Genomic DNA, 54,043 nt, shown 5'->3' on the forward strand with positions numbered 1-54,043 from the left:
ATAGAATACGGAGCCGTCATCAGCGCTGACCTCCTCCAGCAGAGAGGATGAATCAGATCAGCCCTGATTTGGGAATCCCGATTCCGTCAAAACGCGGCCCGCTCTAGCGGGCGCGCAGCCGACAACGGTCCGCTCGGCCACCAACTGGCGGGCCCGAAGCCCGAGTTTCTTGGGAAGTCCGTTGGCGCACCCGACACGATTCGAACGTGTGACCTTTGCCTTCGGAGGGCAACGCTCTATCCAGCTGAGCTACGGGTGCGTTTCGGAAACGCGCTTCTAGCGGAAAGCCGCGCCGAACGGAAGGCTCACGCGTCGATGGGCGCGGGGGCCGAGGTGAGGGACACGAAGACGTCCTCCAGGTCCGGGTCCTCCGTGGCGATATCCTTGATGTGCAGGCCCGCGGCGCGCACGGCGGCGAGCACCTGCTCCACGCTGGACTGACCCGTGCGATAGGACACGGCGAAGGCGCCGGCCGGGCGCAGCTTGGTTTCGAAGCCCGGCAGGGTCGGGGCCGCGGTCACCGGTTCTTCGGGCGTCACCACCACGTTGCGGATGTCCATGCGGGCCAGCAGGGTCCCGGTGGGTTCGCAGGCCACCACCTGGCCCCGGTTGACGATGGCGATCTGGTCGCAGAGCTCCTGGGCTTCTTCCAGATAGTGGGTGGTGAGCACGATGGTGACGCCCTTGCGATTCAGCTCCACCACATAGTTCCAGAGCTGCTTGCGAAGTTCGACGTCGACGCCCGCCGTGGGCTCGTCAAGGATCAGGACGGGCGGGTTATGGGTCATCGCCTTGGCCACCATCAGCCGGCGCTTCATGCCGCCGGAGAGTTGGCGGACATAGGCGTTGGCCTTGTCGCCGAGGCCGAGCGCGTTGAGCAGCTCCATGGTCCGGCGCTCCTTGGCCGGCACGCCGTACATGCCCGCCTGGACCTCCAGGCTCTCGCGGGGGGTGAAGAAGGGGTCGGCGGCGATCTCCTGTGGCACCACCCCGATGGCGGCTCGCGCGTCGCGGGGGCGCTCGTCAATGTCCCGGCCCCAGATGGAGACCGTGCCGGAGGTCTTCTTGCAAAGGCCCGCCAGGATGTTGATGAAGGTCGACTTGCCCGCCCCGTTGGGCCCCAGCAGGCCGAAGATCGAGCCGCGCGGAATGACCAGGTCGATGCCCTTCAGCGCCAGCATCTCGGGGGTGGTCTTGGTGGCGGGATAGGTCTTCACCAGGCCCTTGGCCTCAATGGCGTAGTCGGGAAGGGTCATGCGGGACTTTTCGAAAACAGGCGCGATTGACGCGTAAAGCTATGGTCGCATACCTAGGGCGTGACAGTCCGAAGTGGAAGCCGGTTCGGACGCCCGTCACGCCCTGAAGTTTTGGTCCCTGCTTTTTGATTCTCAAAAAACTTGGGGCTCCTGTGGACCCTTCGCCAAGGCGTCCGCTGTCGGAGAGTCTGCATCATGGCCCGTAAAGCCACCCCCGTCCCTAACCAGGGCGCTCACGTCGAGCCCATGCCCGCCAAGCCGGCCCTGACGCCCGATTTGCCCGCCCCGGAGACGGTCGTGGTGCGTTCGGGCCGCATCGCCTGTGACGGCGTCGGCGGGGCTCTGGGCCATCCGCGGGTCTGGCTGGAGATGGGTGAGGCGACCTTTGTCGAGTGCCCCTATTGCGACCGCCGCTTCGTCCTGGCCCACGGAACCGAGGGCCCCGAGGACGAGCGTCTGGCGCCGGGGGTCTATGAGGGCCCGCACGGCCACTGATCGTCCGGCCGGTTCGCGGGCTCTGTTTGAGTCCGATATCCGCGAGCATGTCACGGTGGCGCCTCCTATACCGTCCTAGACGATAAGAGGAGACGCCCATGAGCCAAGCCGCCGCCTTCAAGGCCCTGCACGCCGGCCCCGAAATCCTGGTCCTCCCAAATGCCTGGGACGCCGCCAGCGCCGCGATCATGGAGGACGCCGGCGCCAAGGCCGTGGCCACCTCCAGCGCCGCCGTCGCCTGGGCCCACGGCTATGCGGACGGCGATTTCTTCCCGGTCCCCCTGCTGCTGACCGCCATCGCCGAGATCAGCCGGGTCCTGAGGGTCCCGCTGACCGCCGACATCGAGGGCGGTTACACCGATGACCTCGCTGAGCTGGCCGAAACCATCAAGGCGGTGGTGGGCGCCGGCGCCGTCGGAATCAACCTGGAGGACGGCCGGCGTGACGCCGCCCTGCACGCCCGCAAGATCGAAGCGGCGCGCAAAGCCGCCGACCAGGCCGGCGTCGCCCTGTTCATCAACGCCCGCACCGACGTCTATCTGAAGGGCCTGGCCGCCGGCGAGGCCGCGCAGGCTGAGGTGTTGGCGCGGGCCAGAACCTACGCCGCGGCCGGCGCGGACGGGATTTTCGTTCCCGGCCCCACCGACGAGGCCCTGCTGACGGTGCTCGCCAAGGAGATCCCGTTGCCGGTCAACGCCATGGCGCGACCCGGCCTGCCCAATGCGGCCAGGCTGCAGGCGGCGGGCGTCCGGCGGCTATCCTCCGGCGGCGGCCTATTCGCGGCGGCCTACGGGACCCTGGCGCGGGCCACGGCGGCCTATCTGAAGGACGGTGAGTCCGATCCCCTCACCCCGCTGTCGGAAGGTCTGCCGAGCTTCAACAAGCGGTTCGGCTGAACCGATAGGCTCAGCCCTCCTCGGCGTCGCCGTCGATCTCGGCGGGGCGCACGGCGATCAGCTTGCCCTCGGCGATGCGAACTTCCGGCACCGTCTCGCGGGTGAAGGGCAGCCACCAACTCGCGCCCATCGGGGGCTGGACCTCGATGAGGTCGCCGGCCCCGAAGTCCTGGATGGTCTTCACCTTGCCCATCAGCTCGCCCTCGGGAGTCTCGAGGGTCAGGCCCAGCAGGTCGGCGTGATAGAATTCGTCTTCATCGGGAGCGGGCAGGGCCTCGCGGGCGATGAACAGCTTGAGGCCGCGCAGGGCCTCAGCCTGGTCCCGGGTATCGATACCCGCAGCCCTGGCGATCACCGCCCCCTTCACCGCCCGCGCCGTCGTAATGGTCAGGCCCGGGGACCCGTCCTCACGCGTAAGGACCCTGTAGGTCGCGAGCGCAAGAGGGTCTTCGGTAAAGGTGGTGATGCGGATCTCCCCGCGCACGCCGAAGGCTCCGGCGACGCGGGCGACCTGGAGGAGGCGGCCAGCCATGGGACTTAACGCCTCCGTCTCAAGCCTCAGCCTTCAGCCTTGTCTTCCGCGGCGGCCGGCTCGGCAGCGGCTTCCTCGGCGACCGGTTCAGCAGCGGCAGGGGCTTCTTCAGCGGCCGGAGCAGCTTCAGCGGCGGGCGCGTCTTCAGCAGCCGGGGCTTCCTCGGCGGCGGGGGCTTCAGCGGCCGGAGCCTCTTCAACCGGAGCGGCTTCGGGTTCCGGCTCGGGAGCCGGGGCGTTCTTGGCTTCTTCCAGGGCGGCGGCGGCGGCGGCGTCGCGCTGGGCGCGCTCTTCCGTACGCTCGACGGCCTTCTTGCCGGGCTTGCCCTTGTTGGGGTTGTTGCCGTGTTCCCACTTCACGACGCCGGCCTGGGCCAGGAAGCGCGCGACGCGGTCGGTGGGCTGGGCGCCCTTGGCGATCCAGGCCTGGATGCTTTCCAGCTTCAGGGTGACGCGGCTGGGATCGTCACGCTTCAGCAGCGGGTTGTAGGTGCCCACCTTCTCAATGAAGCGGCCATCGCGGGGGGAGTGGCTGTCGGCGACGACGATGGAATAGTAGGGGCGCTTCTTGGCGCCGCCACGGGCGAGACGGATCTTCAGCATAGGTTAGTCCTTGTTATCTCTAGGATTTCTTGAAGGGATTGAAGCCGGGGGGCAGGCCGCCGCCCAGGCCGGGAAGTTTGGGAGCCCCGTCGCCGAGGCCGGGAAGCTTGCCCCCGCCCCCGGCCATCTTGCCGAGCGCCTCGAGTTGGTTCTGGTCGGGCAGGGCCAGCTTGCCGCCGCCAAGCGACTTCAGGCGGTCCATGCCGCCCGCGCCGCCGCCGCCCATCATTCCGGCCATGCGGGCGAAGCCCTTGCCGCCGTCCTTGCTCATCGCCTTGAAGGCGTCGGCCATCTGGCGATGCTGCTTCAGCAGGCGATTGACCTCGGAGACGTCGACGCCCGCGCCCTTGGCGATCCGGCGCTTGCGCGACGCCGCCAGGATGTCGGGCTTCTTGCGCTCCAGCTTGGTCATCGAGGAGATGATCGCCGCCTGCCGGTCCAGGGCCTTGTCCGAGATATTGGCCTCGGCGATCTGCTTCTTCATCTTCTGGACGCCGGGGAGGAAGCCCATCAGGCCTTCCATGCCGCCCATCTTCTTCATCTGGGCGAACTGGTCGGCCATCATGTCCAGGTCGAACTGGCCCTTGGCCAGCTTCTTGGCCATGGCCTCGGCCTTGGCGACGTCGAGATCGGCGCTGGCCTTCTCCACCAGGGCGATGACGTCGCCCTGGCCCAGGATACGGCCCGCCACGCGGGCGGCGTCGAAGACGTCCAGGCCGTCGATCTTTTCCGAGACGCCCAGGAACTTGATGGGCAGGCCGGTGACCGCGCGCATCGAGAGCGCCGCGCCGCCGCGGCCGTCGCCGTCGGCCCGGGTCAGCACCAGGCCGGTGAGGGGCAGGCGCTCATGGAAGGCCTTGGCGGTGCGCACCGCGTCCTGGCCGGTGAGGCTGTCGGCCACCAGCAGGGTTTCCGACGGATTGGCGATCCGCGCGATCTCGGCGGCCTCGCTCATCATCGCCTCGTCGAGCGTCGTGCGCCCGGCGGTGTCGAGGATGAGGATGTCGTAGCCCTGCAGCTTGGCGGCGCTCATGGCGCGCCGGGCGATATCCGGGGCGCTCTGGCCGGCCACGATGGGCAGGGAGTCGACGCCGGCCGCCACGGCCAGGGTGGCCAGCTGCTCCATCGCCGCGGGGCGACGGGTGTCCAGCGAGGCCAGCAGGACCTTCTTGCGGTCCTTGCCGAGCTTGAGGCCCAGCTTGGCCGCCGTGGTGGTCTTGCCCGAACCCTGCAGGCCGGCCATCAGGATCACGGTCGGCGGGTTGAGGCTGATGTTCAGCCCCTCGGCGCCGCCCTCCCCGCCCAGCATCTCCACCAGGCCGTCATAGGTGATCTTCACCACCTGGTCGGCGGGACGGATCGAGCGGATCACGTCCTGGCCGGCGGCCTTTTCCTTGGCCTTGGCGATGAACTCGCGGACGACGGGCAGGGCGACGTCGGCCTCGAGCAGGGCCACGCGGACCTCGCGCAGCGCCTCGTCGATATCCTTCTCGGACAGCACGCCACGACCGGAGAGCCGGTCGAAGACGGAAGACAGCCGATCTGTTAGCGCGTCGAACAATTCGAACTCCTGTGGCCCAAACGCAATCGACCCCCGTGGACGATCACGTCGACGGGGGGCCTCGCCGCTCTCGTCCCAGATAAGACCTGGGGGCCGTAGCGGTAGAGGGCGCGATTGCTCTGCGCCGGAAGGGCGCGCTTATGCGCTCGGCAGGCCGAAAGGTCAAGGAACCCGGGCCGTTGCTTCAGCTGGTCGGGAAGCCCTTGTCGCGGAGATAGGCCTTCACGTCCGGGTCCCGACCCCGGAAGCTGCGATAGGCCTCGGCCGGATCGACGGTGTTGCCGATGCTCATGACCTTGTCATGCAGGCGCTTGGCCACGGCCTTGTCATAGGGCCCCGATCCCTCGGTGAAGGCGCCGTAGGCGTCGTGGGCCAGGACCTCCGACCACAGGTAGCTGTAGTAGCCCGCCGAATAGCCGTCGCTGGCGAAGACGTGCTGGAACTGCGGCGTCCGGTGGCGCATCGGCAGTTCGCTAGGCATGCCCAGCTTCTTCAGCTCCTCCCGCTCGAAGGCGTCCGGGTCGATGTCGGCGTCACCGGCCAGGTGCAGCTTCATGTCGATGAGGGCCGAGGACAGGTATTCGGTCACATCGAAGCCCTGGCGGAAGGTGTGGGCCTTCTCGATCTTGGCGGCCAGGGCCGCAGGCATCGGCTTGCCTGTCTGATGGTGCAGGGCGAAGCGGTTTAGCACTTCCGGCGTCGCCAGCCATTCCTCGTTCACCTGGCTCGGAAACTCCACATAGTCCCGCGCCACGGCGGTGCCCGCGAGGGTGGGATAGGTCACGTCGGAGTTCAGGCCGTGCAGGGCGTGGCCGAACTCGTGGAACAGGGTGGTGGCGTCGTCCCAGCTGATCAGGACCGGCTCACCGGGGGCGCCCTTCACGAAGTTGGAGTTGTTGGAGACGATGGTGGTGATCTTGCCGCGGAACTTCTCCTGGGCGCGGTAGGCGCTCATCCAGGCGCCCGAGCGCTTGCCCTGGCGCGCATAGGGATCGAAGTACCAAAGGCCGACATGGCCGCCGTCCGCGCCCTTCACCTCCCAGACCTTGATGTCGGGATGGGCCACGGGCACGTCGGTCACCGGGTGATAGGTGAAGCCGTAAATCTGGCCCGAGGCCCAGAACATTCCCTCGCGCAGCTTGTCGAGCTGCAGGTAGGCCTTCACCTCGTTCATATCGAGGTTGTAGCGGTCGGCGCGGACCTTCTCGGCATAGAAGCGGTAGTCCCAGGGCTCGATCTTCAGGCCGGCCTTTTCCTTGTCGGCGATGGCCTGCATCTCGGCCACCTCCTGGCGGACCCGGGCGATGGCCGAGGGCCAGACCCGCATCATCAGGGCCATGGCGTTCTCGGGCGTCTTGGCCATGGCGTTGTCCAGCCGCCAATGGGCGTGGGTCGGATAGCCCAGCAGTTTCGCGCGCTCGACCCGCAGCTTGAGGATCTTCTTGATGATGGCGTTGTTGTCGTGGGCGTCGCCGTTGTCGCCGCGGCTGTAGAAGGTGCGCCAGACCTTTTCCCGCAGGTCGCGCCGCGTCGAATAGGTCAGGAACGGGTCGATGGAGGAGCGGGTGTTGAGGATGGCGAACTCGCCCTTGTGGCCGCGTTCCTCGGCCGCCCCGGCGGCGGCGTCGCGGACGTCATTGGGCAGGCCCTTCAGCTCGCTCTCGGTGCGCAGGTAGAAGACGTAGTCGGTCTCGTCGGCCAGCAGGTTCTGGCTGAAGGCGGTGAAGTTCCCGGCCAGCTCCTGGTTGATGGCGCCGACCCGGGCCTTGGCCTCCGGCGTCAGCCGGGCGCCCGCGCGCACGAAGCGGTTCCAATAGACCCAGGTCAGGCGTTGCTGCTCAGGGGTCAGGCCCGAGGTCGTTCGGGTATCGTAGACCGCCTCGATGCGCTTGAAGAGCGCGGCGTTCTGCAGGATCGCGTCGCCGTGGGCCGCGTCCTTTGGGGCGATTTCCTTGTCCACCGCCCGCATCTCAGGCGTCGACAGCGTGCCGCTCCAGATGCCCATCAGGGTGTCGACGCGGTTCTTGGCGTCGCCCGTGCGCTCCAGAGCCTCGATGGTGTTGGCGAAGGTGGGCGGCTCGGGATTGGCGGCGATCGCCTCGACCTGCGCCAGTTCCGCCGCCATGGCCGCCTCGATGGCCGGGGCGAAGTGAGCGACCTTGACCTTGTCGAAGGGGGGGACCCCGCCATAGGGCCCGGTCCAGGGCGCGGAGAGGAGGTCGGCGTCCGCGGCGAGGCTTATCGTCGGAACCAGGGTTGCGGCGGCCAGGGCGCTGGACGCGGCGAGAAACGTGCGCCGATGCATGGCGACTCCGGAAAATCTGCTCAAGGAGCCAGGACCTTAGGCAGGATGTAACCGGACGTCACATGACAGGACCGTAATCTTGCCCATCAGTCAGGGCGGCGGGTCGCTTCCTTGGCTTCTCTGAAGGCCTCGCGGCTGATCTTGATGCTCTCGCTGGGGGTCAGGCCGAAGGCGATCAGGATGAGGGACACCAGATCCACGGCGTGATCGGGGGCGACCGCCCCCAGGACCATGTCGCGCTGGCCCATGCGGAAGGCTCCGAAAGCGAGGTTGCGGGCGGCGGCGACCTCGCAGTCGCGGAACCGGCCGCTGGCCACGGCCGACCTGTAGACCGCGTCAAAGCGGGCCTCGAACACCGCCTGGCGCGGAATCGCGACGGACTCGATCCTCAGGGCCAGCCAGCCGCGCACCGGGTCGAGGGCGTAGGCGGCGAAGATCCTGTGCGTGACCGTGGCCAGCAGGACCGCGGGGTCGTCGATCTCTGACCCGACGGGCTCCAGGGTCTTGTCCAGGGCTTCCGAGATCTCGGTGTTCAGAGCGTGGAGCAGGTCTTCGTAGGTTGGGAAGTAGTTGTAGAAGGTGCCGCGCGAGACCCCGGCCGACGCCACGAAGTCCTCGATGGACGAGGCCTCCGGGCCTTTCTCGGCGATCACCGTCATCGCCGCCTTTATCAAGCGTGCGCGGGTTTGCGCGCGGCGGCTTTCGGCCGCCGCGGCGCGGGCTTCCAGATTGACCCTCATGGGGCGTCGAGGGGTCAGGCGGCCTCCGGCAGGTACTGCTTGAGGGCCTGGGCCGCGGCGGCCGAAAGCGGGTCGCGCTGGGTTTCCAGGATGTCGATCTCCTGGGCCAGGGCCGAACTGATCTCGCGGTGGGCGAGGGGGGACAGTTCCAGCAGGGCCTTGGTGGAGGCGCGCGCCAGGGCGAGCGCGGTGGCCAGATCGACTTCGACGCCGACGATCCAGGTGGAGTCAGGGTCGTCCTTGGAGAGTCCGGGACGAGCGGAGAGGGGCATAGCCATGGCGTTCAGTGGGTCTCGGGGAGGAGGAGGAGCCAGGCTGGGGGAGGACTGGCCAATTGAGAATGACGCCTATGTCAGGCTGACATTCGTGTCAATAGTGGGTAACCACGTTCAATGAACCTGTCCGCCCGATAGCGCGCTGGACGCTGCCGCGCCGGAGGGCTAAGCGCGATCCATGGCAATTGGCGTTTTCGATTCCGGGGTGGGCGGGCTGACGGTGCACCGTCGGCTGGTGGACCGCTTCCCGCAGGCGGACCTCATCTACCTCGCCGATCAGGCCAACACGCCCTATGGCGGCCGCGAGGGGGAGGAGATCGTCGATCTCACCCGCGCCGGCTGCGAGGCTCTGTTCGACCGGGGCTGCGACCTGGTGGTCCTAGCCTGCAACACCGCCTCCGGCGTCGCTCTGCGGCGCCTGCAGCAGACTTGGCTGCCGGGCTACCGTAAGGAAAAACAACGCTCGGTGAATGTGCTCGGCATCATTGTGCCTACCATCGAGGCGGCCACCGGCCTGCCGTGGGAGCATGAGGCCGAACGCCGGGGCGACAAGGTGGAGAAGCTCGATGTGCTGGCGGTGTTCGCCACACCGGCCACCGCGCGCTCCCGCGTCTATGAGATCGAGATCGACAAGCGCCGCCAGGACGTCGCGGTCTTCACCGAGCCCTGCCCAGATCTCGCCCGGATGATCGAAACCGGGGCCGGGGCCGTGGAGCTGGCCACCCAGGTGGAGGCCCATGTGAAGGCTATCAGCGCCCGCATCGGCCGCACCCCCGACCGAGCCATCCTCGGCTGCACCCACTACGAGATGGTGGCCGACATGTTCCGCGCGGCGCTCAAGCCGGGCGCTCCGCTCATTCACCAGCCGGACGCCACGGCCGACGCGCTGGAGGCCTATCTCGCCCGGCATCCGGAATACACGGCTGGGGACTCGGGCCGCCGTGTCTTCCTCACCACCGGCAAGCCCGGCGCCCAGAACGCCCTGGTGGAGACTTTCTGGGGGGCTCCGCTAAGCTTCGAGCAAGCTTAGGCGGAGTCCTTCTCATGAAGACCATCCTGGCGGCCGTGGCCGCCCTGTCGCTCGCCGGCGCCGCGCGCGCCGAAGTCGTCGACCAGTCGCCCCAGGGCTTCCAGAGTCGCCACGTCGTCACCATCGCCGCACCCCCGGAAAAGGTGAGGGTCGCGACCCTGGCGCCCAGCGGCTGGTGGAGCTCGTCCCACAGCTGGTCGGGTGACGCCCGCAACCTCACCATCGACCTGGTGACGGGATGCTTCTGCGAGAAGTTGAAGGACGGCTTCGCGCGTCACATGACGGTGGTCTACGCCGGTGACGGCGCCCTGCGGCTCTCGGGCGCGCTTGGCCCCCTGCAGTTCACCGGCGCCAGCGGCCACATGGCCTTCAACTTCAAGGCGGGTGCGGATCCCGCCACCACGGTGCTCACCGTCACCTACGACGTCGGCGGCTACGCCAAGGGTGGGCTGGCGGAACAGTGGGCCAAGCCGGTCGATGGCGTCATCGGCGAGCAGGTGGCCCGGCTGAAAACGCTGATCGAGACCGGCAAGCCAGGCTGACGGCATCAAGATAGATAAAATCTATTCCCACGACTTATATTATCAATTTCCCCAATGCTGCGGCGCCATATAGACAGCGGGCTCCTTCCCGAACCAACCAGGAGCTCGCGTTGTCCCTCATCAATACCGAAATCAAGCCGTTCAAGGCCGAAGCCTTCCAAGCCGGCAAGTTCATCTCCGTCTCGGACGCCGATCTGAAGGGCAAGTGGTCGGTGGTGTTCTTCTACCCGGCCGATTTCACCTTCGTCTGCCCGACCGAGCTTGAGGACCTGGCCGACAACTACGCCGAGTTCAAGAAGCTTGGCGTGGAGATCTACAGCGTCTCCACCGACACCCACTTCGCCCACAAGGCCTGGCACGACACGTCCGAAGCCGTGAAGAAGATTGAGTACGTCATGGTGGGCGACCCCACCGGCGTGATCACGCGCAACTTCGACGTCATGATCGAAGAGGCCGGCCTCGCCGACCGCGGCACCTTCGTGGTGGACCCCGACGGCAAGATCCAGATCGTCGAGATCACCGCCGGCGGCATCGGCCGCGACGCCCTGGAACTGCTGCGCAAGGTCAAGGCCGCCCAGTACGTCGCCGCCCACCCGGGCGAAGTCTGCCCCGCCAAGTGGCAGGAAGGCGAGGCGACCCTGGCCCCCTCCCTCGACCTGGTCGGCAAGATCTAAAGCCTACCCCGCGTCCGCCGCCGTTCATCGGAACGGCGGCGGCGCCCCTCCTCAAGAATTCCCGCGTCCCCACCGGAGTCCGTCATGTTGGATCAAGGCCTGAAGTCCCAGCTCAAGACCTATCTGGAGAATCTGCGCCACCCGGTGGTCCTGGTCGCCAGCCTTGACGCCTCGGCCAAGTCGGCCGAACTCAAGGCCCTGCTGGCCGACGTCGCGCAGGCCTCCGACAAGATCACCGTCCGCGAGGACGGGACCGACGGCCGCGTCCCATCCTTCACCGTGGGCGCGGAGGGCTCGGAGGCCCGCGTGACCTTCGCGGGCCTGCCCATGGGCCACGAGTTCACCTCCCTGGTGCTGGCCCTGCTGCAGGCCGGCGGCCACCCGCCCCGGGTGGAGGCCGAGGTCATCGACCAAGTGAAGGCGCTCGACGCCGACCTCACCTTCGAGACCTATTTCTCGCTCACCTGCCAGAACTGCCCCGACGTGGTGCAGGCGCTGAACCTGATGAGCGTGCTGAACCCGCGAATCCGCCACACCGCCATCGACGGCGCCCTGTTCCAGGACGAGGTCGAGGCGCGCAAGATCATGGCTGTCCCCACCGTCCTGCTGAACGGCGAGGCCTTCGACCAGGGCCGCATGAGCCTGGAGCAGATCCTGGCCAAGCTGGACACCGGCGCGGCGGCCCGTGACGCGGCGAAGATCGCCGCCAAGGGCGTCTTCGACGTGCTGGTGGTGGGCGGCGGCCCGGCCGGCGCCGCCGCGGCGGTCTATGCCGCCCGCAAGGGCATCGTCACCGGCCTGGCGGCCGAGCGCTTCGGCGGCCAGGTGCTGGACACCATGGCCATCGAGAACTTTATCTCCGTGCCCCACACCGAGGGCCCCAAGCTGGTCTCCGGCCTGGAGCGCCACGTCAAGGACTACGACGTCGACGTGATGAACCTGCAGAAGGCGGCCAGGCTGATCCCAGCTGGCGCGGCCGGCGACCTCAACGAGATCGTGCTGGAGAACGGCGCGAGCCTGCGGGCCAAGACCCTGATCCTGGCGCCTGGCGCCCGCTGGCGGCAGATGGGCGTGCCTGGCGAGGAGCAGTACCGCAACGCCGGCGTGGCCTATTGCCCCCACTGTGACGGCCCCCTGTTCAAGGGCAAGCGCGTGGCGGTGATCGGCGGCGGCAACAGCGGTGTCGAGGCGGCCATCGACCTGGCCGGCATCGTCGCCCATGTCACCCTGATCGAATTCGACAGCCAGCTGCGGGCCGACGCGGTCCTGCAGCGCAAGCTCGCCAGCCTGGACAATGTCACCATCATCACCTCGGCCCTGACCACCGAGGTGCTGGGCGACGGCGCCAAGGTCAGCGGTCTGGTCTACCGCGACCGCGCCACCGAGGGCCTGCACACCGTCGAACTCGAGGGAATCTTCGTGCAGATCGGCCTGGTCCCGAACACCGAGTGGCTGGAGGGCGCCATCGCGCTCACCCCACGCGGCGAGATCGAGGTGGACGGCCACGGGGCGACCTCCATCCCCGGCGTGTTCGCGGCGGGCGACGCCACCACCACGCCGTTCAAGCAGATCGTCATCGCCGCTGGCGACGGCGCCAAGGCGGCGCTTTCGGCCTTCGACTACCTCATTCGCCTGCCGACTGAGGCGACCGAGGCTGTGGCGGCCTAGAGCCAACGCGCCCCTTCTCCGGCATGGGGAGAAGGGGCGCATTTACTCAATAGTCATTGGGTTTTCCATAGACTAGGCCTATAGTTACTCATGCTCCCGACCATCCGCCAACTGCAGTACCTCAAGCTCCTCGCCGAGCATGGGGCGTTCGGGAAGGCCGCTGAGGCCGCCCACGTCACCCAGCCCACCCTGTCGGCGGGCATTCAGGAGCTGGAGCGAACGCTCGGCGCTCCGGTGGTGGACCGCGCCCGCTCGGGCGTGATCCTGACGGCGGTGGGGGAGGCCGCGCTTTCCCGCGCCAACACCATCCTCAACGAGGCCGAGGAACTGGTGCAGGCGGCCAAGAACGCCAGCCAGCCCCTGACGGGCCGGTTCCGCCTGGGGGTCATCCCCACCATCGCCCCCTTCCTGTTGCCCAAGGCCCTGCCCCTGCTGCGGTCGCGGTTCCCGAAGCTGCGGCTGTACCTGCGCGAGGACCTGACCCAGCGCCTGATCGGCGCCCTGAAGGCCGGCCAGCTCGACGCGGCCCTGATCGCCCTGCCCTTCGACATGCAGGGCCTGGCCCACGCCCATGTCTCGGACGACGAACTGCTGGCCGCTATTCCGGCCGACCACCCCCTGGCCAACCAGCTGGAATTCCCGCCCTCGGCCATGGAGGGGGAGGATCTGATCCTGCTGGAAGACGGGCACTGCCTGCGTGACCACGTGCTGTCGGCGTGCGGGCTGAAGCCTCCAAAGGCCACCGGAGATGAGGAGGCCTTCGCCGCCACCTCCCTGCCCACCCTGGTGCAGATGGTCGGATCAGGTCTCGGCGTCACCTACCTGCCGGCCATGGCGGTGGAGGCGGGCCTGACCTCGGCCGCCCACGTCGCGGTGCGCCACATAAAGGCCGACCACCCCAGCCGCGAGATCGTGGTGGCCTGGCGCTCGGGCTCCAGTCGGGGCGCCGAGGGCCGACTGCTGGCGGAGACCCTGCGGGACGCCTGAGCGGCGGCCCGCAATTGAGCCAGATCATGGTTGGGCCCGACCGGCCGCGTCAGACGTTGCGATCATGGGGTTCTCCCCGATCCATCGGAGCAAGAATATGCAACTACCCAAGGGCACGACCGTCGCCGTCGCGGACGGCGTGACGCTTCACCTCTACCGGAACGGCGGCGACGAGGTTCATCCCAAGCTCACGGCCCTGCCGCCGGCCACCCTGGGCAAGGTCAATCGCAGCTCCGGCGACCATCACTATTCCAGCTCCGCCAACCCGAATGACGGCCAACAGCGCGAGGATGGCTTCGCCGCGGCCACGGCGGCCTGGTTGAACGAGCAGGCCCTGGCCGGCAAGATGGAGCACCTCTACATCATCGCCGCCCCCAAAACCCTGGGCGAGCTGCGCCGCCATTATCACAAGGCCCTGGAGGCCAAGCTGCTGGGCGAACTTGCCAAGGACCTGACCGGTCACGCCATCGGCGATATCGAGACCGCCATCTCCCACGCCTGAGGCGTCCGGGGCGGGTGACGCCGCCCCGGACCACCGCGATCTATTTCGATATATCTCTATTGAATTCCGATCTGGGTTAGATATATCTGTAGTATCGATATGTCTAAATAGGATCGAAAATGCATCGACACTTCTCTCATAAACACGAACACCGCAGTCGCCATGGCTTCGGCGGACACCTGCGCGAACACCTTCGCGGTCATGGTGGACGCGGGGAACGTGGCGGCCGCATCGGCCGGCTTCTGGAACACGGGGACCTGCGGTTCCTGGTCCTGGCCCTGCTGGCCGAGAAGCCCCGCCATGGCTACGAAGTGATGCGCGAACTCGAGGAACGCACCGGGGGCGCCTATCGGCCGAGCCCAGGCGTGATCTACCCCACCCTTTCCCTGCTGGAAGACGAGGGCTTCGTGGTTCCCATCGCCGCCGAGGGCGGACGTAAGGCCTATGAAGCCACGGCCGCCGGCAAGGAGGCGCTCGAGGCCAACCGCCCTTCGGTGGACGCCATCTTCGCTCGCCTGGACGAGGCGGCCGAACAATCCTCCGGCGCCCGTCCCAAATTGCAGCGCGCCATGCAGAACCTCAGCACAGCGCTGCGCCTGCGCATGCAGCGCGGCGGCGTGACCGAGGAGCAGGTGGACGCCATCGCCGCGGCCATCGACGAGGCCGCCTCGAAGATCGAGCGGGTCTGATCAAAGCTTCAGGCGGCGTGACGTTCCGGAGCGGTGATCTCCAGGCATCGTCAGTCCATCAGCTTCTGAGCCAGGTAGACGTAGTGGCGGGCCCAGCGGCGGGCGTTCAGCTCCGGATCGGCGTCGTTGGCGTGACCCCCGAAGGTCTGCTCGTAGTAGAGATAGGGGACGCCCATGGCCTCCAGCCGGGCGGCGAATTTCCGCGCATGGCCGGGGTGGACCCGGTCGTCGCGGGTGTTGGTGGTGATGTAGGGCTCGGGATATTTCACACCGGCCTTGAGGTTCTCATAGGCTGAGTAGGTCTCGATGAAGGCCCGGTCAGCCGGCACGTCTGGATCGCCGTATTCCCCGATCCACGAGGCCCCCGCCGACAGCTTGTGATAGCGCAGCATGTCGATCAGCGGGCTCTCCACCACGATGGCGTTCCACAGCTCGGGATGCTGGGTCATGGAGACCGTGGTCAGCACCCCGCCGTTGGACCGGCCATAGATGCCGAGCCTGCGCGCCGAGGTGATCTTGCGCGCCGACAGGTCCTTGGCCACCGCGGCGAAGTCGTCGAAGGACAGTTGGCGTTTCTCCCGCAGCACGCTCTGGTGCCAGGCGGGTCCGAACTCACCGCCGCCGCGGATATTGGCGATCACATAGGCGCCACCTCGTTCCAGCCAGATCTTGCCCATTTCCGGCAGATAGATCGGCGGCTTGGCCACCTCGAACCCGCCATAGCCGTACATGATGGTGGGCAGCGAGCCGTCCAGCTTCGCGCCCTTGGGCAGCACCACGAAATAGGGGATCTTCGCCCCGTCCGACGAGGTCGCCCAGTGCTGCTTCACCTCGTGGGTGGCGGCGTTGAAGCGCGCGGGCAGGGTCTTGACCGGGGTCGCCTTGCCGGTCGCCGCGTCGGCCAGCCACAGGCTGGTGGGATCAAGGAAACCCTCGGCGGCGACGAAGACCTGATCGTCATCCCCAGAGGCGGAGCGCACCGTGAAGGTGGCGTCCTTCGGCAAGGCTAGGCGCGTGGCCGTCCACTTGCCGTCCTTGCGGCCATAGGCTTCGACCGCGCCCTTCACCTCGTCCAGCAGGTTCACGATCAGCCGGCCCTTGGTGTCGTAGACCTCGCTGGTCGCCTGGCGCGGGCCCGGCTGGAAGATCAGCTCCGGCTTGGCGGTCCCGGCCCTCAGGGCCGCAAGGTCGTAGGCGATCAGGGCGCCGGCGCCGAAGCCCTCCCAGGCCTCCTTCAGATCGAAGACCACCTGGCCGTCGACATAGGCCTGGTATTCGGCCCGCCGGGGCAGGGCGACCGGGATCGTCCTGCCGGCGTCCAGCAGCACGAACTCGTTTTCGAAAAAGGTGATCCCCCGGCGGGCCATCAGGCCGTCGGCCCGACCGCCCGCGCCGCGCAGGACGATGGGTGAGACCCCGACGTCACTCTTCAGGCCGCGATAGACCTCGCGGGCCTGGCCGTCGCGGGTCAGGGTCTTGACGATATAGGCATAGCCCGAGGGGGTCTCGTCGCCAGGCGTCCAGATGCGGTCCGCCACCAGGGTGTCGCGGTCCAGCCAGGCCACGTCCTGCTTGCCCTCGGCCAGACGGAAGCCGCCGCTCACAAAGGTCTTGCTGGCGGTGTCGAACTCGCGAACCTCCACCGCGTCTCCGCCACCGTCGGAGAGCCTCACCAGGCACAGCCTCTCGGCGGGCTTCAGGCAGGTCGCCCCCTTCCAGATCCAGTTCCTGCCCTCGGCCTTGGACAGTGCGTCCAGGTCGAGCAGGGTCTCCCAGGCCGGCGCCTCGCTGCGATAGGAGGCCAGGCTCGCGTGGCGCCAGACGCCGTGGACGTGGGCGTCGTCCTGCCAGAGGTTGTCCACTCCGCCGGCCCGGAACTCCGGCCACGGGATGCGGTCCTTGGCCGTGAAGATGGCTCGCCCCTCGGCGAGGTAGGTCGCGTAGCGGGGATCGGTCTCCAGCCGCTTGGCCGACCTGGCGTTCTGGCCCTCGACCCAGGTCAGGGCCTTGGGCGCATCGACCTCCTCCAGCCAGGTGAAGGGGTCAGCGGGGGTCTGGGCGTGCGCCATGGGAGCCAGCAGCAGGGCGCCGGTCAGCGCGGTCAAAAGCAGCTTCATCGCGCAAATCTAGGACCCGACGGCAGGTCCTGTCTCGCCAAAGGTGATCGGCGGGGATTTCTCGCCTATATAGCCGCCACTATGAGCCGTCCGTTCCTGAAGATGAACGGGCTCGGCAACGACTTCGTCGTGGTCGAGGCCCGATCGGCGCCCTTCGCGCCCAGCGCCGAAGAGGTGCGCGCCATCGCAAGCCGCGAGGGCGGGATCGGCTGCGACCAGATCGTCTCTATAGATCCGTCGACGCGCGCTGACGCCGCCGTCCGCTTCTGGAACGCCGACGGCGAGGAGGTGGGCGCCTGCGGCAACGCCAGCCGTTGCGTGGGCTGGCTGCTGATGGAGGCGTCGGGCAAGGACGAGGCGACCTTCGAGACCCAGGCCGGCCTGCTCACCGCGCGCCGGGCCGGCGACAAGGCCGTCAGCGTCGACATGGGCGAGCCCGGCCTCCATTGGACTCAGATTCCCCTGGAGGAGGAGATGGACACCCGGGGGATAGAGCTCCAGGTCGGCCCCATCGACGCCCCGCATCTGCACACGCCGGGCTGCGTCTCCATGGGTAATCCCCACGTGGTGTTCTTCGTGGACGACGCCGAGACCGCCCCGGTGCGCGAGGTCGGCCCCATGATCGAGCATCACCGGCTGTTTCCTGAAGGCGTCAATGTCGGCTTTGCTCAGATCAAGGCCCGAGACCGCATTCGCCTCAAGGTCTGGGAACGCGGCGCCGGCCTCACCAAGGCCTGCGGCACCGGCGCCTGTGCGGCTCTGGTGGCGGCGTCGCGCCGTGGCCTCACCGACCGCAAGGCGACCCTCGAGCTGGACGGCGGCGAGCTCGTCATAGAGTGGCGCGAAAGCGACGGCCACGTGATCATGACCGGCGGCCTGGAGCTCGAGTTCACCGGCGTGCTGCCATGACCGACAGCGTCGACATCGTCACCTTCGGCTGCCGCCTCAACGCCTATGAGAGCGAGGTCATCCGGGCCCGCGCCGCCGAGGACGGGCTTTCCAACGCCATCGTCTTCAACACCTGTGCGGTGACCGGCGAAGCCGTCCGTCAGGCGCGTCAGGCGATCCGCAAGGCCCGCCGCGAGCGCCCCGACGCGAAGGTCATCGTCACCGGTTGCGCCGCCCAGATCGACCCCGCCGCCTTCGCCGCCATGGCCGAGGTGGACCTGGTGCTGGGCAACGCCGAGAAGAGCGAGGCCGGCGCCTATGCCGCGAGCGCGCCGGAAGGCCGGGTGCGGGTCAACGACATCATGAGCGTGCGGGAGACCGCCGGCCACCTGATCGACGGGCTGAAGGACCGGGCGCGGGCCTATGTCGAGGTCCAGAACGGCTGCGACCATCGCTGCACCTTCTGCATCATCCCCTTCGGCCGGGGCAATTCCCGCTCGGCCGCCGCCGGCGAGGTGGTGGAGCAGGTCCGCAAGCTGACGGCCCAGGGCTATCTCGAGGTGGTGCTCACTGGGGTGGATATCACCAGCTGGGGCGCCGACCTTCCCGGCCAACCGACGCTTGGCCAACTCGTGGCCCGCATCCTGAAGCTGGTCCCGGAGCTGCCGCGCCTTCGGCTGTCCTCCATCGACGCCGCCGAAATCGACCCGGACTTGATGCGCTGCCTGGCGGAGGATCGGCGCCTCATGCCCTACCTGCACCTGTCCCTGCAGGCCGGCGACGACATGATCCTGAAGCGGATGAAGCGCCGCCACAGCCGCGACGACGCCCTGAAGCTGATCGGCGATGTGCGCGCCGTACGCCCGGACGTGGCCTTCGGCGCCGACCTGATCGCCGGTTTCCCGACGGAGACCGAGGAGATGTTCGAGAACACCCTGCGCCTCGTCGAGGAGGGCGGGCTGTCCTTCCTGCACGTCTTCCCCTTCAGCCCGCGCCCGGGCACGCCCGCCGCCCGGATGCCGCAGCTGCAGCGCCCGGTGATCAAGGATCGCGCCGCCCGCCTGCGCGCCGCCGGCCAGCGCGCCTTGGAGCGGCACCTGCAGCGCCAGGTCGGCCGGACGATCATGGGCCTGGTGGAACGCGACGGCGTCGCCCGCGCCGAGGACTTCACCGAGATCGCCTATGTCGGCGAGGCCGCCGTGGGCGCCATCGTTCCTCTGCGGATCACGGGCCACGACGGGACCCGCGTGCTTGGAACCGTGGCGGTGCTGGAGGCGGCGGAGTGAGCGGTTGGTCAGGCGGTTGCCAGTGCGGCGCCGTGCGCTTCCATGCGCAGAGCCTGGGGCGCCCCAGCATCTGTCACTGCCGCATGTGCCAGAAGGCCTTCGGCGGCTTCTACGGCCCCTATGTCGACGCCAACGACTTCAAGTGGACCCGCGGGGCGCCGAAATATTTCCAGAGCTCCAACCTGATCAGGCGCGGCTTCTGCGGCGACTGCGGAACCCAGCTTTCCTTTGAGTCGCCGAAGTGGACGATCAACATCGCCATCGGCGCCTTCGACACGCCCGAGCAAATCGTCCCGGCCCTGCAGGTGGGGACCGAGTCCCGGCTGCCCTATGTGAATGACCTGGGGAGCCTGCCCGAGCGGGCGCCCGAGGCGGCGGAGAAGATGGCCGAATTCTACGCCGCCCTGGTCAGCTATCAGCACCCCGACCACGACACCGAGGCCTGGCCGCCCCGACCCTAGTCTTCCGGCGTCCCGCGCCCCGGAAAGCCCGGCAGGGCCCAGCCCTTGAGGATGGCCCCGGCGCGGATGGCGAAGGCGGCGGCGAAACCCGCCAGTCCGGCCGGGAAGCCCGGAACCTCGAACATCTGCAGGATGACGAAGACGCCCGCGCCCACGAGGGCGGCGGTGACATAGACCTCACGCCGCAGCAGGATCGACGGCTCGTGGGCCAGGACGTCGCGGATCACCCCGCCGAAGCAGGCCGTCAGCGTCCCCATGACCACGGCGGAGAACGGCGGGGCGCCCAGGGAGGCCGCCTTGGCCGCCCCCACCACGCAGTAGGCCGACAGACCCAGGGCGTCGAACCACAGCAGCACCCGCATCCGCCCCTTGCCCGGCCCGAACACCCAGACCGCCGTGGCGGCGGCCAGGCAGGCCAGGATATAGGCCGGCTTCTGCACCCAGAAGACCGGCGCCCCGATCAGCAGGTCGCGCAGGGTCCCGCCCCCCACGCCGGTCACGGCGGCGAAGAAGCCGAAGGTGACGATGTCGTGCTTGCGCCGCGCCGCGGCCAGGGCGCCGGTGGCGCCGAACACAGCCACGGCCGCATAGTCCAGCCAGGTCAGGGTGGCGGTGAGGGCGTCCATTCCCCATCCTCTATCGCGCACGCCGTGGAGCCGCTAGAAGCCGCCTATGACTGAACCCAAGAAGGGCTGGCTCCAGCGCCTCGCCGGCGGCCTCACGCGGTCGTCCAAGGCGCTGACCGAGCAGGTCGCGGCGACCTTCACCAAGACGCCGCTGGACCAGGCCAAGCTCGACGAGCTGGAAGAGATGCTGATCGAGGCCGATCTCGGCCCGCATTCAGCCGCCCGCATCACCCAGCGCTTCTCCGACGCCAAGTTCGGCAAGAGCGTCGACGAGATGGAGATCAAGGAGGCGCTCGCCGAGGCCATCGGCGACGAGCTCTCCAGCCGCCAGGGAACCTTTGACCCGCTGTCGGGGCCCAAGCCCTATGTGGTGCTGTTCATCGGGGTCAACGGGTCGGGCAAGACCACGACGCTCGGCAAGATCGCCGCCGACCTGACCGGCAAGGGCGCCAAGGTGCTGGTGGTGGCCGGCGACACCTTCCGCGCCGCCGCCGTCGAGCAGCTGAAGGTCTGGGCCGAGCGCGCCGGGGCCGACTTCATGTCCCGGCCACCCAATTCCGACGCCGCGGGCCTGGCCTTCGACGCCATCGCCAGCGCCAAGGAGAAGGGTCACGACGTGGTCCTCATCGACACCGCCGGCCGCCTGCAGAACAAGCAGGGCCTGATGGACGAACTGCTCAAGGTCATCCGCGTGGTGAAGAAGATCGATCCGGACGCGCCGCACGAGACCCTGCTGGTGCTCGACGCCACCGTGGGCCGCAATGCGCTGGCGCAGGAAAACATCTTCGGCAACCAGATCGGCGTTTCCGGCATCGTCATGACCAAGCTGGACGGCACCGCCCGGGGCGGAGTCCTGGTGCCTGTGGCCCAGGCTTCCGACAGCCCCATCAAACTCATTGGCGTCGGCGAGGGGATCGAGGATCTTCAGCCCTTCAACGCCCGGGCCTTCGCCCGTTCCCTCGTCGGTCTGGAGGACGCATGACTCTTTCGCCTGGCGCCAGGAAGTTCGTCACCGGCTTCGTCGACTACGGATGGCCGGTCGGCTTCGTCATCGCCTATTTCATCACCCGCGATACGGTCCAGGCGACCTGGGGCATGGTGGCCGGCGCGGCCCTGGCCCTGATCGTCGGCTATGTGGTGGAGAAGCGGATCGCCCCCATGCCCCTGGTGGCGGGGCTGATCGCGGTGCTGTTCGGCTGCCTGACCCTGCTCTTCCACGACGACCGCTTCATCAAGATCAAGCCCACGGTGACCTCGGCCGCCTTCGGCCTGTTCCTGATTGGCGGCATGCTACTGCGCAAGAATCCGCTGAAGATCCTGCTGGGCAAGGCGTTCCAGATGCCCGACGAGGGCTGGCGCAAGCTGTCCTGGCGCTACGGGATCTTCTTCCTCTGCGTGGCGGCTCTGAACGAATTCATCTGGCGCACCCAGCCCGACGCGACCTGGGTTCTGTTCCGCTTCCCGGGCCTCTCCATCATCCACATCCTGTTCGGATTCTCCCAGGTCCCGCTGATGATGAAGTACGCCAAGATCGATGAGCCACCGCCGGTGCCCCCGATCGAATAGGCCGTCCACGGACGTGTGTCGTCAAAACGACGTGATCGGCCTATAGCTTTCCGACCTGATCCAATTGGATGGCGGGACCACCTCATGGCTAAGACCAAGTCGGGCGGCAAGTCGGGCGGGCTTCCGGCCCTGGACAAGTCCCCCAGCCACCTGCTGCATCGCGCCCTGCAGCTCTCCCTCGACATCTATTCCGAGACCTTCGAGGCCGGCGGCCCCACCCAGCGTCAGTATGCGGTGCTGAGCGCCGTGGAGGCTCACGAGGGTCTCACCCAGACCGACCTGGTTCGCATCACCGGCATTGACCGATCCACCCTGGCCGACATGGCTGCGCGGATGATCACGAAAGGCCTGCTGGAACGCCAGCGGTCCGCCGCCGACGCCCGGGCCAATGCTGTCAGCCTGACCGCCGCGGGCCGCGAGCTGCTGGAGGACGCCAAGCCCAAGATGGCCGCCACCGACGCCCGGCTGCTGAAGCTGCTCTCCTCGGGCAAGCGCGAGGGGCTGGTCAGCGTGCTGCGCGACCTGATCGCCGCCGGCGAGGCCGCGGGTCAGCCACCGGTGGAAAAGACCAGGAAAGTGAAGGCTGAGAAGCCCGCCAAGGTGAAGAAGCCCAAGGCGCAGAAGGCCCCCAAGGCTGAGAGGGCGCCCAAGCCTGAGAAGGCGGAGAAAGCTCCGAAGGCAGAGAAGCCGAAGAAAGAGAAGAAGGCCAAGAAGGCGGCCTGACGCTCCGCGCCCCCTTCGGGTGGCCGGCTAGACCTTGATGTCCAACAGTGAGCCCGGGCGCAGGATGCGCTCCGGCGGATCGGCCGGCAGGTCGGTGGGAATGCGCCCCGCCGGCTGGGGGCGCGGCGCCGGCTGGGACGCAGCGCTCGACAACGGCGCCTGCTGCTGCAGTCCGAGCGCGGCCTCGAAAAAGGCGCGCTGACCGGCGTTGCGGACGGGGTCCGGCCGCTGGACTGGAGCGGAGCTCTGCGGAAAGCCGGGTCGGATCGGGAGCGCCACGGGCGGCCTTATGGTTAATGCGCGGCTCAAGCCATCGCGCGAATATGGTCAACGCAAGGTTAACGCGCGCCCTTGGCCCACAGATCCTTGGCGACCTGGGCGGTCAGCGGGCCGGTGTGCTTGGCCAGAATCATCCCGTCGGCCCCAACCAGATAGGTCTCGGGCACGCCGGTGACGCCGAGCTCGATGCCGCCCCGTCCGTCCCGATCCACCAGCCGGGCGACATAGGGATCCCCCAGGCGGTTCAGGAAGGCCTTGGTGTTGTCCGGGGCGTCCTTGTAGGCGATCCCCACCACCGGCACGCCCTGGGCCTTCATCTCGACGAGCACCGGATGCTCGATCTCGCAGGGGGCGCACCAGGAGGCGAAGATGTTCACCAGCAGCGGCCCCTTGGCGGTCTCACGCAGGCGCACCGGCCGGCCATCGTCCAGGGTCGGCAGGACAAGGTCCGGGATGGGCTTGCCCACCAGGGCCTGGGGCTCCACCCGAGGATCGTGCTTGAGGGCGAACAGGCCAAACAGCAGGGCCAGCGCCACCAGGGCGATCAGCGGCATGGCCGCCAGCCAGCGGCTCATGCCTCGCGGTCCTTGGAGAAGGCCTCGGCCTTCCTCCGCCAGCGGCGGGCGCGGTTGAGGCTGCCGGCGATCATCAGAATGAAGACCAGGACTGTCAGCCCGTAGGCGGGCCAGATGTAGACGGCGTAGGGGCCGGGATCGAGGTCGAGCATATCAGCCTCTCGCCGCGCGCAGGGCGGCGGCCTCGGCGCGGCGCCGCCAGACCTCGGCGCGGATGCGCACCAGCCACAGAGAGCCGAAGGCCGCCATATAGGCCAGGCCCAGCAACAGCAGGGGATAGAGGTAGTCGTCCGTCATGGTGGGGCCGCCCTTGCGGAACACCGAGGCGCCCTGGTGCAGGGTGTTCCACCAGTTCACCGACCAGTGGACGATGGGCAGGTTCACCAGGCCTACGAGGGCCAGGATCGCCCCCGCGCGGGCCGCCTTGGTCTCGTCGTCCAGAGAGGCCCTCAGGGCCATGTAGGCCAGGTAGAACAGCAGCAGGACCAGGACCGAGGTCAGACGCGCGTCCCAGACCCACCAGGCGCCCCACATCGGCCGGCCCCAGAGGGCGCCAGTGGCCAGGGCCAGGACTGTGAAGGCGGCGCCCAGCGGCGCCGCGGCCTGGGCGGCGGCGTCGGCGAGCGCATGGCGGAACACCAGGGCCAGGAAGCTCGCGCCTCCGAGGCAAGCGTAGACGAACATCCCCATCCAGGCGGCGGGCACGTGGATGAACATGATCCGCACCGTGTCGCCCTGCTGGTAGTCCTCCGGGGCGATGAAACCCAACCAGAGGCCGGCCAGGGCCAGGACGACGGCGACGACGCCGAACATGGGCGCGGCCCAGCGCGAGAACGCCATGAAGCGCTCGGGATTACTCAGGAAGGCTGGCGCCGGGATCATTGCCCTGGCGAATTAGACCCCGGCGCCGCTTGGGGCAAGCCGGGGTCGCTTTCAGAACCTAAGTCTAGCCGTGACCGCCGCCCCGGTGACCACCGCCCTTGCCGCCGCGGCCGCCCTTTGGAGGCATCGCGTCGAAGGCCTTCTTCTGGGCGGGCGAGAGCTGGCTGTAGAACCGCATCGTCGCCTCGGCGCGGCGGGCGAACTGAGCCTGACGGTCGGCCATGTGGGCCTTCATCCGGTCCAGACGCTCGGGCGTGGTCATGGCGGCGCGTTCGCCCCGGGCCGCACGCATCTTGTCGCGACGATCGGCCGGCGGGGCCATGGAGGACACGAAGGCGTTCAGCGCCGGTTCCTGGTTCGGGGTCAGTTGCAGGGTGTCGCGCAGGTGCTGGGCGCGGCGGGCGGCCATCTCGGCGGGATCGCGGTGCGGGCGGTCGCCGCGCTCGTGACGGTGTCCGGCTTCCTGGGCGGCCGGGGCCGGTTGGGCGACGGCCGCGCCGCCGAGGCCCAGGGTCAGGATTGCGCCGCTCAGCAGCAATGGTGTGGTGAATTTCATGGCGTCTCGGACTCCGGAGTTTGTATCCCTCACCCCTTCAACGCGGGGCCCCGGGTTTTCCGTCGCGCGAATTTAGGACAGGGCGTTGCGGCAGGCCGCCGCCATCGCCAGGGGACCCAGCGCCACCGCGGCGGCGGCATAGGCGCAGAGCAGGGCCAGGCCCGGGCGCCAGGGCAGCCCCCCGGCGAAGGCGTCCAGGGCGGCGCCGCCGAAGATCACCGGCGGGACGAACAGCGGCAGCACGATCACCGCCGTCAGCAGGCCGCCGCGCCGGGCTCCGAGGCTCAGAGCCGCGCCAATCCCGCCGGTGAAGGCGAAAGCCAGGCCGCCCACCAGGGCGCAGGCGAAGATCAGCGGCGCGAGGCGCGGTTCTGCCCCCAGGGCGATGGCGGCGAGGGGGGCTGCGAGCGCCAGCGGCGCCCCGGTGGCGATCCACTGGCCCAGGCATTTGAGGGCGCACACGATCTCCAGCGGCACGGGCGACAGGACGATCAGGTCCAGCGCGCCGTCCTCGTAGTCCCGTTCGAACAACCGCTCGAGGGACAGCAGGGCGGCCAGCGCCAGTGCGACCCAGGCCATCCCCGTGGCGATGGCCGCCAGGCGCGCGGGCTCCGGCCCGGTGGCGAGCGGCAGCAGGGTGGCGGTTCCGGCGTAGAAGCCAAGCGCCACCAGGGGGCCCCCGCCCTTGCCCCAGGCCAGCGAGACCTCCCGGGTCAGCAGGGCGCCGGCCCGACTCACGCGCCGATCTCCAGGGTCTTGTGGGGGACGGGCAGGGGGTCGTGGACCGCCGCGACGATCAGGCCGCCCGTCGAAAGGTGGTTGGCCATCACCTGACCGAATCGCCGCCGCCATCCGGCGTCCAGCGGGCTCAGGGGCTCGTCCAGCAGCCACAGCGGCCGGGGAGCGGCGATCAGCCGCGCGAGCGCCAGGCGACGCCTCTGGCCCGCCGACAGCCGCCGGACCTCCAGGTCCAGCAGGGTGGACAGCTCCAGAGTCTCGATGGCCAGGGCGATCGAAACCTCGCCGCCACCGGTCCAGAGGCTCCAGAAGGTCAGCTCCTCGCGGGTGGTTCGTCCCGGTTTCAGACCGTCCAGGTGGCCGATCAGATGCAGGCCCAGCGCCCGTGCCGCGCCGGGGTCCTGGGGCCCAAAGCCAACCGTCCCGGCCTCGCTCTGGACGAGGCCGGCTATGGTCCGCAGCAGGCTCGTCTTGCCCGCGCCGTTTCGGCCGGTGAGGGCGGCGGCCTCGCCAGCGTCGAGGGTCAGGTTCAGGCTTTCAAAAAGCAGGCGCCCGCCCCGTCGGACCGACAGGTTTTCCAGGCTGAGGTGCGAGATCACGACGTCAAACTTCCCACCGCATGGACGTAGGCCGAGCCAGGGGTTATGACGCGCGCGGCCGACGCCGCCTTGGGGGGCGTACGCGGCGCGGGGACGGACGCTGTGTGTCCGTCTAGAAAAGCGCGCGATCCCCGAAGCGGTGGTGTAGCGGCCGTGAACAGAGGAAGGATCCCTTATATGGCGTCGCTCGACAGCCTGAAGACCCGCCGCGAACTGACGGTGGGCGACAAGACCTACGTCTACTACAGCCTTCCCGCCGCCGAGGAAGCTGGACTTTCGGGCGTTTCGCGCCTGCCGGCCTCCATGAAGGTGCTGTTGGAAAACCTGCTCCGCAACGAAGACGGCGTCTCCGTCGGGGGCGACGACCTCGCCGCCGTGGCCGCCTGGCTCGTGAACAAGGGCTCGGTCGAGCACGAGATCAGCTTCCGCCCGGCCCGGGTCCTGATGCAGGACTTCACCGGCGTTCCGGCCGTCGTCGACCTAGCCGCCATGCGCGACGCCATGACGGCGCTAGGCGCCAACCCCGAGAAGATCAACCCGCTGAACCCCGTCGATCTGGTGATCGACCACTCGGTGATGGTCGACCACTTCGGCACCTCCAAGGCCTTCGGCGAGAACGTCGAGCGCGAGTATGAGCGCAACATCGAGCGCTACCGCTTCCTGCGCTGGGGCTCCTCGGCCTTCAACAATTTCCGCGTCGTGCCCCCGGGCACCGGGATCTGCCACCAGGTGAACCTGGAATACCTGGCTCAGACCGTCTGGACTCTGGACGAGGACGGCGCCACCACCGCCTATCCCGACACCGTCGTCGGCACCGACAGCCACACCACCATGATCAACGGCCTGTCGGTCCTGGGCTGGGGCGTGGGCGGCATCGAGGCCGAGGCCGTGATGCTGGGTCAGCCGATCCCGATGCTGATCCCGGAAGTCATCGGCTTCCGCGTCACCGGCGCCATGCCGGAAGGCGCGACGGCCACCGACCTGGTGCTCACCGTCACCCAGATGCTGCGCAAGAAGGGCGTGGTGGGCAAGTTCGTGGAATTCTACGGTCCGGGCCTCGCCGGCCTGACCCTGGAAGACCAGGCCACCATCGCCAACATGGCCCCCGAATACGGCGCCACCTGCGGCTTCTTCCCGGTGACCAAGGCCACCATCGACTACCTCTCGGCCACCGGCCGCGACGCCCACCGCGTCGCCCTGGTGGAAGCCTACGCCAAGGCCCAAGGCCTGTGGTTCGAGCCCGGCGACGCCGACCCGGTGTTCACTGACAGCCTGGAGCTGGACCTGGGTTCGGTCCTGCCGTCCCTGGCCGGCCCCAAGCGCCCGCAAGACCGCGTCCTGCTCTCCGACGCCGCTGCCGAATTCAGGTCGGCGCTCGGCAAGGAGTTCGGCAAGGCCGACCCGGAAAGCGCCGGTCAGCGCGTGCCGGTGGAAGGCGAGAAGTTCGACGTCGGCAACGGCGACGTGGTCATCGCGGCCATCACCTCCTGCACCAACACCTCCAACCCCTCGGTGCTGATCGCCGCGGGCCTGGTGGCCAAGAAGGCCGTCGAAAAGGGCCTGAAGGTGAAGCCCTGGGTGAAGACCTCCCTGGCCCCCGGTTCCCAGGTGGTCACCGACTACCTGAAGAGCGCGGGCCTGACCAAGAGCCTCGACGCGCTCGGCTTCAACCTGGTGGGCTATGGCTGCACCACCTGCATCGGCAACTCCGGTCCGCTGCCGGAGGCCATCTCCGAGGCGGTTCAGAAGGGCGACCTGGTCGCCTGCTCGGTGCTGTCGGGTAACCGCAACTTCGAAGGCCGGGTGAACCCCGACGTGCGCGCCAACTACCTGGCCTCGCCGCCCCTCGTCGTCGCCTACGCCCTGGCCGGCTCCATGAACATCGACCTGGCCACCGAGCCCCTGGGCGAGGGCAAGGACGGCAAGCCGGTGTTCCTGAAGGACATCTGGCCGACCTCGGAAGAGATCGCCACCCTGCAGCGCAAGCACGTCACCCAGAAGATGTTCGCCACCCGCTATTCGGACGTCTTCAAGGGCGACAAGAACTGGCAAGGCATCAAGGTGGCCGGCGGCCAGACCTACGCCTGGGACATGGGCTCGACCTATGTGCAGAACCCGCCCTACTTCCAGGACATGAAGATGGAGCCGTCGCCGGTGACGGACATCGTCGAGGCCCGGGTTCTCTCGGTGTTCGGCGACTCGATCACCACCGACCACATCTCGCCCGCCGGCTCGATCAAGGCCACCTCGCCGGCCGGGGTCTATCTGCGTGAACGCCAGGTTCCGACCACGGAGTTCAACCAGTACGGCGCCCGCCGCGGCAACCACGAGATCATGATGCGCGGCACCTTCGCCAACATCCGGATCCGCAACAAGATCACCCCGGACATCGAAGGCGGGGTCACCAAGCACTTCCCCTCCGGCGACGTCATGGCGATCTATGACGCCGCCATGCGCTATCAGGGCGAAGGCCGTCCGCTGGTGGTGTTCGCCGGCAAGGAATACGGCACCGGTTCGTCCCGCGACTGGGCGGCCAAGGGCACCAAGCTCCTGGGCGTGCGCGCGGTGATCGCCGAGAGCTTCGAGCGCATCCACCGTTCGAACCTGGTGGGCATGGGCGTCCTGCCGCTGCAGTTCCTGCAGGAGGGCTGGCAGAAGCTGAACCTGACGGGCGAAGAGATCGTCACCATCCGTGGCCTGACCGAACTGTCGCCCCGCCGTCAGCTGACCATCGAGATGTACCGTCCGTCGGACGGCCGCATCGCGCGCTTCCCGGTCCGTTGCCGGATCGATACGCCCACCGAGCTTGAGTATTTCAAGAACGGCGGCGTGCTGAACTACGTGCTGCGCAATCTCGCCAAGACCGCGGCCTAAGGTGTTCCCGACCAGACGGCGGGCCCTGTCCGCCGTCTGGTCACACCTTGTTGAAACCCAACCCCCAACGAAGTCCGGTTAAGTGCGCGCCCATGCGTAATGTCGCGCTATTCAGCCTGCTGGTCTCCGCCCTGCCGCTCTGCGCGCAGGCCAGGTCGCCCGTGGTCGTCGAACTCTACACCGCCCAGGGGTGCGCCTCCTGCGGCGAGGCCAATGCCTATGTCGGCAAGCTGGCCGAAAAGCCCGGCGTGCTCGCCCTGACCTTCTCGGTGGACTACTGGGACTATCTCGGCTGGGAGGACACCTTCGCCAAGCCGGCCTTCGCCGAGCGCCAGAAGGCCTATGTCGCCCGCCTGGACCTGCGCGAACCCTATACGCCGCAGGTCGTCGTCGACGGCCGCGCCCAGGTCGGCGGCCTGCAGGACGACAAGATCGACAAGCTGGTCTCGGATACCGCCAGTTCCCGCCGGCGCGGGCCCGACATGGCCTTCATCGGCCAGCGCAGGGTCGATGTCGGTTCAGGCGCCGTGCCGCGGGGCGGCGCCGAGGTCTGGCTGGTGCGCTATGACCCGCGCGAGCAGGACGTCACCGTCCGCACGGGCGACAACAAGGGCCAGACGGTGCCTCACCGCAATGTCGTGGTGGAGATCAAGCGCCTGGGCGCCTGGCGCGGGAAGCCCACGGCCTACCGGGTGCCGCAGCCCCCGGCCCAGGGGCTGGCTACCGCCGTGATTGTCCAGGGCCCCAAGGGCGGCCGAGTGCTGGCCGCCGCCGTCAAGGACTGACCGCGGCCCGTTTCACGGTCGTGGCGAAGGTCAGGGCGCGGAAGGCGTCAGTCCCCTCGCTTCCCGGCTTGGCCAGGAGAACATCCATCAGGTTGGTGCTGAAGCGGCAGACCGCTTCTTGCTGCACGGGCGTGGTCGCCTTGGCCCCGGAGCCGCCGATCTGGGTGAAGGCGGCCCGTAGCGCATCGGAGGGCAGGGTGTCGTAGACCTGCGAGGCAAGGCTCTGCAGGGCGGACTGGCTCAGGGCCGGCGGCAGGGGCTCGGGCCGGGTGGCGGTCTGGGCGAACAGCTTGGCGGCATAGTCGAACTCCTGCTCGATCAGGGCCTCGGGCAGGATGTCGGCCGGCAGGGTCCTGTCGGAGGACACGCCCAGGATGATCAGGCAGTCGTGGGGGCTACGCTTGAGGGCCGCCAGGGCCTGATCCCGGCCCAGCGTCATGAAGAGCCGGGTATTGGCCACGTCGGCCTTGGGGGTCTCGCGGGCCAGGAGGGCGGAGTAAAGCGGGCGGAGCTCCTGGATCAGATCCCCCATCGGCCGGCTGCTCGCCAGCCCCTCGGCGAGGCGATCCACCATCTCCTTGAACACCTCGGGGAAATAGCGCTCGATGGCCACATAGATCGGGCGAGCCTTCAGGCCGGCTGCGACCGCCGCCCGCTCCTCCGCAGGCGCGGCGGAGAAGGCCGGCGTGCTGATCGCGAGCGCCAGGGCCAGGAGCGCGGCGCGGGCCGCGGCGTGGATTTGCATGGTCTGGAACCCCCCGGTTCGGTGCGAAGACGTCCCACAGCCTAGCCCAGCGGCCTTATGGTCTCCAGACATGACGAAGCCCGCACGGGGGAGGGGGCTCCGTGCGGGCTCGTCTTGGGGCTCGTTCTCTCGGAGAGAGAGAGGGGTGTCGGCTGATCGAAGCCCGCGATCCAGGGGGGCTGGGGGGGCTGTTCAGGATCCGGGACCAGCAAGGTTCCAACCAACCGACAGTGACTTTATCGGGGGCCCATCGGGCGGCGGCTGGGCCGGAATAAGGTCTTTTCACGGCGTGAAATTACGGTTTGTCCAGTTTGGCGGTGACCGTTGCCGGGCCGACACGATTGGCCCCAGCCGCCGATTGTGGAACCGCGCGGATTGGGTCTAACGTCCTGGGGAATGGCCCTGGATCAGCCCACCCCTGCGACGACCGCCAGCGTCTTCTTCGAACGCCGCGAGTTCCAGCGCATCCTCAACCTCTACGGCCGCATGGTTTCCGCCGGCGAGTGGCGCGACTACGCCATCGACGCCCAGGCCGAGGCCTGCTCGTTCTCGGTGTTCCGCAAGGCCACTGAGGCGCCGCTGTACCGCATCGAGAAGCGGCCGGCCCTGGCGGCACGCCAGGGGGCCTGGTCGGTGATCGGTCAGGGTGGGGTGATCCTCAAGCGCGGCCATGACCTGGAGCAGGTGCTGCGGGTCTTCGACAAGGGCCGCTTCAAGGTGGTGGACTGAGGCCCAAGGACCCCCGCTTCCAGCCAAACAAAAACCCCGGCGGTCACCCGCCGGGGTTTCGAGATCGTCGCTGCGTCGGGACCTAGCGGCGGTTGCCGAGCAGGGCGAGCAGGAACTGGAACATGTTGATGAAGTCCAGGTAGAGGCTGAGCGCGCCGAAGTTGGTGGCCACGCTCATGGCCGACTGGTTCCCGCCCAACTCGTAGTAGGTCATCTTCAGGCGCTGGGTGTCGTAGGCCGTGAGGCCGGCGAAGATCAGCAGGCCCACCACGTTGATCAGCAGGCTCATCATCGAGCTCTGCAGGAACATGTTGATCAGCATCGCGCCGATCAGGCCCCAGGCGCCCATGATCAGGAAGCTGCCCAGCCCGTTCAGGTTCTTCTTGGTCGTGTAGCCCGCCAGTGACAGGGCGCCGAAGGCCGTGGCCGTCAGCAGGAAGGTCGTGGCGATGGAGGCGCCCGTATAGCGCAGGACCAGCACGCCCATGGAGGCGCCGATCAGGCTGACGATCGCCCAGTAGGTGATGCCGGCGCTCTTAGGCGTGACGTTCTTGGCGAAGGAGGTGAACAGGATCACGGCCAGGGGGGCGAAGGCCACCACCATGCCCAGGATCGAGTAGCCCACGCGGCCGTTGGAGACCGTGAACATCAGATCGCGGACCGGTGCGAAGGACCCCGTCAGGAAGGCCAGGCCGGCGGACACCACGAGGCCCAAGGCCACCTTGTTGTAGACGCCGAGCATGAAGCTGCGAAGTCCCGCGTCCACCGACATGTCGGCGCGATCCGCGGGGATCGTGCGAGCAGCGCCGCGGTTGAAGTCGCTCATCTGAGCATAGCCCTTTGTTGCAACGCCCCAGATGGGCGCACCTCTGAATATCGTGTTCCGAGGGCACGAACGCAAGCGGGCGCCCGATTACGATTGCGTCAGTCCGTATCGCCCTCCCTCACGACCTGTCCTAGGTTGGCGGGCATGATCCGTCTTTTCGCCGCCGTCGCCGTCCCGTCAGAGCTGGGAGAAGGCCTGCAAGCGCGCCAGAACGGACTGGGCGGGGCCAACTGGCGGCCGGTGGAGGCCTTCCACATCACCCTGAGGTTCTTCGGCGACGTCCGAGAGGATGTGGCCGACGACCTGCACCTGGAGCTTGAGCGGATCTCCGCCGCGCCCATGACCCTGGAACTGGAGGGCGTGGGGTCCTTCGGCGAGGGGCCCGACCTGCACGCCGTCTGGGCCGGGGTGAGGGAGAACGACGCCCTGCGCCGCCTGGCCAAGGCCTGCGAGACCGCCGCCCGGCGTTCAGGCCTCAAGGCTGAGGCCCGCGCCTATCGGCCCCACGTGACCCTGGCCTATCTGAAGCGGCCCGATGTCGCCGAGGTCGCGGCCTGGCTGTCGGCCAACGCCCTTTTGAAATCCCCGCCCTTCGAGGTCAGCAGCTTCGGACTCTATTCGAGCCTGCTGCTCAGCGGCGGGTCCCGCTATCAGCTGGAACAGATATACCGGCTGCGGTGACGCTCAGGCCTTGACCGCGTAGTCCTTGAGGATTCCCAGCGGCACGATGGCCAGGGTTTCCTCGTGGGTCGCCTCCAGCACCAGGTGCGGGGCGGCGCCGGCGTCCAGCGCCTCCTTCCAGCGCGGCGCGCAGAGGCACCAGCGGTCGCCGGGCTTCAGGCCTGGAAAGGCGTAGTCGGGCGCCGGGGTCGAGAGGTCGTTGCCCATGGCCTTGGAGTATTCCAGGAAGTCGGCGGTCATCACCGCGCAGACGGTGTGGATACCTGTGTCGGCCGGTCCGGTCTCGCAGCAGCCGTTGCGGAAGAAGCCGGTGACGGGGTCGAGGGAGCAGGAGATAAGCTCTCCGCCCAGCACGTTTTTTGCATCCTCGTCGTATCGAATGGTCATGGCCCCACCCTAGCTCGTAAGAGGGGGCCCCGCCTAATTGAGAACGGAGCCCGCCCGTGATCGCCGCCCGGCCGCGCCGCAGCGCCCTCTACATGCCCGCCGCCAACGCACGGGCGATCGAAAAGGCCCGCGACCTGACCTGCGACGTGGTGATCCTGGATCTGGAGGACGCCGTCGCGCCCGACGCCAAGGAGATCGCCCGCCAGCAGGCCGTCGAGGCCGTGAAGGCCGGCGGGTTTGGCCGTCGCGAGGTGGTGATCCGGGTCAACGGCCTCGACACCCCCTGGGGCGCCGAAGACCTGGCCGCGGCGGCCGCCGCCTGTCCCGACGCCATCCTGGCCCCCAAGGTCTCCAGCGCCGCGGACGTGGCGGCTTACGATGCGGGGCTGTCGGGTGAGACCCGCCTGTGGGTGATGATCGAGACCTGCGCCTCCCTCTTCGCCCTGGAGTCCATCGCCGCCTGCGGAGGGACCAGCCGCCTCGACGCCCTGGTGATCGGGACCAACGACCTGGCCAAGGAGATGCGTTGTCGGCTCACCGTGGACCGGGCGCCCCTGGTGGGGCCCCTGTCCCTCAGCGTCGCCGCCGCCCGGGCCCACGGCCTGGCCATTCTCGACGGGGTCCATAACGGCATCGCAGATGAAGCCGGCCTGGTCCGGCAGTGCGAGCAGGGGGCGGAGTTCGGGTTCGACGGCAAGACCCTGATCCATCCGGGACAGATCGAGGCCGCCAACGCCGCTTTTTCTCCGGCTCCGGGCGAGGTCCATTGGGCGCGCATAATTGTCGCCGCCTTCGATTCGCCGGAAAACGCAGCTAAGGGCGTGCTTCGAATTGAGGGACGCATGGTGGAGCGGTTGCATCTGGTCGAGGCGCAGCGTCTGATCGCTGTGGCCGACGCAATCGCCGCGGCGTGAGGCAGGATTTGGAAAACCGGGTGTCGAGAGTCTGGCGCGTCGCCGCGGCCTTCACGGCCCTGATCCTGAGCGCGCCCGTGGCCGCCGCGCAGGATCTCGATCCTATCGGCGCCCTGCTGGACCAGGCTCAGCCAGGGTCGGAGACGATCCCGCAATCTCCCACCCCGTCACCGCCTCCGACCGCCGCGCCGGTCCCAAGCGCGCCCGTCACCACCGCACCGCCGGTCGGCGCCTCCCCGCCGCCCGCCGCCTACACGCCCCCGCCGGTCTATAACAGCCCGGCCGCGGTCCAGCCGCAGCTTCCCTATGTGAACACCCCGCCTGTCTACCGGCCGCCAGCCTACACCCCGCCGCCCTACGTCGCGCCCGCGCCGCGCCGGCCGCGCCTCACCGCCCCGGTCCATATCGACGAGATCGGCAAGACGCCGGAGGCGCCGCCGACCGCCGTCGACCTCAGCTATGAAGCGCGCATGCGCTCGTCCTTCAACTCCGCCCAGGGTCTGCAGGGACCGCTGGACGGAGCCTGGACCCTGAGGGCCGGGGGCGCGGAGCTCTATGACCTGCAACTGGTGGACAGCGGTTCCGGAAATCTCGAGGGCGCGTGGCGCGATCCCCGCCGGCGGGGCGCCACGGACGCTTCGGGCTTCATCGACACGATCAGCCGCGTCGGGGGGCAGCTCATCATCCGCCTGACGCCACGGCCCGGCGCCGAGCCCTCGATCCTGATGCTCAACGCCGACAGCAACGGGACCTGGTCAGGCGAACTGACCGAACGCGGCGAGCGCCGGTCGGTGACGATGCGCCGGAACTAGGGGCGCGAGGGCGTGGACAGGGTCACTGGCGGGTTGTTGCCGGGGCTGATGGACAGCACTGAGCGCTCATTCTCGGCCTTGAAATAGACCGCCGCCGCGATGGCGGCGTTGATCTCATCGGTCAGGCTGTTGATCTGCTGAACGGGCTTCGCCCACGCCGTCAGGGCGGGCGGCGCCTCCAAGGCGGCCCCAAGGGCGCCCGGCACCTCCGCATCCGGAACGCGGCCGAGGTTGAAGCTGTAGGTGGAGGTGAACACCGGCAGATTGCGGCCAGTGTATTCCGGGGGCGCGGTCTGCCCCCCCACCAGGCTCGAGGCCAGATTGAAGGGCGCCTTCAGCACAACCGAGAGGGTTTCCTTGGAGGTCGCCCGCATGCTGCGGTCAAGCCGCGCGACCGTGTCGTCGAGGATGGCGGTGTCGGCCGCCAGGCTGCGTGCCGCCTGGTCGCCGCCGAAAGTCCAGATGCTGGCGGCGTTCCCCAGCTTCCTGGCGGCAGCGGTGAGTTGGTCGCACCGCGTGTCTAGATTGGCGTTTGCTCTTTCCGCCGCTTTCCTCGCGTCGCTCCCCAAACTCGGCTTGATCCTGGCAGGATCAAGCTTGGCCAAGGTGGACGGGTCGCAGGCTTCCCGCACCCGCGCACGGAAGTCCGCCGTCTGATTGCCGCCCCCCGTCATCTGAGGCGTTATGGCGCCAAGCGCGGCGTTCAAGGACTCGGCCCGCACGACGGTCATGGTCATGGCGATGGCGGCGACGTTGTAAAGCCGGGCGCGCGGGCCGGGAGAGGCCAGGTCGTCAGCGATCAAGGGCAGCAGACCCACGGCGGTCCAGGCGTTGAGGCTGTCTTTGGCCGCATGGCCGACACCGATGGCGACCACCGTCAGGCCGGCGGCCGAGCCGGTGGTGAAGGCGTCGGTTTCCCATTGGCGCACACCTGCGAGGCGGCGATAGGATCGGGCGGCGGCGCGGGTCGTCCGGGCCACGCAGGAAAAGTCCGGCGCCTCTGGCGACAGGCAGCCGTCGAGCCGCTCCGACAGCAGAGGGATCTGCACGCCGGCTTGATCCTTCTTCTTGCCGAGCGGCCGGTCCATGAGCGTGTCGGCGCCAACCCGCACAAGCTCTCGGCTGGGTGACGGCATCGTCTGCGCCACGGCCGACCCGGCCATCGCCAAGGCTCCGCTCACCACGGTCACCATCGAACGTCGCAACTTCATGCCAGCCCCCCGACCGGTGTTATCCGAATTTGACAATAAGACTCAGCTTCAAGGGGTTTTCAACAAAAATACAACCTCGAAGAGTCAGAGGCCGAGCGCGCGGCGCGCCGTGTCGGTGGCGTAGGCAAGCTCGTCGGCCGCGTAGGTCTCCGCCGGGCTGTGGCCCCACACCGGCCCGGGCCAGGCGGGGTCGTCGCGACGCCGCCCCACCACATGGACGTGAAGCTGCGGCGTCACATTGCCCAAGGCGCCGACGTTCAGCTTTTCCGGCGGGGCGCCCAGAGCCTCACCCAGGACCCGCAGGGCCTGGCCGACCCGGACGATTTCCTCCATCAGGACGGCCCGATCCGCCGCCGGCAGGTCCTCAATCTCCCGCAGGCCCGCTCCCCTGGGGATCAGCACCAGCCACGGATAGCGCGCGTCGTCCTGCAGCCGGACATGGCAGAGCCGAAGGTCGCCCAGGGCGTGGGATGTGGCCAGGAAGGCGGGGTCGAGCTGGAGCATGTCGGAGGATGACCACGCGTCCGCGCCGCCGCAAAGGGCCTAAACTCCGCGTGCGGCATTGCAGCAAGGCGGTGGTTTGAGCTACGGGGACCCCCGACTTGGCGCACCTGCCGTCCCGCAACAGCTATCGGAGCAGCCCCATGACCACCAAGACCCCCATCCGCGTGGCGGTCACCGGCGCGGCCGGCAACATCGGCTACGCCCTCCTCTTCCGCATCGCCTCGGGCGAAATGTTCGGCAAGGACCAGCCGGTGATCCTGCAGCTGCTGGAAATCCCGGTGGAAGGCCCCCAGAAGGCGTTGAAGGGCGTCGCCATGGAGCTCGAGGACTGCGCCTTCCCGCTGCTCCAGGACATGGTCCTGACCGGCGAGGCCGAAGTGGCGTTCAAAGATGTGAATTGGGCCCTGCTGGTGGGCTCCAAGCCCCGCGGTCCCGGCATGGAGCGCGCCGACCTGCTGAAGGACAATGGCAAGATCTTCATCGCCCAGGGCAAGGCCATCGACGCCGTCGCCGCTGACAACGCCCGCGTGGCCGTGGTGGGCAACCCCTGCAACACCAACGTCATGATCGCCGCCAACCAGGCCAAGCGCCTGCCCAAGGATCGCTTCACCGCCATGGTGCGCCTGGACGAGAACCGCGGCCGCGCGCAGCTGGCCAAGAAGGCCGGCGTCTCGATCAACGACGTCAGCGACCTGTTCATCTACGGCAACCACAGCCCGACCATGTTCGCCGACTTCACCCACGCCAAGATCGGCGGCAAGGACGCGGCCTCGGTGATCGGCGACGAGGCTTGGCTGAAGAACGAGTACCTGCCCGCCGTCGGCAAACGCGGCGCGGCCATCATCGAGGCCCGCGGTCTGTCCTCGGCCGCCTCGGCCGCCAACGCCCTGATCGACCACGTGCGCGATCTGAACACCGTCGGCGCGATCCACTCGGTCGCCGTCGACAGCCAGGGCCGCTACGGCTTCGCCGAAGGCGTCTGGGCCGGCATGCCGGTGAAGACCACCGCGCCGGGCGCCTATGAGGTCATCACCTCCTACGAGATGGACGACTTCGCCAAGAGCAAGATCGCGCTGACCAATGACGAACTGGTGGGCGAACGCGAGACCATCAAGGACCTGTTGGTCTAGGAAACCGGCTGGGCGTCCACGCCCGCCACACGCGCCTCTTGGACCCCGCTCGGCGCTGGCCGGGCGGGGTTTTCATTGGCCGCCAGCTCGGAGATGCGTTTCTCGTAGAGGCTGGCGAGGGCCTCGGGGGACGTCCTGGCGGCCGCTTCGCGGGCGGGCAGCCAGCGGGCCTGGCTCCTCGCCAGCACCGGATGATCGGCGCCCGAGCCCAAGGCGGCCTTGTAGGCGCCAGACAGCCGGCGGTCGGCCTCGGCCAGGGCCGGGTCCACGCAGACCATCTGGTCGGCCAGGGTCCGGGCGCTCCGGCAATCGAAGCTGGGGGCCTCCACAAAGACGGCGTCGACGACCTGGCCAGTCTGGGCGACGGGTGGCGGGGCGGAAACGCCGACGTCCATCAGGCTCGCCGCCGGGGCGATCTCCTCGTCGGGCTCGGCCAGCGCGATCTGGACCCGCTGCGCCGCCGGAGCGTCGGCCGCCGCGCGGGGCGTGGCCTGGCGCAGGGCCGAGCCGGCGGCGCGGCGATCCACATCGGCCCGCATCCAGAGGCCCAGTCCCATCCCCATCACGCAGGCGATGCTGACGGCGGCGGAAATGTGGACCGGATTGATCGAAAGGTGGGGGTGGGGGCTCTCGGCCTCGAGGGGCCGGAAGATCATCGGGGTTTCGTGGAATTCCGGCGCGCGGAGGCGCAGGAGGCTGCTGGGGGTGAACATGGTTAACGTCCTGGCGTATTCTGGTCCGCCGCAGACGCCCCGGAGTGGCCCCGATGTGCGCCCGCCCTCTCGAACCGACGCCAATACCCATATTGGGGAGGCGATGAATTGTGGCTGAACGGCGCCATTAATTTCGCGTCTGGATAGAATTATTGATCAACCCTGACGCGACGCCTCAGCGCTCGTAGGCCGCCACCTCATCCAGCTCCTGGATACGCTGGTCATAGAGGTCGGACACTTCCTCTGGCGCGTGGCGCGCGGCGTCCTCGCGGGCGTCCAGCCAGCGCTGCTGCTGGCGGCGCAGGCGGTGCATCGGAACCCCGGAGTCCATCGCGCGGCGCCAGGCGCTGGCCAGCCGCCGGTCCTGAGCGGCCAGGGTCTCGTCGTTGCAGACCAGTTCCTCAGCTGCGCTGGCGCTCTGGGCGCAGTCGAAGCTGGGACCCCGGGCCATGGGCCGGGTCTGACGGGCGGCAGGCTGAATCTCGCTTACGGGCAGAGCGGCGGGCGGTGTGGCGGGCGCGGGGCGAGGCGCCTGAAGGCCGGAGGGCAGCAGCTCCAGCTTGCCGCCAGACACGGCGGGCAGGGGTTCGTCGCGATCGATCTCGATCTGCACCTGCTCCACCGGTTTCATCGACCCGGGCGCGCGGGTGTCCTCGGCCAACTGCGGTCGAGCCAAGAGACCCAGGCCCAGGCCCAGGACGCAGGCGCCTGCGACCCCCGCCAGAATCATCGGCCGGCTGAAAGGCGACTTGGCGGGGGGGCCAACGACAATAGGGGCGTCAGGCGGCGAGCCGCCGCGGGTTTCAGTGGTCATGACGCGCGTCCTTGGTCCAAGCCTCCTGAACCCCCGAGGCGACCCTATCGTTGCGGCGCGCGCCTGAACCGCGCCTGAACCGCCATTGCGAAGCGCGCCCGCGCGACGCTATGTCGGGCGGGCGCAGGAGCCGCCCATGACCGCCATCGGCCCGACCCTCGAGACCGACCGCCTCATCCTGCGCCCGCCCTGCGCGGCCGACTTCGAGCCCTGGTGCGCCTTCATGGCCGATGAGGAGGCCGCCCGGCACATCGGCGGGCTGCAGGCGCCCTCCGTAGTGTGGCGGGCCCTGTGCTCGGTCACCGGCGCCTGGACCATCAGCGGGTTTTCGATGTTCTGCGTCATCGAGAAGGCCACCGGCGACTGGGTCGGCCGGCTAGGTCCCTGGCAGCCCGAGGGCTGGCCCGGGACCGAGGTGGGCTGGGGGATCATCCGCGACCGCTGGGGCAAGGGCTATGCGACGGAGGGGGCTATCGCCGCCACGGACTGGGCCTTTGACAACTTCGGCTGGCATGAGGTGGTGCACACCATCGACCCGGCCAACACCGCCTCGGCCGCGGTGGCCAGGCGCCTGGGGTCGACGATCCTGCGCCAGGCGCAGATGCCCGCGCCCTACGAGGCGCTCGCGGTCGATGTCTGGGGTCAGAGCCGGGAAGACTGGGCCGCCCGTAGAGCGTCGCGCTAAATCCAGCCGGCCTCGCGGATCAGCTTGGCGTAGGTCCGGCTGACCGGGACCTCCGAGCCGTCCTTCAGCGTCAGGGTCGCCCGCCCGTCTCCCCGACGAGCGTCGGCCACGGCGTCCCGCGCGACCCACCAGGAGCGGTGCACCTGGGCGCCCTCGATCCCCGCCAGTTCGGCGACGGCGTCGGCCAACCGCATCAGGATCAGGTCCTGGCCCTTGGAGGTGTGCAGGCGCAGGTAATGGTCCTGGGCCTCCACCGCCCAGATCTCCGCGCCCCGCAGCTTCAGGGGCAGGCGTTCCAGGAACTTCACGGGCGCCGGCGCGACGGTGGGCGCCTGGGCCGCCATGCGCCGATGGGACACGAAGATCGCCAGGCCGCTTATCGCCAGGCACATGACCCAGGTGATCAGCATGTACTGCGGCAGCTCGCGGCTGTGGGCCCGGCCGCTCGACACAAATCCCACCGCGCCCCAGACCAGCAGGCCCATGAGCGGCGTCATCAGGGTGCCGCTGATCGCCGTGTGGACCACCAGGCCGCGGCGGGTGAGGGGAATGAGGCTGGCCAGCCGGAAACTCACCATGCCCAGCAGCGCCCCGGCCAGGCCGAGCGTCACCATGAAGGCCGTGCGCGGCAGGAAGGCCACGTGGCCGCTGTCGAAGGCCTCCACGAAGCTGAGGAACACCCCCACGCTGGCCGAGACCACGAGCGTCCGCCGGATCCCAGCCTGGCTCAGGGGTTCCAGTCGCGAAGCGTGAACGGCGCCGGGCTGCGACTCGCGCAGGCGATCTGTCATTCGACGCAACGTCCTTTGCGCATGGGACGACGAGATCTCCACAAGGCGGCAGCGGGCCACGAGGGCCCTCCAGCGGAGATAGATGATGTCGCGGGTTTCTCAAACGTCGGCGCAGGCGGCCCCCAGCCGGATTGAAGAGATCCGCAGGGTCGTCCTGCCGCTGGCGGCGGTCGGGCTGGCGGTCGCCCTGGTCCCTGTCGCCGGCGGCATTGTCCGCGCCGCCAGCGGCGGCCGGCTCCGCGCCCCGGACTGGGGCCTGCTCGCCGCCCAGCCCCTGGTCATCCAGCTCCATCTGGCGGCCGCGGTGGTCGCCCTGGTGATCGGCGCCATGCTGATGCTGATGCGCAAGGGCGTGACCTTCCACCGCCGGGCCGGCTGGCTGTGGGTGACGGCCATGTCCATCGTGGCCGGATCCTCGATCTTCATCACCGGGGTGAACGGCGACCGCTGGTCGTTCATCCACATGATCACCGGCTGGACCCTGATCGCCCTGCCCCTGGCGGTCATCGCGGCCCGCCGCCATGACGTGAAACAGCACCGCCGCTTCATGATGGGCATGTTCTACGGCGGCCTGATCATCGCCGGCGGCCTGACCTTCATCCCCGGCCGAACCATGTGGAACGTCTTCTTCGCCTGACTCTCCGGCGCCCGGCGGGGGGTGTTCCGCGGCAGGGAACGCACCCGCCGGACAATTGGACGCGAACGTTATTTTTCTGACCGTGGCGCGGTTGCAACGGTCCGGAACGGCGCTTATACCCCGGCTTCTCGCCGCACTGGGCGAGCCCAAACAGCGCGTCTCGCGACCTCATGAATATACACGAGCATCAAGCCAAAGCCGTCCTCTCCGAGTTCGGCGTGGCGGTCCCGCGTGGCTATCCGGCCTTCACCGTCGAGGAGGCCGTCAAGGCGGCCGAAACCCTCGGGGGCCCGGTCTTCGTGGTGAAATCCCAGATCCATGCCGGCGGCCGCGGCAAGGGCGTGTTCGAGGGCCTCGGCCCCGACGCCAAGGGCGGCGTCCGGGTGGTCAAGAGCGTCGATGACGTCCGCTCCAACGCCGCCGAGATGCTTGGTCGGGTGCTGGTGACCCACCAGACCGGCCCCAAGGGCAAGCAGGTCAACCGCCTCTACATCGAGGAAGGCGCGGCGATCGCCAAGGAATTCTACCTGTCCCTGCTGGTGGACCGGGACACGAGCCGGATCTCGGTCGTGGCCTCCACCGAGGGCGGCATGGACATCGAGGAGGTGGCCCACGCCACCCCTGAGAAGATCATCACCTTCTCCATCGACCCGGCCACCGGCGTCTGGAACCACCACGGCCTGAAGCTCTCCAAGGCGCTGGGCCTCAAGGGCGACCTCTCCAAGCAGGCCGGCAAGCTGCTGCGCCAGCTCTATACGGCGTTCCTGGCCAAGGACATGGCCATGCTGGAGATCAACCCGCTGATCGTCACCGCCGACGACCAGTTGCGCGTCCTCGACGCCAAGGTCTCCTTCGACAGCAACGCCCTCTACCGCCACGCCGACATCGTCGCCCTGCGCGACGAGAGCGAGGAGGACCCCAAGGAGATCGAGGCCTCCAAGTTCGACCTCAGCTACATCGCCCTCGACGGCGAGATCGGCTGCATGGTCAACGGCGCCGGCCTGGCCATGGCCACCATGGACATCATCAAGCTCTACGGCGCCGAGCCCGCCAACTTCCTGGACGTCGGCGGCGGCGCCGACGAAGCCAAGGTGACGGCGGCCTTCAAGATCATCATGGCCGACCCCAACGTGAAGGGCATCCTGGTGAACATCTTCGGCGGCATCGCCCGTTGCGACGTCCTGGCCCAGGGCGTGGTGGCGGCGGTCAAGCAGGTGGGCCTGACGGTTCCCCTGGTGGTGCGCCTGGAAGGCACCAACGCCGAGCTCGGCAAGAAGATCATCAATGAGAGCGGCCTGAACGTCATCGCCGCCAACGACCTTTCCGATGGTGCCGAGAAGATCGTCGCCGCCGTGCGTGGAGCCGCCTGATGTCCATCCTCATCGGCAAAGAGACGCGCGTCATCTGCCAGGGCATCACCGGCGCCCAGGGCACCTTCCACTCCGAACAGGCCATCGCCTTCGGCACCAAGATGGTCGGCGGCGTCACTCCCGGTAAGGGTGGCTCCACCCATATCGGCCTGCCGGTCTTCGACACTGTCGATGAGGCCGTCCGCGCCACCGGCGCCGACGCCAGCGTCATCTATGTGCCGCCCGCCTTCGCCGCGGACTCCATCCTGGAAGCCATCGACGCCGAAGTCCCCCTGGTGATCTGCATCACCGAGGGCATCCCGGTGGCCGACATGATCCAGGTGAAGCGCGCCCTGATCGGCTCAAAAACCAGGCTGATCGGCCCCAACTGCCCCGGCGTCCTGACCCCGGAAGCCTGCAAGATCGGCATCATGCCGGCGAATATCTTCAAGAAGGGCTCGGTGGGTGTTGTCTCGCGCTCGGGCACGCTTACCTACGAAGCCGTGTTCCAGACCACCCAGGTGGGCCTGGGCCAATCGACGGCGGTGGGCATTGGCGGCGACCCGGTGAAAGGCACCGAGTTCATCGACATGCTCGACATGTTCCTGAAGGACCCGGAGACCGAGTCGATCATCATGATCGGCGAGATCGGCGGGTCGGCGGAAGAAGACGCGGCTGAGTTCATTAAGAATTCAGCAATCAAGAAGCCTATGGTCGGCTTCATCGCGGGACGCACCGCGCCGCCTGGCCGGCGCATGGGTCACGCGGGCGCGATCATCTCCGGCGGCAAGGGCGGCGCCGAGGACAAGATCGCTGCGATGGAGGCTGCGGGCATCCGCGTGTCACCTTCGCCGGCGAAACTGGGCGAAACCCTTCTTGAGGTGCTCAAGGGCGCCTAAGACCTTTCCAGCCGAAGTGGGGGCCGGTTCGGCGTTAGGAAAGGTCTCACTAAGTGTTTGACCGAACTCCTAGGAGTTCGGTCGGGTGCACAATCAAGCGTAGGGCGGTCCGCGCTCGGCTCCTCTTTTGAAGCTTCGCGGTCCCTCCGGGAAAGCGAACGACATGGCCGACGATGCAGGTCTGATCAACGAGGTGCTCGCCGAGACCTCCTTCCTCTATGGCGGCAACACCGCCTTCGTGGAGGACCTCTACGCGAAATGGGCCGCCGACCCGAACGCGGTCGAGGCTTCGTGGCGCGCCTTCTTCGCCTCGCTACAGGATCGCGCCGACGAGGTTAAGGCCGCCGCCGCCAGGCCCGGCTGGACCCAGAAGACCGCCCCCGCCGCCCGCCCCGACTGGCTCTCGGCCATCGACGGCCTGTGGCCGGCCGTGGAGGCCAAGGTCGGCGCCAAGGTCGCCGAGCGCGCCGCGCCCGCCGCCAATCCCGAATCCGTCCGCGCCGCCACCCTCGATTCCCTGCGCGCCATCATGATGATCCGCGCCTACCGGATGCGCGGCCACCTGCGGGCCAACCTGGACCCCCTGGGCATCGCCATCCCGGAGGGCGACGCCACCGAACTCGACCCCGCGTCCTATGGCTTCACCGAGGCCGACTACGACCGCCCCATCTTCCTGGACTTCGTGCTGGGCCTGGAAACCGGCACCATCCGCGAGATCCTGGAGATCCTGCGCCGCACCTACTGCAACGACATCGGCGTGCAGTACATGCACATCTCCGATCCGCAGCAGAAGGCCTGGCTGCAGGAGCGCATCGAGGGCCGGGATAAGGAAATAAGCTTCACCAAGGAGGGCAAGGTCGCCATCCTGAAGAAGCTCATCGAGGCCGAGGGCTTCGAGAAATTCCTGCACAAGCGCTTCCCCGGCACCAAGCGCTTCGGCCTGGACGGCGGCGAGGCCATGGTTCCGGCCCTGGAGCAGATCATCAAGCGCGGCGGCGCGCTGGGCGTGAAGGACATCGTCATCGGCATGCCCCACCGGGGCCGCCTGAACGTGCTCGCCGCCGTGATGGCCAAGCCCTACCAGGTCATCTTCCACGAGTTCCAGGGCGGCTCCAGCCTGCCCTCGGATGTGGAAGGGTCGGGCGACGTGAAGTACCACATGGGCGCCTCCTCGGACCGCGCCTTCGACGGCAACAATGTCCACCTCTCGCTGACCGCCAACCCCTCCCACCTGGAGATCGTCAACCCGGTGGTGCTGGGCAAGGTGCGCGCCAAGCAGGCCTACACCCTGCGCGACGCGCCGGACTCCGGCCGCAACCACGTCCTGCCTCTGCTGCTGCACGGGGACGCGGCCTTCGCCGGCCAGGGCGTGATCGCTGAATGCTTCACCATCTCGGGCGTGAAGGGCTACCGCACCGGCGGCACCATCCACTTCATCGTCAACAACCAGATCGGCTTCACCACGGCTCCGGCCTTCAGCCGTTCCTCGCCCTATCCGTCGGACGTGGCCCTGATGGTGGAGGCGCCGATCTTCCACGTGAACGGCGACGACCCCGAGGCCGTGACCTATGTCGCCAAGGTGGCTACCGAGTTCCGCCAGCAGTTTGGCAAGGACGTGGTCATCGACATGTTCTGCTATCGCCGGTTCGGTCACAACGAGGGTGACGACCCGACGATGACCTCGCCCTTGATGTACGCCAAGATCAAGGACCACCCCTCGACCCGCGAACTCTATTCCCGCCAGCTGATCGGCGAGGGCGTGATCACCGAGGACGACGTCGCCGCCTGGATGAAGAAATTCGACGACTTCCTCGACCAGGAGATGGAGTCCGGCAAGACCTACAAGGCCAACAAGGCTGACTGGCTGGACGGCAAGTGGGCGGGCCTGGCCCTGCCCGACGGCGACGACCGCCGCGGCGACACCAGCGTCGCCCTGCAGAAGCTGCTGGACCTGGGCGCCCGGGTCACCGCGATCCCGGAGAGCCTCGACGTCCACAAGACGGTCAAGCGCGCCATCGAGAACCGCCGCGCGGCCATCGAAACCGGGGAGGGCCTCGACTGGGCCACCGGCGAACACCTGGCCTTCGCCACCCTGCTGGACGAGGGCTTCCCCGTCCGCCTGGCCGGCCAGGACAGCGTGCGCGGCACCTTCGTGCAGCGCCACTGCGACCTGATCGACCAGACCACCGAGGCCCACTACCAGCCGCTCTCCAACCTGCGCCCCGGCCAGGCCCATTTCGAGGTGCTCGACAGCCCCCTGTCGGAAGAGGCGGTGCTGGGCTTCGAGTACGGCTTCTCGCTCGCCGACCCCAAGACCCTGGTGCTGTGGGAAGGCCAGTTCGGCGACTTCGCCAACGGCGCCCAGGTGGTGATCGACCAGTTCATCTCCTCGGGTGAACGGAAGTGGCTGCGGATGAGCGGCCTGGTCCTGCTCCTGCCCCACGGCTACGAGGGCCAGGGCCCGGAGCACTCCTCCGCCCGCCTGGAGCGCTTCCTGCAGCTCTGCGCCGAGGACAACCTCCAGGTCGTCAACTGCTCGACGCCGGCCAACTACTTCCACGTCCTGCGCCGCCAGATGCGCCGCGAGTTCCGCAAGCCCCTGGTGGTGATGACGCCCAAGTCGCTGCTGCGGCACAAGAAGGCGACGTCGCGGCTCGTGGACCTGGCGGAGGGCTCGTCCTTCCACCGCGTGCTGCACGACGACGCCGAGCGCGGCGTCAACACCGCCACCAAGCTCGTGGAGCCCGACAAGATCCGCCGCGTCGTGCTGTGTTCGGGCAAGGTCTATTACGACCTGCTGGACGCCCGCGAGGAGAAGGGCGTCGACGACGTCTATCTCATGCGCCTGGAGCAGTTCTATCCGTGGCCGGTGAAGTCGCTGTCCACCGAGCTGTCGCGCTTCCCCAACGCCGAACTGGTCTGGTGTCAGGAAGAGCCGAAGAACATGGGCGGCTGGACCTTCGTGGACCCGTGGCTGGAGCTCACCCTTGAACGCCTGAAGATCAAGGCCAAGCGCGCCCGCTATGTCGGCCGCCCCGCCTCGGCCTCCACCGCCGCCGGCCAGATGAGCCGGCACATGAAGGAGCTTCAGACGTTCCTTGCTGAAGCCTTCGCCTAAACCGACCGCCCGAAAGAACAGGAAGAACCTCTCCAATGGCCGACATCATGACGCCCACGCTCGGCGAATCCGTCACCGAGGCGACTGTGGCGCGCTGGGCCAAGAAGCCCGGGGACGCGGTCCGCAAGGATGAGATCCTCGTCGAACTGGAGACCGACAAGGTCAGCCTGGAAGTCGCCGCCCCGGCTGACGGGGTGCTGACCTCCATCAGCGCCGAGGAAGGCGCCACGGTCGAGCCCGGCGCGGTCCTGGGCCACGTGACCGAGGGCGCTGTCGCCGCCGCCGCGCCGAAGCCCGCGGCCCCGAAGGCCGAAGCCCCCAAGGCGGCCGAGCCGGCTCCCGCTCCCGCGCCTGCGCCTGTTGCGGCTCCCGCGCCCAAGCCCGCGGCCGCCGCGGCGCCCCTCGCCCCCTCGGCCCAGCGCATCGTGGCTGAGAACAACCTCGACGGCGGCGCGATATCCGGGACCGGCAAGGACGGCCGGGTGACCAAGGGTGACGCCCTCGCGGCCCTCGAGGCGCGCGCCAATGCGCCCGCCGCCGCCGCCGCCGCCGCCCCTGCCGCTTCGGCTCCGCGCGAGATCCATGCGCGCGAGGAACGGGTCCGAATGACCCGCCTGCGCCAGACCATCGCGCGCCGCCTGAAGGAGGCCCAGAACGCTGCGGCCATGCTGACGACCTTCAACGAGGTCGACATGACCAACGTCATGGCCCTGCGCACCAAGTACAAGGACGTCTTCGAGAAGACCCACGGCGTGAAGCTGGGCTTCATGAGCTTCTTCGTGGCCGCCGTGGTCCACGGCCTGAAGCAGGTCCCGGAGGTCAACGCCGAGATCGAAGGCCAGGACATCATCTACAAGAACCACTACGACATCGGCGTCGCCGTCGGCACCGACCGAGGCCTGGTGGTTCCCGTGGTCCGTGACGCCGACGCACTCAACCTGGCCGGCGTCGAGAAGGCCATCGGAGCCCTGGGCAAGAAGGCTCGGGACGGGGCGCTCGCCATGGAAGACCTGCAGGGCGGCACCTTCACCATCTCCAATGGCGGAGTCTACGGCTCGCTGATGTCGACGCCGATCCTCAACGCGCCGCAGTCGGGCATCCTCGGCATGCACAAGATCCAGGAGCGTCCCATGGCCATCGGCGGCCAGGTGGTGATCCGGCCGATGATGTACCTGGCGCTCAGCTACGACCACCGCGTGGTGGACGGCCAGGGCGCGGTGACCTTCCTGGTCCACGTCAAGGACGCCATCGAGAACCCGGAGCGCCTGCTGCTGGATATCTAGAAGGCGTTCGCCTTCCCATATCCTCCCCAGCACCTCTCAATTCGGAAGACCAAGGCTCATGGCCCAATACGACGTCGTCATCATCGGGGGCGGTCCCGCCGGCTACAACGGCGCCATCCGGGCCGGCCAGCTTGGCCTCTCGGTGGCCGTGGTCGAGAAGCGCGAGACCCTGGGGGGCACCTGCCTGAACGTCGGCTGCATGCCGTCCAAGGCCCTGCTGCACGCCTCGGAGATGTTCGAGCTGGCGAACAAGGACTTCGCCACCCTCGGCATCGAGGTGACGCCGACCCTCAACCTGCCCCAGATGATGAAGCAGAAGGCCGACAGCGTCTTGGCCCTGACCAAGGGCATCGAGTTCCTGTTCAAGAAGAACAAGGTCGACTGGATCAAGGGCATGGGCAAGATCGCCGGGCCCGGCAAGGTCGAGGTCACCGGCCCCGACGGCTCGGTCACGGTGCTGGAGACCAAGAACATCGTGATCGCCACGGGCTCTGAGCCCTCGGGCCTGCCCGGCGTGGTGGTGGACAACAAGCGCATCGTCGATTCCACCGGCGCGCTCACCCTGCCGGAAGTTCCGGGGAGCCTGATCGTCATCGGAGCCGGCATCATCGGCCTGGAGCTGGGCTCGGTCTGGCGCCGCCTGGGCGCAGAGGTCACCGTCGTGGAGTTCCTCGACCGCATCACGCCGGGCATGGACGCCGAGACCGCCAAGACCTTCCAGCGGTCCCTCACCAAGCAGGGCATGGCCTTCAAGCTGGGGTCCAAGGTCACCGGCGCCAAGTCGTCGAAGACCGGAGTCACCCTCACCGTCGAGCCGGTGGCCGGTGGCGAGATCGAGACGCTGACCGCCGACTATGTGCTGCTGGCCATCGGCCGCAGGCCCTATACTGCGGGCCTGGGCCTGGAGAGCGTGGGCGTGGTCCCCGACAAGCGCGGCTTCATCGAGACCGACCACTTCAAGACCTCGGCGCCCGGCGTCTGGGCCATCGGCGACGCCATCCACGGACCCATGCTGGCCCACAAGGCCGAGGAGGACTCCGTCGCGGTGATCGAGATCATCGCCGGCAAGTACGGCCACGTGGACTACAATCTGGTCCCCAGCGTGGTCTACACCTACCCGGAGGTCGCCTGGGTCGGGAAGACCGAGGAGCAGCTGAAGGAGGCGGGCGTGGCCTACAAGGCCGGCAAGTTCCCCTTCACCGCCAACAGCCGCGCCAAGATCAACCACGAGACCGACGGCTTCGCCAAGGTCCTGGCCGACGCCAAGACCGACGAGATCCTCGGCGTCCACATCATCGGCCCCCAGGCGGGCGAGATGATCGGCGAGTACTGCGTGGCCATGGCCTTCCGCGCCGCCAGCGAGGACATCGCCCGCACCTGCCACCCCCATCCCACCCGCTCCGAGGCCGGCCGCCAGGCCGCCATGGGGGTCGAGGGCTGGATCATGCAAGCCTGATGGAGGTTCGCCGGGTCCGCCCGGAGGAGCTGCCCATCGCCGGCGCCATCTATCAGAAGGTGCTGCGCGAGACCTTCACCTGGCTTCCGGCCTGGCGCCACAACGCCCAGGACTTCCTTCGCGACGCCCGAGAGGAGGAGGTCTATGTGGCCGTCCTCGAGCGCCGCATCGCCGGCGTCGCGGCCCTCTATCGCCGCGACTCGTTCCTGCACTCCCTCTATGTCGATTTCCGCGGCCACAGTGTCGGCAAGGCCCTGCTGGATCATGTCGCGGCCTCCGCGCCCAACCCGCTGTCGCTGAAGTGCCAGACCGCCAATATCCGGGCGCGGGCCTTCTACACCCGTGAGGGCTTCGCTGAGGTCGCGCAGGGCGATGACGGCGTCCCTTGGGTGCGCATGGAGAGACCTTCAACCGCCTGGACCTGAGCCCTTGCGGCGCGCCTGAAAACCCGGTCCCCTGGGTGCAAAGCGTTGGGGAAGGAAACCGATGGAACTCTTGCTGATCCGCCATGGCCTGCCGGTGCGCAGCCACGAGAGCGCCGATCCGCCCCTGCACGACGAGGGTCACGACCAGTCCCGCAGGGTCGCCGAGTGGCTGGCCGGCGAGACCTTCGACGCGGTCTATTCCAGCCCCATGCTGCGCGCCATCGAGACCGCCGGTCCCCTGCTCGCCCACAGCGGCCACGACCTTCGCCACCATGACGGGATCGCCGAGTTCGACCGTGACTCAGGCGCCTATGTCCCCATGGAGGAGCTGAAGCGCGAGGACTACGCCGCCTGGAAGGCCATGGCCGACGGCGACCACGGCGTCGACATCGGCGTCTTCCAGCAGGCGGTCGTCGAGGCCCTGGAGGAGATCATCGAGAGCCATCCCGGCCAGCGGGTGGCGGTGTTCTGCCACGGCGGAGTGATCAATGTCTGGACCGCCCACGTGCTGGGCATGGCCCCGCGCCTGTTCTTCGAGCCCCGCTACACTAGCATCCACCGCTACATGTGCGCCCGCAGCGGCCAGCGGGCGATCCTCAGCCTGAATGAGACCGCGCACCTGCGGGGCTAACCAATCCCGTCATCCCGGACGCCGATAGGCGATCCGGGACCCAGGGGCCCAGCACACCGCCCCTGGGTCCCGGGTCTTCGCTGCGCTCGCCCGGGATGACGTGGGTTACGCGTGCGGATGGGCCGAGTTGTAGGCGCTGAGCAGGGCCGCGGCATCCACGTCGGTATAGCGCTGGGTCGTGGACAGGGAGGCGTGTCCCAGCAGTTCCTGGATGGAGCGCAGATCCGCGCCGGCCCCCAGCAGGTGGGTGGCGAAGGAGTGGCGCAGGGCATGCGGCGTGGCGCTGGCGGGCAGGCCCAGGCGACCCCGCAACAGCTGCACCGTGGCCTGGACATGGCGCGGGCTGAGCGCCCCGCCCCGCTTGGCGCGGAACAGCGGCTCGCCCGGCGACAGCACGAAGGGAACCGTCGCCAGATAGGCGTCCACCGCCTCGCGAACGGCGGGCAGCACCGGCACGATCCGGGTCTTCGACCCCTTGCCGACGATCCGTAGCGACTCCGCCAGGGGCGCGTCCGAACGCTTCAGCGACAGGCCCTCGGAAATCCGCAGGCCGCAACCATACAGCAGGGTCAGCACCGCCTCGTCGCGGGCGACCTCCCAGTCTTCTCGGTCGGGATCCATCGCGGGCTCGGCGATCATTCCGCGCGCCTGGTCCTCGGTGACCGGACGCGGCGCCGACGGCTTCACCCGGGGCCCCCGCACCAGGGCCAGGTGGGGGTTGGGGGTGTCGTGGCGGCGGTCGAGATAGCGGTGAAAGGTGCGGATCGCTGACAGGGACTGGGACAGCGACCGGGGCGACAGGGGATGGTCGCCGGACCGCAGGTGCGCCAGCCAGGCGCGGATCTCGCCGGCGGTCAGCTCACCGCAGGCCTTCAGCGTCAGGGTCTCGCCCCGATGCCCTTCCTGGAAGGTGATGTAGCGGCCGGCGGCGAAGCCATAGGCCTCAACGGTGCGTGGCGAGGCGCGGCGTTCCTGGGCCAGGTGGACCAGCCACTCCGCCAGCACCTGCCGGGCGGTGGTCACAGGACCGGCCATCGCTCCGCCGTGCGTTCCACCACCCGGGCCAGGAAGGCCACCAGCTCGGCGCCCATGTCCTGCGTGAAGCCGTGCTCATCAGCCGAGCCGAAGGCCAGCAGGCCGGTGCGGGCCGGCTCCCAGATCGCCATGCGCACCATGGCCATGGACTTGATCTGCGGCGCCCGCTCGCCGAACAGGCCGAGCGCGGTCGGTTGGAACCCCATCAGGGCCACGCGCTGGTGGCCGATGACGAGATCGATCTGACCCTCCGCCATCACCCGCCAGCCGGCCGGGGTGCGGTCAGGTCCCTCCAGGGCGACGACGCCGGCCGCCAGGCCGAAGCGCAGCTGGGCCAGCTCATCGACCCGGCGGGCCAGGTCGGCATGGTTGCGGGAGTCCAGAAGGTCGACCACCGCCCCATGGGTCTGGGCCTGGGCCGCGAAATTGGCGCGCGCCGTGGCCTCCAGGTGCTTGCGGGCCTTGGATTCCTTCTTGTGCGCCTCGTGCACGCGGGCGAGCGCCGCAGGGCCGAACTCCACCACATTGGCCGCGTCGGGGCGCAGGCCCAGCTCCGCCATCAAGGCGGTGTCGGACAGCAGGAAGTCGCGATTGTCGGCGAGGAAGCGGCGCACCTCATCGGGGCCCAGCGTCTGATCCTTCAGCCCGACCCCGAGATCCATGCATCCGCCCCTGTGGTTCTACAGAATGGACTGACCCGTTTTGGCCCAGTCGCTCATGAACTGTTCAAGACCCTTCTCGGTTAACGGGTGCTTGAAGAGGTCCAAGAAAACCCCGGGTGGAATCGTCGCGCAGTCGGCGCCGGACAGGGCGGCGGCGGTCACGTGGGCGGGGTTGCGGATCGAGGCGGCCAGGATCTCGGTGTCGAAATCATAGTTGTCGTAGATGGCGCGGATCTCGCGGATCAGGTCCATCCCGTCCATGCCATAGTCGTCCAGCCGGCCGATGAAGGGCGAGATGTAGGTGGCGCCGGCCTTGGCGGCCAGCATGGCCTGGGCCGCCGAGAAGCACAGGGTGACGTTGGTGGCGATGCCCTGCACGGCGAACTCGGCCGTGGCGATCAGGCCCTCGCGGGTCAGGGGCAGCTTGACCACCACATTGGTGGCGATGGCGGCCAGCTTGGCGCCCTCCTTCAGCATGCCTTCCACGTCGGTGGCGGCCACCTCGGCGCTCACGGGGCCCTCGACGAGATCGCAAATCTCGGCGATGACCTCCAGCATGGGCCGGCCGGACTTGGCGATGAGGGTGGGATTGGTGGTGACGCCGTCCACTAGGCCCGTGGCGGCCAGGTCCTTCAGGACGGCGGTGTCCGTGGTGTCGAGAAAGAGCTGCATGACGGGCCTCTGCGCGGAAATGAACGGGGCTTCCTTAGCCTTTGCGCCCCGGCGCGGCCAGCCTCTGTGCGGGGCGTGATGCGCCACGAGCAGGCCCTTTCCAGTCCTTCTCCCCTTGCGGGAGAAGGTGGCCCTGCGGAGCAGGGTCGGATGAGGGGTCGCGCCAGGCTCACGTCATATCCGCTTATCCCGGCGAAGGCCGGGACCCAGATTCATCCTGAGCGGTCGAAGGTGATCCAGAACGGCGCTGGGGTTTCCCATGAGAACGAAGTGGGTTTCACCTGGGTCCCGGCCTTCGCCGGGATGAGCGGCGTTTTGCCGATCGCGGAGCGTGACCCCTCATCCGACCGGTCTCCGACCGGCCACCTTCTCCCGCAAGGGGAGAAGGGATTCAGCTCATGACCCGCCGCATCGCGTCCGTTCTGCTGCCCATGCCCCTGCCCGAAGCCTTCGACTATGAGGAACCCGAGGGCATGGACCTGCAGGTCGGCGACCAGGTGGCCGCGCCCCTGGGCCCCCGCCTGCTGCGGGGCGTGGTCACCGCCCTGCGCGACGGGACCGGCGGCAATCGCCCCCTGAAGGTCATCGAGGGCAAGCTGGACGATCCGCCCCTGCCGCAACGGGCCATCGACTTCATCCAGTGGGCCGCGCGCTATTCGGTGGATTCACCGGGCTCACCCCTGGCCATCACCCTGCGCGGCGCCCGGGCTCAAAAGGCCCGCCCCGAAAAGCTCGTCGAGGCCACGGGCGTGCAGCCCGCCCGCCCCACCGCTGCTCGCACAAAGGTCCTGGAGACGGCTGCGACCCAGCGCCTCTCCCCGCCCGACCTCGCCCGCGCCGCCGGGGTCTCCTCGGGCGTCATCAAGGGCCTGGTGGATGAGGGCGTGCTGGCTGTTCGCCTCGTGGAGGCGCCCGTGGCCTTCGCGCCCCCCGACCTGTCGCGGGCCGGCCACCCGCTCAATCCCAGCCAGGATGCCGCCGCCAAGGCCCTGATCTCCATGCTGGGGGAGGGCGGCTTCAACGTCGCCCTGCTGGACGGGGTCACCGGCTCGGGCAAGACCGAGGTCTATCTGGAGGCCGTCGCCGCCGCCCTGGCCGCCGACCCGGACGCCCAGGTGCTGATCCTGTTGCCGGAGATCGCGCTCACCCAGGCGGTCATCGCCCGGGTCGCCGCCCGCTTCGGCGCCGCGCCGGCCGAATGGCACTCCGACATCACCCCGCCCGC

59 protein-coding genes and 1 tRNA gene (1 of these 60 cut by a window edge) are annotated in these 54,043 nt (G+C 68.5%); 32 read left to right on the forward strand and 28 right to left on the reverse strand.

The genetic code is table 11. The features are described 5' to 3' along the window. Positions 1–182: 182 nt before the first annotated feature. Positions 183–259 (reverse strand) — tRNA-Arg (locus tag OCL97_RS04615). Between the two features lie 46 nt (positions 260–305). Beyond that, complete coding sequence (locus OCL97_RS04620) at positions 306–1,256, reverse strand: ABC transporter ATP-binding protein (RefSeq protein WP_304775387.1); 951 nt, start codon at positions 1,254–1,256, stop codon at positions 306–308. A 246-nt stretch (positions 1,257–1,502) separates the two neighbouring features. On the opposite strand from OCL97_RS04620, the gene OCL97_RS04625 reads away from it, so the two are divergent. Continuing rightward, positions 1,503–1,751, forward strand: coding sequence for a zinc-finger domain-containing protein (locus OCL97_RS04625; protein ID WP_304775452.1), 249 nt, complete (start codon positions 1,503–1,505; stop codon positions 1,749–1,751). Between the two features lie 98 nt (positions 1,752–1,849). After that, positions 1,850–2,647 (forward strand): isocitrate lyase/PEP mutase family protein, encoded by a 798-nt coding sequence (locus tag OCL97_RS04630; protein WP_377368034.1) that lies wholly within the window; start codon positions 1,850–1,852, stop codon positions 2,645–2,647. A 10-nt stretch (positions 2,648–2,657) separates the two neighbouring features. On the opposite strand, the gene rimM is transcribed toward OCL97_RS04630, so the two are convergent. The 6 genes from rimM to OCL97_RS04660 form a co-directional block, all read right to left on the reverse strand. Continuing rightward, entirely contained in the window at positions 2,658–3,179 is a 522-nt protein-coding gene (gene rimM, locus OCL97_RS04635) for a ribosome maturation factor RimM (RefSeq protein ID WP_377368036.1), read from the reverse strand. Positions 3,180–3,205: 26 nt separating this feature from the next. Beyond that, a complete protein-coding gene (rpsP, locus tag OCL97_RS04640) occupies positions 3,206–3,781 on the reverse strand; it encodes a 30S ribosomal protein S16 (protein WP_304775379.1) in 576 nt (191 codons plus the stop codon). 19 nt (positions 3,782–3,800) lie between these two features. Further along, a complete protein-coding gene (gene ffh / locus OCL97_RS04645; RefSeq protein ID WP_377368039.1) occupies positions 3,801–5,342 on the reverse strand; it encodes a signal recognition particle protein in 1,542 nt (513 codons plus the stop codon). A gap of 184 nt (positions 5,343–5,526) precedes the next feature. Next, positions 5,527–7,647 (reverse strand): M3 family metallopeptidase, encoded by a 2,121-nt coding sequence (locus OCL97_RS04650; protein ID WP_377368041.1) that lies wholly within the window; start codon positions 7,645–7,647, stop codon positions 5,527–5,529. Positions 7,648–7,733: 86 nt separating this feature from the next. Continuing rightward, entirely contained in the window at positions 7,734–8,387 is a 654-nt protein-coding gene (locus OCL97_RS04655; RefSeq protein ID WP_377368043.1) for a TetR/AcrR family transcriptional regulator, read from the reverse strand. Between the two features lie 14 nt (positions 8,388–8,401). After that, positions 8,402–8,665 (reverse strand): hypothetical protein, encoded by a 264-nt coding sequence (locus OCL97_RS04660; protein ID WP_304775371.1) that lies wholly within the window; start codon positions 8,663–8,665, stop codon positions 8,402–8,404. Positions 8,666–8,840: 175 nt separating this feature from the next. Here OCL97_RS04660 and OCL97_RS04665 point away from each other — a divergent pair, with 175 nt between their 5' ends. From OCL97_RS04665 to OCL97_RS04695, 7 genes are all read left to right on the forward strand, one after another. After that, positions 8,841–9,692 (forward strand): glutamate racemase, encoded by an 852-nt coding sequence (locus tag OCL97_RS04665; RefSeq protein WP_377368045.1) that lies wholly within the window; start codon positions 8,841–8,843, stop codon positions 9,690–9,692. A gap of 14 nt (positions 9,693–9,706) precedes the next feature. Then, a complete protein-coding gene (locus OCL97_RS04670) occupies positions 9,707–10,234 on the forward strand; it encodes an ATPase (protein WP_377368046.1) in 528 nt (175 codons plus the stop codon). Positions 10,235–10,344: 110 nt separating this feature from the next. Continuing rightward, on the forward strand, positions 10,345–10,908 hold the full coding sequence (ahpC, locus tag OCL97_RS04675; protein WP_304775363.1) for an alkyl hydroperoxide reductase subunit C: 564 nt from the start codon (positions 10,345–10,347) through the stop codon (positions 10,906–10,908). Between the two features lie 84 nt (positions 10,909–10,992). Then, positions 10,993–12,576, forward strand: coding sequence for an alkyl hydroperoxide reductase subunit F (gene ahpF, locus OCL97_RS04680; RefSeq protein ID WP_377368049.1), 1,584 nt, complete (start codon positions 10,993–10,995; stop codon positions 12,574–12,576). Between the two features lie 90 nt (positions 12,577–12,666). Continuing rightward, positions 12,667–13,563 (forward strand): hydrogen peroxide-inducible genes activator, encoded by an 897-nt coding sequence (locus OCL97_RS04685; protein ID WP_304775359.1) that lies wholly within the window; start codon positions 12,667–12,669, stop codon positions 13,561–13,563. 97 nt (positions 13,564–13,660) lie between these two features. After that, entirely contained in the window at positions 13,661–14,065 is a 405-nt protein-coding gene (locus tag OCL97_RS04690; RefSeq protein WP_304775356.1) for a host attachment family protein, read from the forward strand. Between the two features lie 119 nt (positions 14,066–14,184). Next, positions 14,185–14,754, forward strand: coding sequence for a PadR family transcriptional regulator (locus OCL97_RS04695; protein ID WP_304775354.1), 570 nt, complete (start codon positions 14,185–14,187; stop codon positions 14,752–14,754). Positions 14,755–14,804: 50 nt separating this feature from the next. Here OCL97_RS04695 and OCL97_RS04700 read toward each other — a convergent pair whose 3' ends face one another. Beyond that, entirely contained in the window at positions 14,805–16,871 is a 2,067-nt protein-coding gene (locus OCL97_RS04700; protein WP_377368052.1) for a prolyl oligopeptidase family serine peptidase, read from the reverse strand. A gap of 81 nt (positions 16,872–16,952) precedes the next feature. Here OCL97_RS04700 and dapF point away from each other — a divergent pair, with 81 nt between their 5' ends. Genes dapF through OCL97_RS04715 form a run of 3 tightly spaced genes read left to right on the forward strand, consistent with a single transcriptional unit; the run spans position 16,953 to position 19,506 of the window. After that, positions 16,953–17,780, forward strand: a complete 828-nt coding sequence (dapF, locus tag OCL97_RS04705; RefSeq protein ID WP_370690174.1) for a diaminopimelate epimerase — start codon at positions 16,953–16,955, stop codon at positions 17,778–17,780. Next, entirely contained in the window at positions 17,777–19,045 is a 1,269-nt protein-coding gene (gene mtaB / locus OCL97_RS04710; protein WP_377368054.1) for a tRNA (N(6)-L-threonylcarbamoyladenosine(37)-C(2))-methylthiotransferase MtaB, read from the forward strand. Before dapF ends, mtaB begins: the two co-directional genes overlap by 4 nt. Beyond that, a complete protein-coding gene (locus OCL97_RS04715) occupies positions 19,042–19,506 on the forward strand; it encodes a GFA family protein (RefSeq protein ID WP_377368056.1) in 465 nt (154 codons plus the stop codon). Before mtaB ends, OCL97_RS04715 begins: the two co-directional genes overlap by 4 nt. Here the strand turns inward: OCL97_RS04715 and OCL97_RS04720 are convergent. Continuing rightward, complete coding sequence (locus OCL97_RS04720; RefSeq protein ID WP_304775348.1) at positions 19,503–20,132, reverse strand: trimeric intracellular cation channel family protein; 630 nt, start codon at positions 20,130–20,132, stop codon at positions 19,503–19,505. The two genes, OCL97_RS04715 and OCL97_RS04720, sit on opposite strands and share 4 nt — an antisense overlap. A gap of 46 nt (positions 20,133–20,178) precedes the next feature. Here OCL97_RS04720 and ftsY point away from each other — a divergent pair, with 46 nt between their 5' ends. From ftsY to OCL97_RS04735, 3 genes are all read left to right on the forward strand, one after another. Then, positions 20,179–21,114 carry a signal recognition particle-docking protein FtsY gene (ftsY, locus tag OCL97_RS04725; RefSeq protein WP_377368058.1) on the forward strand — a complete coding sequence of 312 codons (936 nt, stop codon included), beginning with the start codon at positions 20,179–20,181 and terminating at the stop codon, positions 21,112–21,114. Beyond that, positions 21,111–21,698, forward strand: coding sequence for an inner membrane-spanning protein YciB (locus OCL97_RS04730; RefSeq protein ID WP_304775344.1), 588 nt, complete (start codon positions 21,111–21,113; stop codon positions 21,696–21,698). The genes ftsY and OCL97_RS04730 overlap by 4 nt, the downstream gene beginning before the upstream one ends. An 84-nt stretch (positions 21,699–21,782) precedes the next feature. Beyond that, a complete protein-coding gene (locus tag OCL97_RS04735) occupies positions 21,783–22,421 on the forward strand; it encodes a MarR family winged helix-turn-helix transcriptional regulator (RefSeq protein WP_377368061.1) in 639 nt (212 codons plus the stop codon). Between the two features lie 27 nt (positions 22,422–22,448). Here OCL97_RS04735 and OCL97_RS04740 read toward each other — a convergent pair whose 3' ends face one another. The 7 genes from OCL97_RS04740 to ccmA all read right to left on the reverse strand — a co-directional run bounded on the left by OCL97_RS04740 (position 22,449) and on the right by ccmA (position 26,050). Next, positions 22,449–22,700, reverse strand: a complete 252-nt coding sequence (locus OCL97_RS04740) for a hypothetical protein (protein ID WP_304775340.1) — start codon at positions 22,698–22,700, stop codon at positions 22,449–22,451. Positions 22,701–22,759: 59 nt separating this feature from the next. Next, a complete protein-coding gene (locus OCL97_RS04745; protein WP_377368063.1) occupies positions 22,760–23,275 on the reverse strand; it encodes a DsbE family thiol:disulfide interchange protein in 516 nt (171 codons plus the stop codon). Beyond that, positions 23,272–23,427: a heme exporter protein CcmD gene (gene ccmD, locus OCL97_RS04750; protein WP_304775336.1), complete on the reverse strand. Its 156-nt coding sequence runs from the start codon at positions 23,425–23,427 to the stop codon at positions 23,272–23,274. The genes OCL97_RS04745 and ccmD overlap by 4 nt, the downstream gene beginning before the upstream one ends. Position 23,428: 1 nt before the next feature. Continuing rightward, entirely contained in the window at positions 23,429–24,157 is a 729-nt protein-coding gene (gene ccmC, locus OCL97_RS04755) for a heme ABC transporter permease CcmC (protein ID WP_377368065.1), read from the reverse strand. A 64-nt stretch (positions 24,158–24,221) separates the two neighbouring features. Further along, positions 24,222–24,713, reverse strand: a complete 492-nt coding sequence (locus tag OCL97_RS04760; protein WP_377368067.1) for a Spy/CpxP family protein refolding chaperone — start codon at positions 24,711–24,713, stop codon at positions 24,222–24,224. A gap of 72 nt (positions 24,714–24,785) precedes the next feature. After that, positions 24,786–25,451 (reverse strand): heme exporter protein CcmB, encoded by a 666-nt coding sequence (gene ccmB, locus OCL97_RS04765; protein WP_305337370.1) that lies wholly within the window; start codon positions 25,449–25,451, stop codon positions 24,786–24,788. Then, positions 25,448–26,050 carry a heme ABC exporter ATP-binding protein CcmA gene (gene ccmA, locus OCL97_RS04770; RefSeq protein WP_377368069.1) on the reverse strand — a complete coding sequence of 201 codons (603 nt, stop codon included), beginning with the start codon at positions 26,048–26,050 and terminating at the stop codon, positions 25,448–25,450. The genes ccmB and ccmA overlap by 4 nt, the downstream gene beginning before the upstream one ends. A 177-nt stretch (positions 26,051–26,227) precedes the next feature. Between ccmA and acnA the strand changes: the two genes are divergently transcribed. Both acnA and OCL97_RS04780 read left to right on the forward strand, forming a co-directional pair. Beyond that, complete coding sequence (acnA, locus tag OCL97_RS04775) at positions 26,228–28,924, forward strand: aconitate hydratase AcnA (protein WP_377368071.1); 2,697 nt, start codon at positions 26,228–26,230, stop codon at positions 28,922–28,924. A gap of 92 nt (positions 28,925–29,016) precedes the next feature. Then, positions 29,017–29,709, forward strand: coding sequence for a DUF1223 domain-containing protein (locus tag OCL97_RS04780; RefSeq protein WP_377368073.1), 693 nt, complete (start codon positions 29,017–29,019; stop codon positions 29,707–29,709). On the opposite strand, the gene OCL97_RS04785 is transcribed toward OCL97_RS04780, so the two are convergent. Further along, positions 29,699–30,454: a hypothetical protein gene (locus OCL97_RS04785; protein ID WP_377368075.1), complete on the reverse strand. Its 756-nt coding sequence runs from the start codon at positions 30,452–30,454 to the stop codon at positions 29,699–29,701. The two genes, OCL97_RS04780 and OCL97_RS04785, sit on opposite strands and share 11 nt — an antisense overlap. Before the next feature lie 396 nt (positions 30,455–30,850). Here OCL97_RS04785 and OCL97_RS04790 point away from each other — a divergent pair, with 396 nt between their 5' ends. Further along, positions 30,851–31,183, forward strand: a complete 333-nt coding sequence (locus OCL97_RS04790; protein ID WP_304775324.1) for a DUF2794 domain-containing protein — start codon at positions 30,851–30,853, stop codon at positions 31,181–31,183. A gap of 82 nt (positions 31,184–31,265) precedes the next feature. Here the strand turns inward: OCL97_RS04790 and OCL97_RS04795 are convergent, their stop codons facing one another. Further along, on the reverse strand, positions 31,266–32,009 hold the full coding sequence (locus tag OCL97_RS04795) for a Bax inhibitor-1/YccA family protein (protein WP_304775322.1): 744 nt from the start codon (positions 32,007–32,009) through the stop codon (positions 31,266–31,268). 144 nt (positions 32,010–32,153) lie between these two features. Between OCL97_RS04795 and thpR the strand changes: the two genes are divergently transcribed. Next, positions 32,154–32,690 (forward strand): RNA 2',3'-cyclic phosphodiesterase, encoded by a 537-nt coding sequence (thpR, locus tag OCL97_RS04800; protein ID WP_377368077.1) that lies wholly within the window; start codon positions 32,154–32,156, stop codon positions 32,688–32,690. Between the two features lie 3 nt (positions 32,691–32,693). On the opposite strand, the gene OCL97_RS04805 is transcribed toward thpR, so the two are convergent. Beyond that, a complete protein-coding gene (locus OCL97_RS04805; RefSeq protein WP_377368079.1) occupies positions 32,694–33,077 on the reverse strand; it encodes a DUF2237 family protein in 384 nt (127 codons plus the stop codon). A 56-nt stretch (positions 33,078–33,133) separates the two neighbouring features. Between OCL97_RS04805 and OCL97_RS04810 the strand changes: the two genes are divergently transcribed. Continuing rightward, a complete protein-coding gene (locus tag OCL97_RS04810) occupies positions 33,134–33,991 on the forward strand; it encodes an HpcH/HpaI aldolase/citrate lyase family protein (RefSeq protein WP_377368081.1) in 858 nt (285 codons plus the stop codon). A gap of 20 nt (positions 33,992–34,011) precedes the next feature. Then, positions 34,012–34,803: a hypothetical protein gene (locus OCL97_RS04815; protein ID WP_377368083.1), complete on the forward strand. Its 792-nt coding sequence runs from the start codon at positions 34,012–34,014 to the stop codon at positions 34,801–34,803. On the opposite strand, the gene OCL97_RS04820 is transcribed toward OCL97_RS04815, so the two are convergent. Continuing rightward, complete coding sequence (locus tag OCL97_RS04820; protein ID WP_377368085.1) at positions 34,800–36,014, reverse strand: hypothetical protein; 1,215 nt, start codon at positions 36,012–36,014, stop codon at positions 34,800–34,802. The two genes, OCL97_RS04815 and OCL97_RS04820, sit on opposite strands and share 4 nt — an antisense overlap. An 84-nt stretch (positions 36,015–36,098) precedes the next feature. Then, positions 36,099–36,518, reverse strand: coding sequence for an HIT domain-containing protein (locus OCL97_RS04825; protein ID WP_377368087.1), 420 nt, complete (start codon positions 36,516–36,518; stop codon positions 36,099–36,101). 140 nt (positions 36,519–36,658) lie between these two features. Between OCL97_RS04825 and OCL97_RS04830 the strand changes: the two genes are divergently transcribed. Beyond that, positions 36,659–37,648 carry a malate dehydrogenase gene (locus OCL97_RS04830; RefSeq protein WP_304775309.1) on the forward strand — a complete coding sequence of 330 codons (990 nt, stop codon included), beginning with the start codon at positions 36,659–36,661 and terminating at the stop codon, positions 37,646–37,648. On the opposite strand, the gene OCL97_RS04835 is transcribed toward OCL97_RS04830, so the two are convergent. Then, positions 37,645–38,361, reverse strand: a complete 717-nt coding sequence (locus OCL97_RS04835; RefSeq protein ID WP_377368089.1) for a lysozyme inhibitor LprI family protein — start codon at positions 38,359–38,361, stop codon at positions 37,645–37,647. The genes OCL97_RS04830 and OCL97_RS04835 overlap by 4 nt on opposite strands. 175 nt (positions 38,362–38,536) lie before the next feature. After that, positions 38,537–39,175: a lysozyme inhibitor LprI family protein gene (locus tag OCL97_RS04840; protein ID WP_377368091.1), complete on the reverse strand. Its 639-nt coding sequence runs from the start codon at positions 39,173–39,175 to the stop codon at positions 38,537–38,539. 136 nt (positions 39,176–39,311) lie between these two features. Between OCL97_RS04840 and OCL97_RS04845 the strand changes: the two genes are divergently transcribed. Continuing rightward, positions 39,312–39,860: a GNAT family N-acetyltransferase gene (locus OCL97_RS04845; protein WP_377368093.1), complete on the forward strand. Its 549-nt coding sequence runs from the start codon at positions 39,312–39,314 to the stop codon at positions 39,858–39,860. Here OCL97_RS04845 and OCL97_RS04850 read toward each other — a convergent pair. Continuing rightward, positions 39,857–40,651, reverse strand: coding sequence for a LytTR family DNA-binding domain-containing protein (locus tag OCL97_RS04850; RefSeq protein ID WP_377368095.1), 795 nt, complete (start codon positions 40,649–40,651; stop codon positions 39,857–39,859). The genes OCL97_RS04845 and OCL97_RS04850 overlap by 4 nt on opposite strands. A gap of 85 nt (positions 40,652–40,736) precedes the next feature. Here OCL97_RS04850 and OCL97_RS04855 point away from each other — a divergent pair, with 85 nt between their 5' ends. The 8 genes from OCL97_RS04855 (at position 40,737) to OCL97_RS04890 (ending at position 50,449) form a co-directional block, all read left to right on the forward strand. Next, positions 40,737–41,288 carry a DUF2306 domain-containing protein gene (locus OCL97_RS04855; protein ID WP_305312860.1) on the forward strand — a complete coding sequence of 184 codons (552 nt, stop codon included), beginning with the start codon at positions 40,737–40,739 and terminating at the stop codon, positions 41,286–41,288. Between the two features lie 170 nt (positions 41,289–41,458). Continuing rightward, positions 41,459–42,658, forward strand: a complete 1,200-nt coding sequence (sucC, locus tag OCL97_RS04860) for an ADP-forming succinate--CoA ligase subunit beta (protein WP_377368098.1) — start codon at positions 41,459–41,461, stop codon at positions 42,656–42,658. After that, complete coding sequence (gene sucD / locus OCL97_RS04865; protein WP_304775296.1) at positions 42,658–43,536, forward strand: succinate--CoA ligase subunit alpha; 879 nt, start codon at positions 42,658–42,660, stop codon at positions 43,534–43,536. Before sucC ends, sucD begins: the two co-directional genes overlap by 1 nt. Positions 43,537–43,699: 163 nt before the next feature. Continuing rightward, on the forward strand, positions 43,700–46,654 hold the full coding sequence (locus OCL97_RS04870; RefSeq protein WP_377368100.1) for a 2-oxoglutarate dehydrogenase E1 component: 2,955 nt from the start codon (positions 43,700–43,702) through the stop codon (positions 46,652–46,654). Positions 46,655–46,689: 35 nt separating this feature from the next. Then, positions 46,690–47,937, forward strand: coding sequence for a 2-oxoglutarate dehydrogenase complex dihydrolipoyllysine-residue succinyltransferase (gene odhB / locus OCL97_RS04875; RefSeq protein ID WP_377368102.1), 1,248 nt, complete (start codon positions 46,690–46,692; stop codon positions 47,935–47,937). A 58-nt stretch (positions 47,938–47,995) separates the two neighbouring features. Then, the gene (gene lpdA / locus OCL97_RS04880; RefSeq protein ID WP_377368104.1) at positions 47,996–49,393 is read left to right on the forward strand and encodes a dihydrolipoyl dehydrogenase; all 1,398 of its coding nucleotides are present in this window, start codon (positions 47,996–47,998) and stop codon (positions 49,391–49,393) included. Continuing rightward, positions 49,393–49,818, forward strand: a complete 426-nt coding sequence (locus OCL97_RS04885; RefSeq protein WP_377368106.1) for a GNAT family N-acetyltransferase — start codon at positions 49,393–49,395, stop codon at positions 49,816–49,818. Before lpdA ends, OCL97_RS04885 begins: the two co-directional genes overlap by 1 nt. Before the next feature lie 61 nt (positions 49,819–49,879). Then, positions 49,880–50,449 carry a histidine phosphatase family protein gene (locus OCL97_RS04890; protein ID WP_305702922.1) on the forward strand — a complete coding sequence of 190 codons (570 nt, stop codon included), beginning with the start codon at positions 49,880–49,882 and terminating at the stop codon, positions 50,447–50,449. A 105-nt stretch (positions 50,450–50,554) separates the two neighbouring features. Here the strand turns inward: OCL97_RS04890 and OCL97_RS04895 are convergent, their stop codons facing one another. From OCL97_RS04895 to fsa, 3 genes are read right to left on the reverse strand one after another with little or no spacing between them, the layout of a single operon-like run. Beyond that, positions 50,555–51,484: a tyrosine recombinase XerC gene (locus OCL97_RS04895; RefSeq protein WP_377368108.1), complete on the reverse strand. Its 930-nt coding sequence runs from the start codon at positions 51,482–51,484 to the stop codon at positions 50,555–50,557. Continuing rightward, on the reverse strand, positions 51,469–52,146 hold the full coding sequence (locus OCL97_RS04900; RefSeq protein WP_377368110.1) for a DUF484 family protein: 678 nt from the start codon (positions 52,144–52,146) through the stop codon (positions 51,469–51,471). Before OCL97_RS04900 ends, OCL97_RS04895 begins: the two co-directional genes overlap by 16 nt. Before the next feature lie 18 nt (positions 52,147–52,164). Next, on the reverse strand, positions 52,165–52,818 hold the full coding sequence (fsa, locus tag OCL97_RS04905; RefSeq protein WP_377368112.1) for a fructose-6-phosphate aldolase: 654 nt from the start codon (positions 52,816–52,818) through the stop codon (positions 52,165–52,167). A gap of 398 nt (positions 52,819–53,216) precedes the next feature. On the opposite strand from fsa, the gene OCL97_RS04910 reads away from it, so the two are divergent. Continuing rightward, on the forward strand, positions 53,217–54,043 hold the 5' portion of the coding sequence (locus OCL97_RS04910) for a primosomal protein N' (protein ID WP_377368114.1). The gene runs 1,339 nt beyond the window's last position; the window shows 827 of its 2,166 coding nt (coding positions 1–827); its start codon is at positions 53,217–53,219; its stop codon lies off the right edge, out of view.

Source organism: Phenylobacterium ferrooxidans (assembly GCF_042714595.1).
GTDB classification, from domain to species: Bacteria; Pseudomonadota; Alphaproteobacteria; order Caulobacterales; family Caulobacteraceae; genus Phenylobacterium; species Phenylobacterium ferrooxidans.

Excerpts from the sequence above, each read along its gene's own strand:
- OCL97_RS04620 (WP_304775387.1), bottom strand. The coding sequence starts at position 1,256 with ATGACCCTTCCCGACTACGCCATTGAGGCCAAGGGCCTGGTGAAGACC.
- OCL97_RS04625 (WP_304775452.1), top strand. The coding sequence starts at position 1,503 with ATGCCCGCCAAGCCGGCCCTGACGCCCGATTTGCCCGCCCCGGAGACG.
- OCL97_RS04630 (WP_377368034.1), top strand. The coding sequence starts at position 1,850 with ATGAGCCAAGCCGCCGCCTTCAAGGCCCTGCACGCCGGCCCCGAAATC.
- rimM (WP_377368036.1), bottom strand. The coding sequence starts at position 3,179 with ATGGCTGGCCGCCTCCTCCAGGTCGCCCGCGTCGCCGGAGCCTTCGGC.
- rpsP (WP_304775379.1), bottom strand. The coding sequence starts at position 3,781 with ATGCTGAAGATCCGTCTCGCCCGTGGCGGCGCCAAGAAGCGCCCCTAC.
- OCL97_RS04650 (WP_377368041.1), bottom strand. The coding sequence starts at position 7,647 with ATGCATCGGCGCACGTTTCTCGCCGCGTCCAGCGCCCTGGCCGCCGCA.
- OCL97_RS04655 (WP_377368043.1), bottom strand. The coding sequence starts at position 8,387 with ATGAGGGTCAATCTGGAAGCCCGCGCCGCGGCGGCCGAAAGCCGCCGC.
- OCL97_RS04660 (WP_304775371.1), bottom strand. The coding sequence starts at position 8,665 with ATGGCTATGCCCCTCTCCGCTCGTCCCGGACTCTCCAAGGACGACCCT.
- OCL97_RS04665 (WP_377368045.1), top strand. The coding sequence starts at position 8,841 with ATGGCAATTGGCGTTTTCGATTCCGGGGTGGGCGGGCTGACGGTGCAC.
- OCL97_RS04670 (WP_377368046.1), top strand. The coding sequence starts at position 9,707 with ATGAAGACCATCCTGGCGGCCGTGGCCGCCCTGTCGCTCGCCGGCGCC.
- ahpF (WP_377368049.1), top strand. The coding sequence starts at position 10,993 with ATGTTGGATCAAGGCCTGAAGTCCCAGCTCAAGACCTATCTGGAGAAT.
- OCL97_RS04685 (WP_304775359.1), top strand. The coding sequence starts at position 12,667 with ATGCTCCCGACCATCCGCCAACTGCAGTACCTCAAGCTCCTCGCCGAG.
- OCL97_RS04690 (WP_304775356.1), top strand. The coding sequence starts at position 13,661 with ATGCAACTACCCAAGGGCACGACCGTCGCCGTCGCGGACGGCGTGACG.
- OCL97_RS04695 (WP_304775354.1), top strand. The coding sequence starts at position 14,185 with ATGCATCGACACTTCTCTCATAAACACGAACACCGCAGTCGCCATGGC.
- OCL97_RS04700 (WP_377368052.1), bottom strand. The coding sequence starts at position 16,871 with ATGAAGCTGCTTTTGACCGCGCTGACCGGCGCCCTGCTGCTGGCTCCC.
- dapF (WP_370690174.1), top strand. The coding sequence starts at position 16,953 with ATGAGCCGTCCGTTCCTGAAGATGAACGGGCTCGGCAACGACTTCGTC.
- mtaB (WP_377368054.1), top strand. The coding sequence starts at position 17,777 with ATGACCGACAGCGTCGACATCGTCACCTTCGGCTGCCGCCTCAACGCC.
- OCL97_RS04720 (WP_304775348.1), bottom strand. The coding sequence starts at position 20,132 with ATGGACGCCCTCACCGCCACCCTGACCTGGCTGGACTATGCGGCCGTG.
- ftsY (WP_377368058.1), top strand. The coding sequence starts at position 20,179 with ATGACTGAACCCAAGAAGGGCTGGCTCCAGCGCCTCGCCGGCGGCCTC.
- OCL97_RS04730 (WP_304775344.1), top strand. The coding sequence starts at position 21,111 with ATGACTCTTTCGCCTGGCGCCAGGAAGTTCGTCACCGGCTTCGTCGAC.
- OCL97_RS04735 (WP_377368061.1), top strand. The coding sequence starts at position 21,783 with ATGGCTAAGACCAAGTCGGGCGGCAAGTCGGGCGGGCTTCCGGCCCTG.
- OCL97_RS04745 (WP_377368063.1), bottom strand. The coding sequence starts at position 23,275 with ATGAGCCGCTGGCTGGCGGCCATGCCGCTGATCGCCCTGGTGGCGCTG.
- ccmD (WP_304775336.1), bottom strand. The coding sequence starts at position 23,427 with ATGCTCGACCTCGATCCCGGCCCCTACGCCGTCTACATCTGGCCCGCC.
- ccmC (WP_377368065.1), bottom strand. The coding sequence starts at position 24,157 with ATGATCCCGGCGCCAGCCTTCCTGAGTAATCCCGAGCGCTTCATGGCG.
- OCL97_RS04760 (WP_377368067.1), bottom strand. The coding sequence starts at position 24,713 with ATGAAATTCACCACACCATTGCTGCTGAGCGGCGCAATCCTGACCCTG.
- acnA (WP_377368071.1), top strand. The coding sequence starts at position 26,228 with ATGGCGTCGCTCGACAGCCTGAAGACCCGCCGCGAACTGACGGTGGGC.
- OCL97_RS04780 (WP_377368073.1), top strand. The coding sequence starts at position 29,017 with ATGCGTAATGTCGCGCTATTCAGCCTGCTGGTCTCCGCCCTGCCGCTC.
- OCL97_RS04785 (WP_377368075.1), bottom strand. The coding sequence starts at position 30,454 with ATGCAAATCCACGCCGCGGCCCGCGCCGCGCTCCTGGCCCTGGCGCTC.
- OCL97_RS04790 (WP_304775324.1), top strand. The coding sequence starts at position 30,851 with ATGGCCCTGGATCAGCCCACCCCTGCGACGACCGCCAGCGTCTTCTTC.
- OCL97_RS04795 (WP_304775322.1), bottom strand. The coding sequence starts at position 32,009 with ATGAGCGACTTCAACCGCGGCGCTGCTCGCACGATCCCCGCGGATCGC.
- thpR (WP_377368077.1), top strand. The coding sequence starts at position 32,154 with ATGATCCGTCTTTTCGCCGCCGTCGCCGTCCCGTCAGAGCTGGGAGAA.
- OCL97_RS04805 (WP_377368079.1), bottom strand. The coding sequence starts at position 33,077 with ATGACCATTCGATACGACGAGGATGCAAAAAACGTGCTGGGCGGAGAG.
- OCL97_RS04820 (WP_377368085.1), bottom strand. The coding sequence starts at position 36,014 with ATGAAGTTGCGACGTTCGATGGTGACCGTGGTGAGCGGAGCCTTGGCG.
- OCL97_RS04825 (WP_377368087.1), bottom strand. The coding sequence starts at position 36,518 with ATGCTCCAGCTCGACCCCGCCTTCCTGGCCACATCCCACGCCCTGGGC.
- OCL97_RS04830 (WP_304775309.1), top strand. The coding sequence starts at position 36,659 with ATGACCACCAAGACCCCCATCCGCGTGGCGGTCACCGGCGCGGCCGGC.
- OCL97_RS04835 (WP_377368089.1), bottom strand. The coding sequence starts at position 38,361 with ATGTTCACCCCCAGCAGCCTCCTGCGCCTCCGCGCGCCGGAATTCCAC.
- OCL97_RS04840 (WP_377368091.1), bottom strand. The coding sequence starts at position 39,175 with ATGACCACTGAAACCCGCGGCGGCTCGCCGCCTGACGCCCCTATTGTC.
- OCL97_RS04845 (WP_377368093.1), top strand. The coding sequence starts at position 39,312 with ATGACCGCCATCGGCCCGACCCTCGAGACCGACCGCCTCATCCTGCGC.
- OCL97_RS04850 (WP_377368095.1), bottom strand. The coding sequence starts at position 40,651 with ATGACAGATCGCCTGCGCGAGTCGCAGCCCGGCGCCGTTCACGCTTCG.
- OCL97_RS04855 (WP_305312860.1), top strand. The coding sequence starts at position 40,737 with ATGTCGCGGGTTTCTCAAACGTCGGCGCAGGCGGCCCCCAGCCGGATT.
- sucC (WP_377368098.1), top strand. The coding sequence starts at position 41,459 with ATGAATATACACGAGCATCAAGCCAAAGCCGTCCTCTCCGAGTTCGGC.
- sucD (WP_304775296.1), top strand. The coding sequence starts at position 42,658 with ATGTCCATCCTCATCGGCAAAGAGACGCGCGTCATCTGCCAGGGCATC.
- OCL97_RS04870 (WP_377368100.1), top strand. The coding sequence starts at position 43,700 with ATGGCCGACGATGCAGGTCTGATCAACGAGGTGCTCGCCGAGACCTCC.
- odhB (WP_377368102.1), top strand. The coding sequence starts at position 46,690 with ATGGCCGACATCATGACGCCCACGCTCGGCGAATCCGTCACCGAGGCG.
- lpdA (WP_377368104.1), top strand. The coding sequence starts at position 47,996 with ATGGCCCAATACGACGTCGTCATCATCGGGGGCGGTCCCGCCGGCTAC.
- OCL97_RS04885 (WP_377368106.1), top strand. The coding sequence starts at position 49,393 with ATGGAGGTTCGCCGGGTCCGCCCGGAGGAGCTGCCCATCGCCGGCGCC.
- OCL97_RS04890 (WP_305702922.1), top strand. The coding sequence starts at position 49,880 with ATGGAACTCTTGCTGATCCGCCATGGCCTGCCGGTGCGCAGCCACGAG.
- OCL97_RS04895 (WP_377368108.1), bottom strand. The coding sequence starts at position 51,484 with ATGGCCGGTCCTGTGACCACCGCCCGGCAGGTGCTGGCGGAGTGGCTG.
- OCL97_RS04900 (WP_377368110.1), bottom strand. The coding sequence starts at position 52,146 with ATGGATCTCGGGGTCGGGCTGAAGGATCAGACGCTGGGCCCCGATGAG.
- fsa (WP_377368112.1), bottom strand. The coding sequence starts at position 52,818 with ATGCAGCTCTTTCTCGACACCACGGACACCGCCGTCCTGAAGGACCTG.